Origin of the sequence: Albidovulum denitrificans (assembly GCF_002973535.1) — a bacterium.
GTDB lineage: Bacteria > Pseudomonadota > Alphaproteobacteria > Rhodobacterales > Rhodobacteraceae > Albidovulum > Albidovulum denitrificans.
The window spans coordinates 1-56,598 of record NZ_PVEP01000009.1 but is presented as its reverse complement, the minus strand read 5'-3'; the positions used below and the strand labels follow the sequence as shown (position 1 = coordinate 56,598).

At 61.8% G+C, this 56,598-nt stretch carries 54 protein-coding genes (1 of these 54 only partly in view); 22 read left to right on the top strand and 32 right to left on the bottom strand.

The genetic code is table 11. The annotated features are described in order from the left end of the window. From LX70_RS16675 to LX70_RS16655, 4 genes are all read left to right on the top strand, one after another. Positions 1–80: the final stretch of a DUF2493 domain-containing protein gene (locus LX70_RS16675; RefSeq protein WP_105515942.1), read on the top strand. 853 nt of this gene lie to the left of the window's left edge; only the last 80 of its 933 coding nucleotides appear in the window; its start codon lies beyond the left edge, outside the window; it ends in the stop codon at positions 78–80. 1,023 nt (positions 81–1,103) lie between these two features. Continuing rightward, positions 1,104–2,435, top strand: a complete 1,332-nt coding sequence (locus tag LX70_RS16665) for a nucleoside 2-deoxyribosyltransferase (protein ID WP_105515941.1) — start codon at positions 1,104–1,106, stop codon at positions 2,433–2,435. Beyond that, positions 2,432–3,052, top strand: coding sequence for a 7-cyano-7-deazaguanine synthase (locus tag LX70_RS16660; RefSeq protein ID WP_105515940.1), 621 nt, complete (start codon positions 2,432–2,434; stop codon positions 3,050–3,052). The genes LX70_RS16665 and LX70_RS16660 overlap by 4 nt, the downstream gene beginning before the upstream one ends. Positions 3,053–3,065: 13 nt before the next feature. Continuing rightward, the gene (locus LX70_RS16655; protein ID WP_211301746.1) at positions 3,066–3,728 is read left to right on the top strand and encodes an HhH-GDP family DNA glycosylase; all 663 of its coding nucleotides are present in this window, start codon (positions 3,066–3,068) and stop codon (positions 3,726–3,728) included. A gap of 29 nt (positions 3,729–3,757) precedes the next feature. On the opposite strand, the gene LX70_RS16650 is transcribed toward LX70_RS16655, so the two are convergent. From LX70_RS16650 to LX70_RS16620, 7 genes are all read right to left on the bottom strand, one after another. Beyond that, positions 3,758–6,838, bottom strand: coding sequence for a type III restriction-modification system endonuclease (locus LX70_RS16650; RefSeq protein WP_105515938.1), 3,081 nt, complete (start codon positions 6,836–6,838; stop codon positions 3,758–3,760). Between the two features lie 61 nt (positions 6,839–6,899). Continuing rightward, a complete protein-coding gene (locus LX70_RS16645; RefSeq protein WP_105515937.1) occupies positions 6,900–8,555 on the bottom strand; it encodes an RNA-binding domain-containing protein in 1,656 nt (551 codons plus the stop codon). Beyond that, positions 8,555–10,435 carry a site-specific DNA-methyltransferase gene (locus LX70_RS16640; protein ID WP_211301745.1) on the bottom strand — a complete coding sequence of 627 codons (1,881 nt, stop codon included), beginning with the start codon at positions 10,433–10,435 and terminating at the stop codon, positions 8,555–8,557. Before LX70_RS16640 ends, LX70_RS16645 begins: the two co-directional genes overlap by 1 nt. Next, a complete protein-coding gene (locus LX70_RS16635; RefSeq protein WP_105515936.1) occupies positions 10,432–11,094 on the bottom strand; it encodes a DUF4391 domain-containing protein in 663 nt (220 codons plus the stop codon). The genes LX70_RS16640 and LX70_RS16635 overlap by 4 nt, the downstream gene beginning before the upstream one ends. Further along, positions 11,091–14,351, bottom strand: a complete 3,261-nt coding sequence (locus LX70_RS16630; RefSeq protein ID WP_105515935.1) for a helicase-related protein — start codon at positions 14,349–14,351, stop codon at positions 11,091–11,093. The genes LX70_RS16635 and LX70_RS16630 overlap by 4 nt, the downstream gene beginning before the upstream one ends. Positions 14,352–14,618: 267 nt before the next feature. After that, positions 14,619–15,668 carry a Fic family protein gene (locus tag LX70_RS16625; protein WP_105516005.1) on the bottom strand — a complete coding sequence of 350 codons (1,050 nt, stop codon included), beginning with the start codon at positions 15,666–15,668 and terminating at the stop codon, positions 14,619–14,621. Positions 15,669–15,815: 147 nt separating this feature from the next. After that, a complete protein-coding gene (locus LX70_RS16620; protein ID WP_105515934.1) occupies positions 15,816–16,016 on the bottom strand; it encodes a hypothetical protein in 201 nt (66 codons plus the stop codon). 275 nt (positions 16,017–16,291) lie between these two features. Between LX70_RS16620 and LX70_RS16615 the strand changes: the two genes are divergently transcribed. Then, on the top strand, positions 16,292–16,654 hold the full coding sequence (locus LX70_RS16615; RefSeq protein ID WP_105515933.1) for a bactofilin family protein: 363 nt from the start codon (positions 16,292–16,294) through the stop codon (positions 16,652–16,654). A 6-nt stretch (positions 16,655–16,660) separates the two neighbouring features. On the opposite strand, the gene LX70_RS16610 is transcribed toward LX70_RS16615, so the two are convergent. Next, positions 16,661–16,921 carry a WGR domain-containing protein gene (locus tag LX70_RS16610; protein WP_105515932.1) on the bottom strand — a complete coding sequence of 87 codons (261 nt, stop codon included), beginning with the start codon at positions 16,919–16,921 and terminating at the stop codon, positions 16,661–16,663. 98 nt (positions 16,922–17,019) lie between these two features. Further along, positions 17,020–17,229 carry a hypothetical protein gene (locus LX70_RS20530; RefSeq protein ID WP_136906011.1) on the bottom strand — a complete coding sequence of 70 codons (210 nt, stop codon included), beginning with the start codon at positions 17,227–17,229 and terminating at the stop codon, positions 17,020–17,022. A gap of 124 nt (positions 17,230–17,353) precedes the next feature. Here LX70_RS20530 and LX70_RS16605 point away from each other — a divergent pair, with 124 nt between their 5' ends. Further along, entirely contained in the window at positions 17,354–17,779 is a 426-nt protein-coding gene (locus tag LX70_RS16605; protein WP_105515931.1) for a hypothetical protein, read from the top strand. Between the two features lie 39 nt (positions 17,780–17,818). On the opposite strand, the gene LX70_RS16600 is transcribed toward LX70_RS16605, so the two are convergent. Both LX70_RS16600 and LX70_RS16595 read right to left on the bottom strand, forming a co-directional pair. Beyond that, positions 17,819–18,493 (bottom strand): hypothetical protein, encoded by a 675-nt coding sequence (locus LX70_RS16600; protein ID WP_146111636.1) that lies wholly within the window; start codon positions 18,491–18,493, stop codon positions 17,819–17,821. Further along, positions 18,490–19,254: a ParA family protein gene (locus LX70_RS16595; RefSeq protein WP_170076239.1), complete on the bottom strand. Its 765-nt coding sequence runs from the start codon at positions 19,252–19,254 to the stop codon at positions 18,490–18,492. The genes LX70_RS16600 and LX70_RS16595 overlap by 4 nt, the downstream gene beginning before the upstream one ends. Before the next feature lie 944 nt (positions 19,255–20,198). Between LX70_RS16595 and LX70_RS16590 the strand changes: the two genes are divergently transcribed. Genes LX70_RS16590 through LX70_RS16580 form a run of 3 tightly spaced genes read left to right on the top strand, consistent with a single transcriptional unit; the run spans position 20,199 to position 24,491 of the window. Continuing rightward, positions 20,199–20,762, top strand: coding sequence for a plasmid mobilization protein (locus tag LX70_RS16590; RefSeq protein ID WP_146111635.1), 564 nt, complete (start codon positions 20,199–20,201; stop codon positions 20,760–20,762). Next, positions 20,759–22,636, top strand: coding sequence for a relaxase/mobilization nuclease domain-containing protein (locus LX70_RS16585; RefSeq protein ID WP_105515927.1), 1,878 nt, complete (start codon positions 20,759–20,761; stop codon positions 22,634–22,636). Before LX70_RS16590 ends, LX70_RS16585 begins: the two co-directional genes overlap by 4 nt. A gap of 10 nt (positions 22,637–22,646) precedes the next feature. After that, entirely contained in the window at positions 22,647–24,491 is a 1,845-nt protein-coding gene (locus LX70_RS16580; RefSeq protein ID WP_105515926.1) for a type IV secretory system conjugative DNA transfer family protein, read from the top strand. 85 nt (positions 24,492–24,576) lie between these two features. Here LX70_RS16580 and LX70_RS16575 read toward each other — a convergent pair whose 3' ends face one another. Beyond that, positions 24,577–25,437: a GntR family transcriptional regulator gene (locus LX70_RS16575; protein WP_146111634.1), complete on the bottom strand. Its 861-nt coding sequence runs from the start codon at positions 25,435–25,437 to the stop codon at positions 24,577–24,579. A 211-nt stretch (positions 25,438–25,648) separates the two neighbouring features. On the opposite strand from LX70_RS16575, the gene LX70_RS16570 reads away from it, so the two are divergent. From LX70_RS16570 to LX70_RS16530, 9 genes are all read left to right on the top strand, one after another. Next, positions 25,649–26,923 (top strand): ABC transporter substrate-binding protein, encoded by a 1,275-nt coding sequence (locus LX70_RS16570; RefSeq protein ID WP_105515924.1) that lies wholly within the window; start codon positions 25,649–25,651, stop codon positions 26,921–26,923. Positions 26,924–26,998: 75 nt separating this feature from the next. Then, on the top strand, positions 26,999–27,901 hold the full coding sequence (locus LX70_RS16565) for a carbohydrate ABC transporter permease (protein WP_105515923.1): 903 nt from the start codon (positions 26,999–27,001) through the stop codon (positions 27,899–27,901). 1 nt (position 27,902) lies between these two features. Continuing rightward, positions 27,903–28,745, top strand: coding sequence for a carbohydrate ABC transporter permease (locus LX70_RS16560; RefSeq protein WP_105515922.1), 843 nt, complete (start codon positions 27,903–27,905; stop codon positions 28,743–28,745). A gap of 8 nt (positions 28,746–28,753) precedes the next feature. Continuing rightward, positions 28,754–29,818 carry an ABC transporter ATP-binding protein gene (locus tag LX70_RS16555; protein ID WP_105515921.1) on the top strand — a complete coding sequence of 355 codons (1,065 nt, stop codon included), beginning with the start codon at positions 28,754–28,756 and terminating at the stop codon, positions 29,816–29,818. A gap of 31 nt (positions 29,819–29,849) precedes the next feature. Next, positions 29,850–30,863: an SIS domain-containing protein gene (locus LX70_RS16550; RefSeq protein WP_105515920.1), complete on the top strand. Its 1,014-nt coding sequence runs from the start codon at positions 29,850–29,852 to the stop codon at positions 30,861–30,863. 1 nt (position 30,864) lies between these two features. Further along, a complete protein-coding gene (locus LX70_RS16545; RefSeq protein ID WP_105515919.1) occupies positions 30,865–32,166 on the top strand; it encodes an NAD(P)/FAD-dependent oxidoreductase in 1,302 nt (433 codons plus the stop codon). After that, on the top strand, positions 32,163–32,969 hold the full coding sequence (locus LX70_RS16540) for a PfkB family carbohydrate kinase (RefSeq protein WP_105515918.1): 807 nt from the start codon (positions 32,163–32,165) through the stop codon (positions 32,967–32,969). Before LX70_RS16545 ends, LX70_RS16540 begins: the two co-directional genes overlap by 4 nt. 80 nt (positions 32,970–33,049) lie before the next feature. After that, positions 33,050–34,039, top strand: coding sequence for an SIS domain-containing protein (locus LX70_RS16535; protein ID WP_105515917.1), 990 nt, complete (start codon positions 33,050–33,052; stop codon positions 34,037–34,039). Positions 34,040–34,089: 50 nt separating this feature from the next. Then, positions 34,090–34,920, top strand: a complete 831-nt coding sequence (locus tag LX70_RS16530) for a PfkB family carbohydrate kinase (protein ID WP_105515916.1) — start codon at positions 34,090–34,092, stop codon at positions 34,918–34,920. A gap of 153 nt (positions 34,921–35,073) precedes the next feature. Here LX70_RS16530 and LX70_RS16525 read toward each other — a convergent pair whose 3' ends face one another. From LX70_RS16525 to LX70_RS16460, 14 genes are all read right to left on the bottom strand, one after another. Continuing rightward, entirely contained in the window at positions 35,074–36,048 is a 975-nt protein-coding gene (locus tag LX70_RS16525; RefSeq protein ID WP_105515915.1) for an ATPase, T2SS/T4P/T4SS family, read from the bottom strand. Beyond that, positions 36,048–37,370 carry a TrbI/VirB10 family protein gene (locus LX70_RS16520; protein ID WP_105515914.1) on the bottom strand — a complete coding sequence of 441 codons (1,323 nt, stop codon included), beginning with the start codon at positions 37,368–37,370 and terminating at the stop codon, positions 36,048–36,050. The genes LX70_RS16525 and LX70_RS16520 overlap by 1 nt, the downstream gene beginning before the upstream one ends. 1 nt (position 37,371) lies before the next feature. After that, complete coding sequence (locus LX70_RS16515) at positions 37,372–38,031, bottom strand: TrbG/VirB9 family P-type conjugative transfer protein (RefSeq protein WP_170076238.1); 660 nt, start codon at positions 38,029–38,031, stop codon at positions 37,372–37,374. 86 nt (positions 38,032–38,117) lie between these two features. Continuing rightward, positions 38,118–38,777, bottom strand: a complete 660-nt coding sequence (locus LX70_RS16510; RefSeq protein ID WP_170076237.1) for a VirB8 family type IV secretion system protein — start codon at positions 38,775–38,777, stop codon at positions 38,118–38,120. 32 nt (positions 38,778–38,809) lie between these two features. Then, positions 38,810–39,829: a TrbL/VirB6 family protein gene (locus LX70_RS16505; protein ID WP_105515911.1), complete on the bottom strand. Its 1,020-nt coding sequence runs from the start codon at positions 39,827–39,829 to the stop codon at positions 38,810–38,812. A 3-nt stretch (positions 39,830–39,832) separates the two neighbouring features. Then, positions 39,833–40,339 (bottom strand): hypothetical protein, encoded by a 507-nt coding sequence (locus tag LX70_RS16500; RefSeq protein ID WP_105515910.1) that lies wholly within the window; start codon positions 40,337–40,339, stop codon positions 39,833–39,835. After that, the gene (locus LX70_RS16495; protein ID WP_170076235.1) at positions 40,336–41,133 is read right to left on the bottom strand and encodes a type IV secretion system protein; all 798 of its coding nucleotides are present in this window, start codon (positions 41,131–41,133) and stop codon (positions 40,336–40,338) included. Before LX70_RS16495 ends, LX70_RS16500 begins: the two co-directional genes overlap by 4 nt. Further along, positions 41,123–42,181, bottom strand: coding sequence for a lytic transglycosylase domain-containing protein (locus LX70_RS21065; RefSeq protein WP_211301744.1), 1,059 nt, complete (start codon positions 42,179–42,181; stop codon positions 41,123–41,125). The genes LX70_RS16495 and LX70_RS21065 overlap by 11 nt, the downstream gene beginning before the upstream one ends. A gap of 59 nt (positions 42,182–42,240) precedes the next feature. After that, entirely contained in the window at positions 42,241–42,447 is a 207-nt protein-coding gene (locus tag LX70_RS16485; protein ID WP_105515907.1) for a hypothetical protein, read from the bottom strand. Beyond that, positions 42,444–44,822 (bottom strand): VirB4 family type IV secretion/conjugal transfer ATPase, encoded by a 2,379-nt coding sequence (locus LX70_RS16480; protein WP_146111632.1) that lies wholly within the window; start codon positions 44,820–44,822, stop codon positions 42,444–42,446. Before LX70_RS16480 ends, LX70_RS16485 begins: the two co-directional genes overlap by 4 nt. Then, the gene (locus LX70_RS16475) at positions 44,812–45,087 is read right to left on the bottom strand and encodes a VirB3 family type IV secretion system protein (RefSeq protein ID WP_105515905.1); all 276 of its coding nucleotides are present in this window, start codon (positions 45,085–45,087) and stop codon (positions 44,812–44,814) included. The genes LX70_RS16480 and LX70_RS16475 overlap by 11 nt, the downstream gene beginning before the upstream one ends. Positions 45,088–45,153: 66 nt before the next feature. After that, positions 45,154–45,468, bottom strand: coding sequence for a TrbC/VirB2 family protein (locus tag LX70_RS16470; RefSeq protein WP_105515904.1), 315 nt, complete (start codon positions 45,466–45,468; stop codon positions 45,154–45,156). Between the two features lie 5 nt (positions 45,469–45,473). Continuing rightward, entirely contained in the window at positions 45,474–46,184 is a 711-nt protein-coding gene (locus LX70_RS16465) for a lytic transglycosylase domain-containing protein (RefSeq protein WP_245885116.1), read from the bottom strand. Further along, entirely contained in the window at positions 46,156–46,476 is a 321-nt protein-coding gene (locus tag LX70_RS16460) for a hypothetical protein (RefSeq protein WP_105515902.1), read from the bottom strand. The genes LX70_RS16465 and LX70_RS16460 overlap by 29 nt, the downstream gene beginning before the upstream one ends. A 169-nt stretch (positions 46,477–46,645) precedes the next feature. Here LX70_RS16460 and LX70_RS20890 point away from each other — a divergent pair, with 169 nt between their 5' ends. From LX70_RS20890 to LX70_RS16450, 3 genes are all read left to right on the top strand, one after another. Further along, positions 46,646–46,948 (top strand): hypothetical protein, encoded by a 303-nt coding sequence (locus LX70_RS20890; protein WP_146111631.1) that lies wholly within the window; start codon positions 46,646–46,648, stop codon positions 46,946–46,948. A gap of 60 nt (positions 46,949–47,008) precedes the next feature. After that, complete coding sequence (locus LX70_RS16455; protein WP_105515901.1) at positions 47,009–47,653, top strand: hypothetical protein; 645 nt, start codon at positions 47,009–47,011, stop codon at positions 47,651–47,653. Positions 47,654–47,870: 217 nt separating this feature from the next. After that, entirely contained in the window at positions 47,871–48,716 is an 846-nt protein-coding gene (locus LX70_RS16450; RefSeq protein ID WP_105515900.1) for a hypothetical protein, read from the top strand. 280 nt (positions 48,717–48,996) lie between these two features. On the opposite strand, the gene LX70_RS16445 is transcribed toward LX70_RS16450, so the two are convergent. From LX70_RS16445 to LX70_RS16420, 6 genes are all read right to left on the bottom strand, one after another. Continuing rightward, a complete protein-coding gene (locus LX70_RS16445) occupies positions 48,997–52,149 on the bottom strand; it encodes an efflux RND transporter permease subunit (RefSeq protein ID WP_105515899.1) in 3,153 nt (1,050 codons plus the stop codon). Next, positions 52,146–53,594, bottom strand: coding sequence for an efflux RND transporter periplasmic adaptor subunit (locus LX70_RS16440; protein WP_105515898.1), 1,449 nt, complete (start codon positions 53,592–53,594; stop codon positions 52,146–52,148). The genes LX70_RS16445 and LX70_RS16440 overlap by 4 nt, the downstream gene beginning before the upstream one ends. Continuing rightward, positions 53,591–53,986 carry a FixH family protein gene (locus LX70_RS16435; RefSeq protein WP_105515897.1) on the bottom strand — a complete coding sequence of 132 codons (396 nt, stop codon included), beginning with the start codon at positions 53,984–53,986 and terminating at the stop codon, positions 53,591–53,593. Before LX70_RS16435 ends, LX70_RS16440 begins: the two co-directional genes overlap by 4 nt. 526 nt (positions 53,987–54,512) lie before the next feature. After that, positions 54,513–54,839, bottom strand: a complete 327-nt coding sequence (locus tag LX70_RS16430; protein ID WP_197647731.1) for a YnfA family protein — start codon at positions 54,837–54,839, stop codon at positions 54,513–54,515. Then, positions 54,836–55,258 (bottom strand): MerR family transcriptional regulator, encoded by a 423-nt coding sequence (locus LX70_RS16425; RefSeq protein ID WP_105515896.1) that lies wholly within the window; start codon positions 55,256–55,258, stop codon positions 54,836–54,838. The genes LX70_RS16430 and LX70_RS16425 overlap by 4 nt, the downstream gene beginning before the upstream one ends. A gap of 425 nt (positions 55,259–55,683) precedes the next feature. After that, on the bottom strand, positions 55,684–56,124 hold the full coding sequence (locus tag LX70_RS16420) for a MerR family transcriptional regulator (protein WP_035714088.1): 441 nt from the start codon (positions 56,122–56,124) through the stop codon (positions 55,684–55,686). Between the two features lie 89 nt (positions 56,125–56,213). Between LX70_RS16420 and LX70_RS16415 the strand changes: the two genes are divergently transcribed. Next, positions 56,214–56,598: heavy-metal-associated domain-containing protein (locus LX70_RS16415; protein WP_245885115.1), on the top strand; the 385-nt coding region annotated here is incomplete at its 3' end.

Below are 56,598 nucleotides of genomic sequence, written 5' to 3'. Positions count from 1 at the left end.
GCAATGGCATCCAGGAGAACCTTGCCGACAAGGCCAAAAAGCTCGGCATCCCGGTCATGAAGTTCGAGAAGGGGGCGTGAGCCCCCTGAGCCTTCGCTATCAGCCCAAAGCGGATGAACGGAGCAGTTCCCGGAGACCACGCCCAGATTGAACGCAGCAGCCGTGGCTTGTTTCAATGCCCGACCATCGTCGGCGCGTAGGGCCCACGCCCGCTGATCCGGCCCAAGAACGGGTTCTGGCTAGTGATCCCGCTGCCAGTGTTGGACAATTCCATGCGCTCCGGCCAGATCAAATCCGGTGAATGGGTACGGAGAAGCGAGTTGCGTCTGCGCTTCGGCAACCCAAGGACGAGAACCAGCTTGCTGGTGCCGGCGGGACGGCGGAACAAGAAGGGCCAAACTGTAGTGTCGAGCTCAGGGATGGGGCACGGCAAGGCAACCGCACTGATCTTCCTACTGGCGCAGCAGGTGAAGGAGCCGAAGCGGCTGGGACTCGCGCGGGATCAGACTAGGCAGTGGACAGTTTGCCGAGGCTGATCGTGGAGAACTGGATAGAGGGAAGGTTGGGATGATGCCCACGACAACGGACCAACCGTTGTTCGTCACTTTCACTTACCTTCGTGCCTTAATCTTCGCGCTCGTTACAGTCTGCAATTATGGCTTGCAACGCCAGATCAACTGAAAGAGCATCGCGAGATGACAAGTTGCTGATTTGAGGGATGTTATGGGTAGCACTGGCTCCGGAAGCTTCTCGGACTACCCCGGCTCGCGCCCTAAAGAAGGCGGCGGGGGAGCAGGGGGTGGCGGCGCAAGTGGGGAAGATCGCTGTGCCCGGGCATTATCCTGCGCCCTGGAAGAGGTTGAGCAGTGTGACTACTTCTCCGCAGGCGGCGGCGTTCCTCCGGCTAACACGGCATTAACCATCGAGCAACGTGGCCGGTTGTTCGCAGTCGACGCGAGCGGCCGAACCGTGGGGGCACTGCCAACCCGCTTCAACTATCTCGCAGACTGCATGGTTGCGGGCTTCACCTATGAGGGGCGCGTCAACTCCTCCGCATCGGCTCCCGTTGCATCTGTCAACGTGGACTTTGCACCGCGCACGCCATGAATCCTAGCCAAGACCTGCTACTGGTCGGCGAGGTCTACGTAGATTTCACCCTGCCAAAGGCAGGTGCTGAAAGTAAGCTACGGCTCGGCGGCATCGTTCACGCCGCCCGCGGGCTGTGGGCAATAGACGCGAACTTTTCCGTGGCCGCTGTATGTCCCGGCTATCTGGTCGATCAGGCGCGAGCCTACCTCGAACGCTTGGGATGCAGCGAGTTTATCTGGCTGGCAGAGGTCAAGGGCGCGCCCAACGTTATGGCGATTGGCGATCCGACCGAACTCGCCGACCAAGCATATCAAGACATCCTGAGGGACGAAAAATCGGTCGAATATTGCGGTGAAGTTGACGCACTAAAGACATTCAAAACCTGTCTGATTTTCCCTGGAAAGTACGATCTCACGGTCCTGAGATCCCTACTTGCCGAGGATGTTCAGGCAAGCTTCGATATCGCCTATGATCTTCCGGACCTTCTATCGCTCTCATCGTTCAAAGGGAACATTGCCGCCGCAGTGACTTCCACATCGTCTCCAATGTTCCTGGAGAAAGCGTCGAAGGATATGTCCAGCCTGCTGGCTGATCTGCGCGATCTGTCGCCGCAAGCCGTTCTTCTGAAGGAAAATCGCGGCGGCAGCCGTGTGTTTGATCTTCGCGGTGACAAAGTCGACGAAATTCCGGCGCTCCTTGGCGAAACCGTAAACTCGGTCGGTGTCGGTGACGTGTATTCAGCGGTTTTCGCGTCCATGCTGGATGGCGCCGTCTTTGATGCCGGATGGAAGGCAGCGCGCGCTGCAACGTGCTATGCCCAGACGACCTACCCGGACGACTTCAAAAGAGATGTCCAGCGCAGCCTCGCGCTCTCCGTCGACCAAATGCGCGGCTTGGGCGGAACATTTCTGCCTTGGCATGCACGGCCGGACTTTCAGATATACTTCGCCGCTCCCGATTTTTCCTACGTCGACCGCACGCACCTCGAAGAAGCACTTCGGGCGCTCGCCTATCATAATTTTCGGATTCGCCGCCCGGTACAAGAGAACGGAGAGCTAACACCGCAAAGCTCGATGCATGAAATGCGAACCGCATATCTGGGTGATTTTGGCCTTCTCGAGGAGTGTGATCTTGTTTTTGCACTGCCTCTGGAGCGTGATCCTGGCACACTCGTTGAAATTGGCCTGGCTCTTGCACTGAAGAAGCCTGTGATCACCTTTGATCCACTCAAAGAAAATAACAACACCATGGTGATGGCGGGTAGCACGGTCTACTCGGGCAAGCTCAATAGCTGCCTAAACGGCCTCTTCGAAGTTATGTCGAGACTAAGGGCGACGCGTTCATGAAGAAAGCTGTCGTCATGGTCTCTGGCGGGCTCGATTCAACGACGGTCTGCTATCTGCTGGCCAAAGAAGGGAGAGAAGTTCATCCCATCTTCTTCGACTATGGCCAACACTGTGCCGAGACAGAATGGGCGAAGGTTCAGGAAGTCCTCCCGCAGGAGGCGAAGCCGCCAGAGCGGCTGAATATCTCGGACATCTTCAAGGGCTCGCCATCACGGATGATCGTGGAAGCGGACCTTTGGAAAGAAGCCGTCTCTGATGATGACCTGTACCTCCCGTACCGGACGATGCTGTTCTTCGCTGTGGCCGCGGCTCGCGCCCAGACGCTTCGGATCCTCGACGTTTATTCGGGCTTCATCAACAGCAATCATGCCAAGGAAATAGACTGCAGCACCGAGTTCATGAACGGCCTCGAAGAGCTCTCACGTGGTGTCGGCGCCGTGCGCTTCCATGCGCCCTTCCGCGAAAAGACCAAGGCCGACGTCGTCCGACAAGCGCTGGACCTTGGGGTACCTATCGGCCGAACCTTCTCTTGTCAGGCGTCAAGTTCCTTTCCTTGCGGGGCCTGCCCCAACTGCGTAGAGAGGCTGAATGCCTTGTTGGAAGCTGGCATAGCATGAAGGAAGAATAGAAGTGGCGCAAAGCCTGAACAATTCAGACGCTCTGCATGCCGCCCGGCGCGTTGCCGACCATGCTGTTCGGACCGGTGTTCTGGGATCGCACGTCTCTTGCAGACCCGTCTACCAGCACATAGGCGCGGTACTTGCTGACTCGGTCCTACAAGCTGGGCTGAACTACGCGAAAGTTGTGAAGCCCCGCATTGCCACTATTCTTAGAACCTTCCCGCACGCCACAACCATGAACATCTTGATTGGGGTGATCGAGCAAGAGGGAAGCCCAAAGTTCCTACAATGGGAGCATCGGGAGAAGGTGTCACGCTTTGACAATCTGGTCGGCTTCATGGCCGAGGCGGAAATTGACAGCACATCCGAGTTGAGCAGAGCGCTACGGGACAAGAGCTTTCGGATGGATATCCGGCAAGTTAGAGGTGTCGGCCCAAAAACCGTTGATTACATGGCCTGCCTGGTGGGTGTGGATTGCATCGCTGTAGATCGCCACATCCGGGGCTTTGCTGAGCTCGCGGGATTGGAGGACGACAGCTACGATTATCTCCGCGAAGTGTTTGGTTTTGCGGCGGACTTGTTATCCATCTCTCGACGTGAATTCGATGCGAGTATCTGGCGCTATCAGTCAGAACAAACCGCTCGACAACTATCACTTGAGTTCATGCAGTAGCACTTGGTGTCTTCGCATGCATACCCGTCTCAAGCCACTTCTCTGACTAAAGCTATCAAGTCAGCGTAGCTGGTGACGACACCATATTTCACACGATCCTCGTTAATCCTCCGGCCGATTTCATCAAAGAACTTCCGTGCACACTTGATCTTGGTCTGCTCCAACTCCCGCATTTTCATCGACGGTTGATCAGACTTGGTTTCAGCCACAAAGTAGAGGTGCCTCACGCCCCCTTCACGGAAAGCAATCGCCCAGTCTGGGTTGTAATCGCCAACCGGTGTGGGGATGAGGAAGCCCCGGGGCAGCTTGGAATAGACGACCACCTCGGTGCTGGTGTCGAGATCACGGACGAAGTCTCGCTCAACCTTTGAGTCAACGATCGCAAAGTCGTAAACGTGGTTCTTGAGCTTGTCGGTCGCCTTCTTGAAGTCATTGCCTGTCTCGCCAGCGGTGAACAGTTCTGCATCATATCTGTCTTCCGTGGCGTCGTAGGTCAGCCGCTCAATGACTGCAATGGCCTTTTGTTCTTGGATCAGGTGCGAGGCATCGGCGATGAACTGCTCAGGATTTTTTGCGAACTCCCCAAACTTGGCGGCCTGAATGCCGGTTAGGATGTCACCCACGGTTTTGCGGGTCAGGTCTGTGTTTTCGGCGATCGCCCCGATGACATCATAGGACACCTGAGAATGGGCGCTCTTGCCGGTCTCGGTCCGAACCTTGCCTTGGACGAAGGCCTCACCCGCGCGCAGGCGGTCATCTGTCACAGCGTCTTCCAACGCCCCTTCGGTCACCAGATACTGCAGTGGCGTCACCCTCAGGTCGCGCTCCAGCCGGTCGATGCAGCTTCGGACCAATGCGGCGCTTTCAAATTCGACCTGGTAGACGGCCTTGCGGTTGATCCGGCGCCAGAGTTCTTGAAACTCTTTCCGGTGGAAATTGTCGTTCAGGGGGTTCTTTTTCGGTTTGCGCCCGTCGCTGAACATATCTTCTACCGCGCGCCCGTTAAACACCGTGTCGATCAGGGCCAACACAGCCTCACGATGCGGTTCCAGCTCTTCAGGTAGGACATCGATTGCATCGGCCTTGCGGGCTTCGTGATAGACCGCAGTGATGTGGCCATCCTCATCCACAAAGTCGTTTTTGATCAGGAAACGTTCCAGCTTCTTAGCCAGAGCCTTGTCAAGCACCAGCTCTTGATCCTCCGTCTTCAGCGACTTGCCGGCGAAATATTCGGCGTCCGCCTGCCTTGGACGGGTCGAAAGGTTCTCGACGATCTCTTTCTGCAGGGCAGCGACAAAGCCCTTGTAGCTCTCGGACGCCACCACCGTCAGAACGTTGATATCGTGTACCGTCACAGGGTGGTCCATCCGTTCGCCATTCCGGTTCACGGCGATGCGCAACCCGCGCCCCACCTCTTGGCGGCGGGAAATTGTGCTCTGGCTTTCATTGTGCTTGAGCATGCACATCACGAAGACATTGGGGTTGTCCCAGCCTTCGCGCAGGGCGGAGTGCGAAAAGATGAACCGCGTGGGTTCCTCAAACGACAACAGCAGCTCTTTGTGTTTCAGGATCAGGTCGTAGTCGCTAGGCTCAGTGGATTGGCCTGCCATCTCACCCCGTGCCGCAGCCTTGGGGTCGGTCATCCGTCCCTTCTTGTCGATCGAAAAGTAGCCGCGATGGGTTTTTCCCACCTCGATCGCGTCGAGGTATTTTCGGTATTCAACGTTCTCCAGCGGCAACTCGCCCAGCAGCGCCTCGACCGCCTGCGCATATTCCTCTTCGAACATCCGGGCATACTCGCCTTGTTCATCGGGCGCATCGTAATCGCGATACTTCACCACCTCGTCGATGAAGAACAGCGACAGTACCTTGACCCCACGCGCGAACAGCACTTGCTCCCGCTCCAGATGCGCCGAAATCGTCTCGCGGATCTGTATTCGGCGGATATCCTTCTCGGTCACATCGCCCGAGGCCTCGCCCGCACGCAGGACGTCGCCATTCGTGAAATGCACCGTGTCATCGCGGGCATCGATGTTGGCCACCACGAAGCCGCGATATACCTCCAGCCCCTTGGACAGATCGAAAAGGTTGCGTCCCTGTTCCAGCTTGCGGGTCATGCGTTTGATCCCGCTGTCCATCTTCACTTCCAGGTCGACAAAGGCCACGGGGGCGGCTGATGTCACATCGACCCTGTGCAGGAAAAGATAGGGGTTCGTCCCGCTCAGCCCCTTGGTTTCCACCCCCCGCACGCGGATTTTCTTGACCAGTTTCTGGTTAAACGCATCCACCGCGTCCAGGCGATGCACTTTGTGATGCACGGTCTTGTGCGTCGCCGAATAGCGCAGGATGAACAGCGGGTTGAACTTGGGTAGGCTTTCCTGTGTCGCGGGCCCTTCCATCTTTTGCGGCTCGTCCAAGATCAGGATCGGGCGGTTTTTGGCGATCACGTCGATCGGGCGTCGGGACTGGAAATCGTCCAGCTCATCGTAAATCCGCCGGTTATCCGCCCCAGTGGCCGCAAAGGCCTGGACGTTGATCACCATCACATTGATGCCCGCGTCCGAGGAAAAGCTTTCCAGCTCATGCAGCCGCTTGGAGTTGTACACAAACGCTCGCAGCTTTTTCCCGTATTCTTGCTGGAAATGCTCAGCCGTCATCTGGATCGACTTGGCCACGCCTTCGCGGATGGCGACGCTAGGCACCATGATGATGAACTTCGACCAGCCATACCGCTTGTGCAGCTCGAACATGGTGCGCAGGTAGACATAGGTCTTGCCCGTGCCCGTCTCCATCTCGACGTCCAAGTTCACCCGCGCGCCGGGGTTATAGCTGCGCGGCTTGGCTTTTCCCTTGTCGTCCACGTAGGAGGTCAGGCCTTCGGACAGCGGTAGCAGCGCGCGGCGTTGCACCTTGTGGATATTGCCAAGCAGATCCAGGCTCTGCAGCAGCTCCGCATTGCCGAAGCCTGCGATCTCCATCCGCGCCTGGGGGCCGGTGCCGGGGTCGATGGTATAGCGCAGCACATCTTGCCTGGGCTGGCCGTCGAAGCAATCGACCACAGCATCGACCGCCTGCGCCTGATAGGGTTGCGACTTGAACTTGATCTTCATGGCTGTCGCTTTCTTAAATCGAGCGCTTCTTGCGTAGTTTCTTTCGTACGATGTTCCCGTTTCATTCGCTCAGCTTCCAGGCCGGGGCAGGCTTCGAACCGGCGTTGAGAATTACACCCTTCCGCCGCAAGCCGCTGAGAAGATTGCCAATTTTGTTGGCTTTCTGAGCCTCATCCAAGGCATCGCTCAACTTGTCCCACAACAGGTCATCGACGTCCTTTCGTGAGGCGGTGCCGAACTCTCTTAAATACTGCACCAGCATGTCGGCATAGTGCTGGTCATCGAACGCCCTGGTTTTGATGTAGGCCGCCTTCTTGCCCGAGGCTGCAGCGACGGTCGATGACACCCGATACCGCGGCTTGCGCCCTTCGATCAGTCCCTTGCGCTTTAACACCCGGACCGCCTCGTCCGGCACCTCTAGCCCCTTTTGCACCCGGTCCAGGGCCAGCACATCTGCCAGCTTCAGACCGCCATGCTCCATCAGCACGCGAGTGTAGGCCGGATCGACCACCCCGCCATACAGGGTCATCACGACCGCATCCCCTGCCACTTCATAGTCCGGCATCGGGAGGTAGCGCCTGCGCTGCATCTCATACATGCGCTGGATGCCGTAACCCATCTGATCGATCATGTTCAGCTCGACCATGGCCTGCACCAGGTAGGGGTTCCGATAGCCCCTCGGTGTCTTGTCGCCGCGCACGTAATCTTCGGGCGCACCTTCGTAGAAATGCCCCGCGTTCTCGAAGACCAAGCGATCCGGCCGCTCGGTCACGATGATCCGCTGGTTCTGGCGGTAATCCTGATGGGCGATGCAGTTGTGCAGCGCTTCCAGCACCACCTTCTGATCGTATTTTGACACTTCATGCGGCAACAGCTCGTCATCGGGCAGCAGCCGCAGCTGGATGTTGCGGATGCGTTGATACAGCTGCGAGGTCGACAGCAGGAACGGTGGCCCGAAATGTTCATAGGCCGTTTCCTGCCCGACCAGCTTCCATGTGATCTGGGCGGGGTGTGGAGACAGCAGATACGCGCTCTCCGCACGGCCCAATAGCAGAAGCGCGGTGCGCGTCACCTGTCCACGCTGAGTGACCTTGGCCCGATCCAGAAGGGTCGCCACCGGCCAGCCGCGAACCTCCTCTGCGTCGATCCTGTTCTGATGTTTCAGCGCAAAGTCACGACGCGCGCGCTCCACCGCCTGCGGGTCCAGATCGTCCAGCGTGGCCCCGTCCACGACCTGTGCGCTCCAATCGCTATCCAGCGTCTGTGCGCGAATTTCGTCCTGCTTGGCCAGTCCCAATGGAGAGAGACTTTCACCTGCGCGGGCGAAGTAATGGCCTTGCCATGCAATCGGAATACCACGCGGGGCAGGTGGGATTTCCATCAACACCACGCGGTGACCGTCCACTGTGATCTCGTAGATATTTCGGAACGTCGTCGTGGGGTCCGCCCCTTCGGCGATCTGCTGCTTCAAGCTTTGTAGATGCTCCGGCGCGACACGATAATCCGACCCTACGACTGTCCTGCTTTTGTTTCTCACCCCGAACACAAGCCACCCTGCATCAGCACCCTTCAGGTTGGCTTCGTTGGACAAGGCAGAGAAATACTTCCCGATATCGGACGTGGGATAGGAATTAGACGCCTCCTTGAACTCGACCACCTCGTTTTCCCAGGTGGCGATCAGGTCTGTCAGTTTCTGGCGCAACGCGGCTGGGTCCATCAGATCGCCTTGACGTCGGTGTCGGGCGAAAGGGATTTGAAGATCTGCTTCACGTTGATCTTGGTCGCGTCATCCTTGAAGCCCGTGTCCTTAAACACCACGCGCAGGGGTTTGCGGGTGGCGAGTGTTTTGACCAACGCCTCGTCCACGCCGTTGTCGAAACAGGCGATTAGGGCGGTGCCCGCGACGGTGAAGACGGTCTTGCCCTCCACTGTCTCCCGCGAGATCGGCAGGGTCAGGTCAACGCCCCAGTCGAGCAGCACCTGGAACAGCAGGTCTTCGGCCGTGCGGCCCTGTTTGATGTTGTCTACGCGCAACAGCAGGTCAGCCTGCGTTGTGGCGTCGGGGGTGTAGTAGACATCTGCCATGTTCGAGCTGTCGATTTTCAGCACGCGAAAACCCACATCGCGGTTCCAGTCGGGGTGACACTCCCCTTCGAGGATTTTCGTCCCTGCGCGGCGAATGCGTTCTTTGGTAACGTCACAGATGTTGGTGAAACCAAGCTTCCCGGCAGACGAATCCGCCTTGATGCTCTCTGGTAATTGCACAGAAATGAACTTCCTGTTCACGCCGTCTAGAGCACTGAGACGCATCACGGCGTGTGAAGTTGTGCCGGAGCCTGCAAAATAATCTAGAACTAGATCGTTATCTTCATCCGCAACCTGCTCAACAAGTCTCTCTATCAGAGCTACTGGTTTCGGAAACGGAAACACATCAGCATCGAAAAGTTCGCGGACATCTTTTGTGCCATCAGCCGTAAAAACGTCATCAATGACTGATCTAAATGAAATGAGCTCCGATACCATGTCGGATCGGAATTTCTTCTCTCGCGGACGCCCATCATCCTTAGAAGGAAAGATTATGCAACCTTCTTCGATCAACTGCTTCATTCTGTCTTTGGAATAGCGCCATCCTGAACCTGGGCTGGCTGGAAAAGCTCTGCCCGTTTCTGGTTCGATCAGATCATAATGAAGATTTGGTCGTTGTGCTTCCGTTGCTAACCCAAGAATACTTCTGCTCATCCACGGGCCGCGAGGATCGTTGTCTGGATTCCTGAACTTGGATTCGTCGCGTTTCACTCCACGAAGAGATGTTTCGCCAGACTTCGAATAAGCTAGAATATACTCATGATCCGTAGATACATTTGACTTTGAGCGAGCATCTGTGAACTGTCTGGCTTTCCAGACAAATTGTGCGATAAAGCTAGATGCACCAAAGATCTCATCAGAAATTATGCGTAGATTATGGATCTCTATGTCATCGCAACTCATTAGGATGATCCCACCCTCAACCAGCAAGTTTTTGGATGCTCTAAGCCGTGCATACATCATCGACAACCAATCCGAGTGAAACCGCCCATTCGATAGCGTATTCGCTACCAGCCGATTTCCTGCTTCATCTATCTGATTTGATTTGGCCAAAAACTCTGTTGTGTTTTCGGCAAAGTCATCGTCATAAACAAAGTCATTCCCCGTGTTATAGGGCGGGTCGATATAGATCATCTTGACTTGGCCCAAATACGTTTCTTGCAGCAGTTTCAGCGCTTCAAGGTTATCGCCTTCGATGAAGAGGTTTCCGGTGGTGTCAAACTCAACCGAGTCCGCCCGCACGGGCCGCAGGGTCTTCGCAATCGGCGCATTGGCCGTGATCAGCGCCTGCCGCTTGCCTGGCCAGTCCAGATGATACCGCTCTTGCGGTCCATCCACGATGCTATCCGACAGTTCCTGCCGCAGCTGGTCGAAATCGATCATCCGGCGCAGTGTGCCGTCTGGCCCCTTGGCCTCGGTCACGCAACCGGGGAACAGGGCTGCGATGCGGTCCACATTCTGCGCCGTCAGGTCGGGGCTGTGCATCTTCAGTTTCTCGATGTCGTCGGTCATCCCGCGCCCCCGTTTTTCAAGTACTCGAATTCTGCCTGTGCCTTGGCCAGTTGGCCGTGCAGGGTCAGTTTGATGTTGAACTGTGTCTCGCGCTGCATCTTGGTTTGCAGGGCGTTGATTTCTTTCTCTTTTGCCCTGATTGCGGCTGCGCGTGCAAGGCGGGTTTCCACATCCTCGCCCGCCTGAGCCGTCACGGGGATGAAGGGGGCCAGCATACCGTCGTAAAGCGCCCTCATGTTCACCGCGACAGGCAAGGGCGCGCGGCTGGTGGTAAGGGGCGCGCGCAAGGGTTCGTGGATCACCCATTTGCCGGCCTCGGCCTCCGACGGGCGTTTGTAGGCGGCGGCTGGCTCCACCTGCGCGCCGTGGTAGATCTCGAAGATCAGCGGAAAGGGAATGGCCCTGTCGATCGCGCGCAGGACATCGTCATGGATGCTGTCGCCCTTGGGCGTCAGGTGGATGACTTGAATTTCCGGTACGGCCTTGGTCGCGGGCAGGTTCAGGGTTTCGGGGGCAAGTTTGTGTGCCCAAAGGATCTGTTCCACCTCGCGCGTGAAACGGTCGCGCAGGGCGGTGCTGGCGCCAGCTCCGTCATAGATGCGGGTCTTGGGGATGACGCGCTTGAGTGCCGTCTGAGGCGGGTAGTGGTACAGTGTCATGGGTCGCGGACCACGATGAAGGCGATAAGCTCGAAATCCTGCAGCCCCGCGATGGTCTGTGTCAGCGCCGTGGTGTGCCCGCCCGAGAACAGGCTGTCGAGGTCGCGCTCCTCCTTCACCTCGATCATCGAGCGGATGGCGTCGTTCAGCAGGGTTGAATATGTGTCCATCCTGCGCCCGTCCTGCGTCTCCGCGTTGAAGGCGGAGCAGAGGTCGCGGATGGGCTGCGTGACCCCCTTGCACCCAGAGCGCACCAGATCGAGCAGGCGTTTGACCTGAGTCTGGTCGGCGATGATCTGGCCGTTCTGGCTGATGTAGATCAGGTAATAGGGGTGCAGGCGGTTCATCTGGTTGATGTTCACGCTGTCATGGATGTTGCGGAGCGCAAAGATGACGCCCGCGTGCAGGCCGCGTGCCGGGTCGGACGGGATGACGGTGTGCAGGCCGTGGGGCATGCGCGGCAGGTCTTCATGGGTTTTCAAGTAATTGAGGAGGTCCATCCGGAAATCGTTGAGGCCAAGGTCGGTGATGGAAATGCCGGTCTTGACGTCTTCAAGTTCGATGACATCGTTCTGGAGGCGCTGAAGCTGATCCTTGCGATAGGCCACGTCGCTGCTCTTGGCGGTCAGAACGTTATCCTCGCCGGTGCCCGCCATATCGACGATGTGCATGCGGTTTTCGACCCGCTCCTTGAGGTTGATGTATTCATCAAGGCTGATGTCGGGCCAGTAGTTGGACAGCTGGATCTGGGTGTTGGGCGAGCCGATCCGGTCGATCCGGCCAAAGCGCTGGACGATGCGGACGGGGTTCCAGTGAATGTCGTAGTTGATCAGGTAGTCACAGTCCTGGAGGTTCTGGCCTTCGGATATGCAGTCGGTCCCGATCAAGATGTCCAGCACGGCGGGATCATCCGGCATGATCTTGTCCTTCTCCTTGGCGCGGGGAGAAAAGAGGGTCAGGACGGACTGGAAGTCGTAAAATTTCTTGAGTGTCGTCTTGGGGTTGCCGGAGCCGGTGACGATACCGGTGTGGACGTTCTGCGCTTTTGCGAAATGCGGGGCGAGTTGGTCGAAGAGGTAGTTCGCAGTGTCTGCATAGGCAGTGAAGACGATTACCTTTCGGTTGCCGGGGTTCAGCGGGCTGGCCATCTTGCCCGCGATTTCTGCGATCAAATGCTGCAGTTTCGCATCGTCGCCAGGGGTGACGCGTTCCATCTCGCCGATCAGGCCGTCGATGATGATCTTGTCGACCGACAGTTCCTGCTTCCAGGCCGTGATGTCCATGTCGGCGAGGTCAATCTTGATCTTCTTGCCGACAGAGAAATCAGCGAAATCCTCGTCCTCATCCGCGATGGCCTCGAGGTCGATATCCAGATCTTCGACCGTCGCCGCCCCGCCCGAGGCTTCGAACCGCGCAATCGCATCGAGTGTGCGCCCGATGTTCCCGGACAAGGCACCGAGTGTCATCCGGAAGGCATGGACAGAGCTTTCCAGCCGCTTGAGCAGGTTGGTGGTCATCAGTGCCTGAAGGCTTTTCTCACGGTCCGCCTGTTTCAGCGTGCCCTTGCCGCCCTCGGTCTTGGTGTCGTAGAGGTCTTCATACTTCTTCAACCGACTGGGCTGGATGTAATTGACCGGCGCATAGACGGCCATTTTCAGATCATTTAGCCGCGAAAAGATCTCGTTGAAGCCTATGACATCTGGCCGCTGGGTGATCGGTAGATGGTGTGACAGGGGCTTTAGTCGAGCCGGGAATTTCCCGATATCGGCTGTGTCATAGAAGGTTTCGATATGCTTGCGCGAGCGCGCGATTGTGACCGCATCGAGGAGCTCGAAGAAGTCGAAATCCAATGATCGCAGGATTGCCGCTGGGGTACGTTTTTCGGGCGGTAGGTTGGACCATGCGTTGAACGCGGTCTGCGCACGACGGAAGATTTCCTCAACACTCGTCTTGGTCTTGAGGTTCTTGCTCAGTGCGTCAGAGTGCCCCTCATACGCAAGGGCCAGCTGGTTGCGCAGATCGGTGAACCGATTGTTTACGGGGGTGGCCGAGAGCATCAGGACCTTGGTTTTCACCCCAGCCTTGATGACCTTGTTCATCAGGCGCTGATACCGGGTCTCGCGGTCCTTGTAGACGTCATTGTTTCGGAAGTTGTGGGATTCATCGATTACCACAAGATCGTAGTTTCCCCAGTTCACCCGGTCCAGGCGCATGCCGAAGGACTCGCCGGATGTGCGCGACAGGTCGGTGTGGCACAACACGTCGTAGCGGAAGCGATCCTTGGCAAAGATGTTGGTTGTCAGATTGGCGTTATAGTTGCGCCAGTTGTCCGCCAGCTTTTTGGGACAAAGAACCAGCACATCCTTGTTGCGCAACTCATAGTATTTGATCACCGCCAAGGCTGTGAACGTCTTCCCCAAGCCAACCGAATCCGCAAGGATGCAGCCGTTGTAGGTCTCAAGCTTGTTGATCACCCCGACGGCAGCGTCACGCTGGTAATTGAAGAGCTTTTGCCAGACGAGACTTTCAAGATAACCCGTTTTGTCCTTGGGCAGGACATCCTCGTCGATCTCGCTCAGGAAATCACTGAACAGGTTATAGAGGATCAGGAAGTACACACGTTCGGCTGGATTTTCCTGATAGACAGACTCGATATGCTCCAGCACCTCTGCCGTCACATCGCGGAGCTTCTCCTGATCGTGCCAGATCTGATCGAAAAGATTCAGGTAGGTCTGCGCAAACTGCGGTTCATCCATCACCTGTGTGTAACTGGAAACCGCGTCTCCACGCTGATACCCAAGATCAACAGCGGTGAAGCCCGACAGGGGCATATAGGCTGTCTCGGTTCCTGACTTTTGAATATGGGCGAATTGCTGCATGGGCGCGGCGGTCGCGTTCGATTTGAACCGCGCTTTTTTACGGATCCACTCGGCACACTCACGTGCGACGGCGCGCTGGGTCATCTTGTTGCGGAGCTGGATCTCGAATTCACTACCGGATAGAGCCCCTTCCGGACGCGCAAGTGGAATAAAAAACTCGCGTCGTTCTTTCTTGATGCGATCGACCGCGCCGTTTGGGACGAAGGTCGGCGAGGTAAAGATGAACTCGAATTCTTTCAGCCTGCCCAGCTCAGATTTCAGGGCATCAAAGGCATAAATTGAAAAACACGCAGCCGCGATACGGCACTTCGAAGCCCCTGCTAGCTCTCGCTTCATGTCATCGCCCAAAAGGGTCGTGGTGTTATCGACAATCCGCAAGAGTTCCCCCTATGATGCAAGGCCAGAGCCTCAACACCCTACTGTGACATCCGCGATGTGCAACGCCTTCAAGGGAACCGGCCGAGGCTGTGTGGAAACTCGGGGCCATCGTCACTCTCGTCGAAATCGCTTCCGCAAAACGACCAGAAACCCGTACAGCGCGACGAGAGAGTGCAGTTATCTCCAGTTTTCGGCTAGAATGGCCCAACGGTCGGAGTTTTCACACGGCCTCGGCCCATAGCGCTGTTATGCATTACATAATCAGAATTATCGGAGTGAATACCAGGCCCCCCTCCCGGCCCCGTTCAGGCTTAGGTGGCCATCCGCGACAAGTGTGCGGAAGTGCTGCTTCAGCGTGTTGCGATTCTGGCCGGTCAGGCGCTCGGCGTCGCCGATTGTCAGGCGACCATGATCGCGCACGAGGTCGAGAAGCTGCGCGGAAACTTCCGGCAGGCTGCCCATCAACAGCCGTTCACGCTCAACTTTCGCGCGCAATCGAAGCATCTGGCGCTGTAGTGCAGACAGGAAGAAGCCGAGCCAGGGACCCCAGTCCGGAGTGTCGGACCTGATCGTCCCCTGGGTCTGCCGAAGTGCCAGGTAATAGGCCTCTTTGCTTTGCTCGATCACGCTTTCGAGGGATGAGTACGGGACATAGGCATAGCCTGAGCGCAAAAGCAGCAAGGTGGTCAGGATCCGGCTGAGACGGCCGTTGCCGTCCTGGAACGGATGGATTTCGAGAAATACCACGACGAAGATTCCGATCAGTAGAAGCGGATGCAGATCATGGTCCTGGGTGGCGGCGTTGTACCAGTCGATCAGTTCAGCAATGCGGCCCGGCGTGTCAAAGGGGCTGGCGGTCTCAAACACCACGCCAAGTTGCCGCCCTGCCTCGTCGAAAGCTGCGATCGAGTTTGGCGCGGTCTTCCAGGCCCCCCTATGTCGCTGGTCTTTGCTGCTGTGCCGCAGGAGGTCCCGGTGTAACTGGCGGATATGGTTCTCGGTCACATCGATGTCGCGCCACGAGGCGAAGACTGTGTCCATGACCTGAGCGTAGCCAGCGACCTCCTCTTCGTCCCGGGTCGAGAAGGTCTGGATGTCGAGATTGGAGAGCAGACGCTGAACCTCCTGATCGGAGAGCCGGCTTCCCTCGATGCGTGTCGAAGAGCCGATGCTCTCGATGGTGGCGACACGGCGTAAGGCGGACAGACGCTCGGGGGCGAGACTTCCGAGTGCGCGCCATGCGCCTTTGAACTCGTCGATCTCGGCGATGATCGAGAGAAAGGTCGGGGTGATGCGGAGCGTATGGGTCTGGATCATATCCAATCTCATACCCAATAACACCCATTTCCTGCAACCCAATTTGGAACCCAATTACACCCATTAGCAGTCGGACCAACAGTCACGCATGGGATCTGGACAGCTGAGACGACAACGTCGCGGGCCAGTGGGTTCGACCCGAACGTATCAGGCCATGTCTCCGTTGCCGAATCCGGCAACGCGGGCAAGATGAGCCCGCGCTCTGGTTGTTATGGCCTCTCCCCTGCCGATGGGTTCCCAGGCATCAAAGGGAAAAGCGAGGCGCCGCTGCATCTCGCCTTCGACATGCTCATGCCTGAAGTTGAAGGCGATACCGGTCAAGCTATCACGCTCTTCGTGTTTCATCATGACGACCTCCGCCGGAAGTTCACCGGAATACCCTAGCCGTTCATTGTCATCGTTCCAACAGTGGACCACACCAACCAACCGTCTGAAGGTCTCGGATGAGCGATAGACGCAGAATCTATAGCTCACGAGGGACGACGGCGACAACCCTGGTCGGACGTGTTGTGCAGCGCCGACGGCTACTGCACTTCTTCGCTGATCACAGCGCCGCGCGTTGCCCTTTCGTTTCGCTTCTGGTCCAGTTGTGCGGCACAAAGTTGAGCTGAGGCGGCACCAAGATGAAGACCCCAAATGGCGACCTCGACCGTTGGCCGGATCCGGTCGGCGCAAACGCCCGCCGCAGCGTTTTCGCGCAGGACCTTGTCGTCGAAGGCGATGCCACCTCCAGTGGACCGATCGAGGTCCAGGGCAACGTCGTTGGCTCACTGCGGGCGCCGGAGATCACCGTGGCTGGTTCAGGCCGTGTCGAAGGTTCCGTCCTCGCCCACGACCTCGTCGTGCTTGGGTCGGTTTCCGGCACGGTCTCAGCGCGAAACGTTCAGCTCGCTCCGAGTGCGGTCGTGCAGGCCGACGTCACCCATGAGCGGATCGCCATCGAGGCCGGTGCCGAGTTGGAAGGCACGCTTCAGCGCAAGGCCTGACAGATCTCACACCATAAGGTCTGGCGGCAGCATTTGGGCGGCAGGCAGATAACCCCGCCGCATCTTCTGTCGAAGGGTTTGGGACGCGGCCCTCTCCGCTTCTTCCACGGTGGCGCACGTCTCGAGTTTTGTCCGTCCGTTCGTTCCGATCCGGCCCCAGGTCCGCACGACGGAGACGTCTCCGAACAGCGTCGCCGCAACATCGATGCAATAGAACCGCGCCATGTTGGCCTCCGGGTCGATGCGGTGCAGATGTGCCAGAGCCATGGCGATCCTCCCCCCCCAAGAGACTCCGCCTTGCCGCTCTCCAAGTCCAATTGCATTTCTGAATCGATCCGGGCGCTCCGATTCAGAAAGCTGATGGGTCATGGTGACGGATCGCCCGGTGTTTCCTCGACAACCTCGACCCAGAGGACGCCACGCAAGGTTTCTTCCGGGACCAGCCACACGGTCCTGAACCGGCCATTCACGGTGCGGTGCCGTTCTGCAACGAGTTCCCGGTCTCCGCGGTCGATCCGCCACAGGCGACGATCGATGGTCGGGCTTTTGGAGCTGCTTCTAGCGACCTCTTCCATACCGGCCTCCTGTCATCCGCTGACGGCTAGCGGTCATGGACATGAACTCCGTCAGAACATATCTAACGACATCAGAAGTGGTGCTTTGCTGTCGCCACGCGAACCACGAAAGGCTCTCCTGTCGATGCATGTTCTGTCCCCCGTTCTGGCTGTTTCCACGTTTGCGGCGATGACTGTTCCCGTCCACGCGCTCGACGCCTGGACGATAGGTGTCGAACGTGGCCTGCCGATCTTCGCGCTCACCAGCGAGGCGGGCGAGGTGCGACTTGTCTGCGATCCGGATCGCGTTTTCGGACCAACGCCCAACGGCGCTCTCGTGGTTCGCTTTCTCAAAGACGCCGCACCGGACATGGTCGTCGTTCTCGCAAAGTCGGGCGAACAAGCACGCCTGCCGGTCAAGAACGGCATCTCTGCCCAAGCGACGGCTGACGCCGCGGACTGGGCGAAGATGGTCGCGACCTTCCGCACCGGCGGTGAATTCGCCCTGGTCACGAGCGCCGACAGCCTGACCTTCGAGACAGCGCCGCTGCCCGATCTTGCCTGCGAGTAACCGCAGGCAGCTCATCGATTTTTGTTGCATGGGTGAGGTCTACCTGACGCGTCGCGCCTCGATGAGCCGCGACGCGATAGCGGCGAGGAAGGCACCAACGATCGTGGCTCGTGGCTCGATTTGCCAGGGGTCACCAAGGGCTGCATGCATGGCCCGGATTGCTGAGCCTTGCGCGTAGACGGTCATCGCTTCACCGACCGCCATGTCATTTGCCGCCATGTCGAAGATTCGCCTCGCCTCATCGACATGCGGCGCAAGATCATCTTCCGCCAAGAGCCGCCGCAGTTCGGCGCGGGCTTCCTTGGCAAAGGCGCGCAGCATGTAGGCTGGGGTCACGTCGCCCGCGCCAGGGATCTGCTCAAGCTGCTTCTCGGTTGCCAGCGGCAGCCGAAAGAGGACCACCAACTTCTCTTTCCGGGGCTTCGCTAACCCGCTGCCCGCAAACTCGGCCGGGGAAGCAGAGGACTGCGGCTGATGACGCTCCCCTTCCCTCTTCCCGGCAAACTCCGGCTCGGCAAAGTGCACCGTCGGCATGCTTGAAAGTTGGGTCCCGACGCTCTCGTCAGTCCCGCCCTTCTCCGGTGCGCGCCGTTCGGCAAGAATGCGCGATTGTACCTCGCGCGACGATCGCAGACGTGCGGCGGAGTTCTGCAGGCCCGGTTCTTCCGCCGCCGGGGAGGGTGCGACACGTGCAGGAAGACGGAAACGGCTCATGCAGGGATCACCTCGTCGATCCCGGTCAGGACAAGTTCCGCAACTTCAAGCTGGCGTGTGATGGCATCTGCCAACAGGCGACCGCCGGGTGCTTTGGCGTTGGCGCGGGCCGCTGGCCCAAGGGGACCGTGGTAACCCAGTTGTTCGAGGATCCTCGAATGCGGGATGATCACGTCGAGATGATCGAGACGCAGGATCTCTTGCAGCACGTCCTGGTCGCGCTTTGGCAGTTGCGCCATTCCCCCTTCCCGGGTTGCGGCGTCGATGATCTTCGGCCCCGCGTCCATTACGAGGACCCGGACCGCCGGGAACCGCTCGCCATCGGCAATCGAGGCGCGGAGGTCGTCCATCCAGAGGACGGCGCGATGGGTCATTTCCCATTCGGCGTAGACGGGGCGGGCTGGGATCAGCACCAGATCGGAGATCAGGCAGAAGTCCTCAGTGTCGGTATGGGTGCCCGGTCGCGTGTCGATCACGACGAGATCGACGCCGCGCGCTTCCTCAGCTTCGAGGAGCGACAGAAGCCCTTCCACGCTCTCGGGCGGTGAAAGGATCGCGAGACTCTCCGGCCAGTCGGGCTTTTGCGCGCCCTCCCAGGCGGCCAGTTCGAAACTGTCACGCCAGCGGCCGAGTTGGGCATTCACGTCGCCATCGATCAGGGTGACTCGGCGCCCGAGATTAAGTGCTGCAGATGCGAGAAGCATAGCGGTCGTCGTCTTGCCCGAGCCGCCCTTGGTCTGCACGATGGTAATGACTTGCAAGAAGTTACGCCTCCACAAACGGTACTCACTGCCCTTCGCACCGACGTCCGGCGTTCTTTCATGACGCTACGGAAGGCAATGCACTGCAGACAGGCCAAGACGGAGCGAAGCCTTTGAAAGGGCGTCGCTATTCCTGACGGCTACTGGCGCGGAACTATCCATAAGGTTGTACAAGCGTCAACAATATGTTTCTTAAGGTTGTGTATCGCCATAGTTAAACCTCCTTGGTTCCTCAACATTTGGCGCCCCGCATATGGTTCGTCCCAGTCCATCGCTGTCCATTCTTAAGGTAGTATAACTCCCCGCTGGCATTCCGGCCCGTGTGACGGTTTGCATGTCTGCATGCCTGCATTGGTGACAGACTACATACCTGCCTTATGAGCCTGTTCGCATGAGTGGGAGGGCCGGGCATCAATGGGCCGTTGTGGATGCCTACCTGAACTGCGGCACGGCTGCATGCCGACCATTCGGCAAGTTTGCCTGTCGACCTGTTGACCGGTTCGACGGGCGCAACTCTGATGCTGTACTGCTCGGCCGCGAGACTTCTTGCGCAGGACGCTTCTTAATCGGTCGACCCAGGCACCGCACGTGCCGGCACCTCCGCACGCCGCCTTTCCTTCCCGGGAAACGCTTCCTTCCGATCGTCGGGCCTTTCCCGGCAGTCCCTCATGGAGGGACCGCACACGTCAGCAAAGCCCAAGCTTTCTAGGCGCTCGACCCGTTTGGTCTCGCGTCAAACGGAGGCCTGATGGCCGGGGCGCAGGGATGCAGTCGGCGAACCAGCCGCCGACCCCTGACGCCATATTGAGTCCTCACCGGCTGTCCGGTTTCCGCACGCGGGCTCCTCTTCGGAGGAGCGGAAACCGGCCGGTGAGGACGGTTGGCAGGAACGGTGGTGTGTGGTACGTGATGCGCAACGACTGCAAAACATATGTAATGATGCAATGCCACGTTCGCGCCTGACCTCTGCCGAGACTGCTGCCATCACGGCGCGGCTACTTGCTGGCGAGAGCGTCGCGGCCGTGGCGAGGTCGATGGGCCGTTCCCGCCAGGCGCTGTCACGGATCAAGGGCAACCTTGACCGGAAGGAGGTGCGGCGGCTTTCGGTGAAGCTGAACATCCGCATCACGGAAGACGAGCATGCAGCCTTTCAGGCGGTTGCCGAGGCCAGCGGGCTGACGGTTTCCGAGGCAGTCAGGCATCTGGTCAGACAGGCAACCGATCGTCTGGCCATCCAGGCAGACGAGCTGGAGGCCATCGCTGCAGCCAGGCGGGAGTTGTCGGCAGTCGGCAACAACCTCAACCAGATCGCCCGTCTGGGGGCGGTTGGGCGTCTGACCTGGAATGCCCGCGATGCCGCCCTGGTGCGGAAGGTCGGGGTGCGGGTCGATGACCTTGTTGAAGAGGTGGTCCACCTGCTCTCAGCACTGAGGGCCAAGCAAGGACTTGGTGATCAATCCTCTCCTTACGTTCTGGCCACTGACGCTTCTGCCGAGGTGCCGAAATGACCCGGTCGCCTTCCGTTGAGGATCTGGTTCTCGGTCATGTTCTCGATGATCGGCATCGTGGGCGGGGCGGCGGCGACGGCTCATCCTCCCGTCTAGGCACGCGCAAGGAACGTCAGACCCGGGCGCTTTTGCGCAACGCGGGTGGACCACGCGGCTGGCAGTCGGTCGTCAAACGCATCGCAGGCGGCAGTGCCCGTACCTCGCAGGAGCTGAAGCGCCTTCTTGACTATGTGGCCCGGGAAGAGGGGGTACAGAGCACTTGGTGCAATCTGGCGGGCTATGAGCGTGATTTCGATCCTGCCCGAACGGAGCGGACGGCGGACATCTGGTCTTCGACCTGGACCGGCGCGCCGCGCCGGGGACATGCCGATCACATCGTTCTGAGTTTCCCGCGCGGGGTGGACGCCGAGCGCGCCGAAGTTATCGCGCGGGAATGGGGACAAGCCGTGTTCGGGTCCGGTGAGTATGGGGATGTCTGGCGCTATGTCGCTGCCCTGCACAAGGACACCGACCATCTGCATGCGCATTTCGTGGTCGACAAGCATGGCATCGAGGAAGGCCGGTTCCTATCAATCTGTCGGCATACCGCACTGAACTTCGATGTGATGCGCGAGCTTCACGCCGAGATCAGTCAATCGCATGGGCTGAACATCCTCGCCTCTTCGCGCCTTTCCCGCGGCATCATCGAGAACCCGCCGCGCCAGTCCGAATTACGCGCATCGCGAGACGGTGGGAAGGCTGCACCCCCTCCCCCGCCGCCGCTGTCCGACGGGGAGCGGAGCCGACGGCTTGCCGCGATGCAGGGCTTTGCCCGTGAGTACGAAACCTTGGGTGACCTTGCTGGTCTTGCCGCTGCAACCGGCGCCGAGGCGGGCACCTCTTCCTACCTTTCCCGGCTGGCCCGGGCGCTTGGCGCCTCTGCCGCCGCTCTCAGACAAGGAGTTCCCCTGATGCCCGATCACTCGCTTCATGCCGAAGGCGACCCCGCTACACGGATTGAAGCTGCGCGCAGCGAGATGATCGCTTCCGCCACCGAGGCTTGGGAGGCAATTCGTGCCATGGAACCCTCAGCCGAGCGGGTTGACCTTGAACGGAGCTTTGCCGAACAGGCGCGCGCCTCCCTGCAACTCGCGCCCGACAGCATCCTCTTGGCAGAGCATGCGCAACTCGCCGATCGGAACACCGATCCCTACCACAACCCGACCCTCGCCTCGCTTGCGCGGATGCAGCAGGGTCAGACCGAGGGCGTTTCTCTTGATGAAGGTCTACGCGCGTCTCTAGCCCATGTTCGCGACGAGATCGGCGAGCGGCTGACGGCGCTGTTCTCGATCCGGGAAGATGAGCTTCGCATAGCGGGCACGTCTGTCGAGGAAATGGTCGCTCGCTTCAGTTTGGCCGAGCGTAGCGAAGGCCAGCGGGCGAGTTGGATCACCGAACAGCCGAACACGATGCAAAAGGTGTTCTGGATGGAAACGGAGCGCGCGCTCGGGCAGGAGGTTCGGGCAGAAGTCGCCGCTTTCAACCTAACGCCGGAGTTGACCGAGGCCGTAGCGCGCGACCAGTTGCTGACCGCCGATCGCCATATGAGGCTCTCCGAGGTGCCCGCGCTGGAAGCCATCGTTGATCGCCTGCACGACACCCTGAAACCCGAGGATCTCGACCGTGTCCGGTCCGGCGATCTCGCACCGCTCAACGAGCAGGTCCGAGATCCAGCGCTTCGGGCCGCCGTCGCGCATGAACTGAAGAACGAAGGCGACCTCCATCAGTCGAGCGAGGTCGGACCCTGGGCGGACCTGGCACGGGCGCAGCATCGCGCCGCCGAACTGGGACAGCGCGATCGCGCCGTCGAGCGCGACACCGGCCACGAACTCTGAGGATAGACCCATGCTCTCGAATCTCGACACCGCCTGGCGATATCCGCTGGCGCTGCTCCTTGGCCTGCTGACCGGTCTCTACATCGGATGCATGCTGGCCACGATCTATGTGATGACTGCCTTCCGGGAGAGCCTCGACACCCTGAGCCCCATGGGCCCCTGGTTCCTGCGCTACGCCTGGGCCGACCTCGCCGCCCGGCCGTCGGTCCTGCAGGGCGCATTGATCATCACCGGTGCTGTGACGGTCGCCCTTACGCTCGTCGGATTAGCCGGCGTACATCGCGGGCGGCTGAACCAGTATGACGACTCACATTTCCAGTCGCGCCGCGAGTTGAAGCGCAACCACATGGTCGGAACCCTCGATCAGAACGGTTTCATCTTCGGCAAGCTCGGCCTCCCGAAATCTGACGCGCCCTTCGTGATGGCGCCGCCCGACCGCTTCCCCCATGCGATGATGATCGCGCCTACCGGCCGCGGGAAAGGCGTTGGCTTCGTCATCCCGAACCTCCTCCACTTCTCAGGCTCGGCGATCATCCTCGACGTAAAGGGCGAGAACTTCGCGAAGACCTCCATCCACCGCAAGCATGGGCTCAAAAACAGCATCTGGTATTTCTCGCCCTTCGATGAGGACCGTGGCTCGCATCGGTTCAACCCGCTCGCCCGGATCGCCGCTCTGCCCTCCGCCGAGCGTCAGTACACTGCGCTGAACTCGATGGCTGACCTCTTCCTCATTCCGGAAGGCGAAAGCGCACAAAGCTTCTTCAATACGGGCAAGCGGCTCTTCATCGCGTCTTGCCTCTATGCAATCGAACAGCGCCGCCCGACCTTGGGTTTTGCTGGCGAGATCATGGCCGGGGGTGGCGACAAGAAGAAGAGCTACACGGCCATTGCCGAGACCACGAACATCCCGATCGTCTCCCGTACCTTCCTCGAGATGGCTGACGTCCCGGAAAAGACCCTCGGGGCCTATGTGTCCGTCATCCAGGGATCCGGGCTCGAGCTTTGGAATGACCCCGCAGTGGACCGGGTGACCTCAGCCAGCGACTTCGACTTCTCGACCTTCCGCCGCGATCCCCAAAGCCTCTATATCGTTGTTCAGCCAGAGCACCTGAAAACTCTGGCCCCTCTCGTCCGCCTCCTCTTCGCGGATGCCATCGCCTCTCTCCAGCGCCGTGAGCCGGGACCAGACGAACCCCACGCTGTCATGTTCCTGATGGATGAATTCGACCAGCTCGGACGTCAGCCTCTCGTGCTCTCTTCCATCAAGACCATCCGCAGCTTCGGCGGCCGGTTCTTCATCATCTCCCAGACCATTCCCGGCCTCGATGACATCTATGGCGAGACTGGGCGCCGCTCCCTGCAGGGAGGTGCCGGCGTGCAGATCTACATGACGCCGCAGGATGACCGGACCGCCGAGGTCCTGTCGAATGCCTTGGGGCGCTCTACCATCACCGCCGTGACTGAAAGCCAGTCGCGGGTTCGAGCCTTGGAGGACAGCGCCAATGTCAGCAGGCGGTCCGAGGAGCGGCCGTTGATTTCGGCGAACGAGGTGCTGCGGTTTCCACTGGATGAGGTGTTGGTTCTGCCAGAAGGGCAGTATCCAATCCGGGCGCGGCACATCCGGTACTACGAGGATCGGCACTTCGGGCCGATTGATCGGGCGCGGAAAGGGAAAGCGTTGCCGACAATACAAGGGGGCGGGGCGGATAGCAGGCTAGCGCCTGTCGGGAAGCTGTCAGGGTTGAGTGCGTCCGCTGGACCTGCGGGTGCCGAGGTCTTCGGAGAAGCGGCACGGGTGTTTCGGGAAATTGCGAAGAGCGCCAAGCGCACACGGAAATTGCCGGCTCGGGTCTAAGCGGAGCTTGGCCGCTGAACCTCACCGCATGCTCCTACGGGCAAATACGGCCCAAAGCGGACAATGACGCTTCGCAGTCATGCCTTCAAAGCGTTGGACTCGCCCAGTCGGTGAAAACACTCTTCACCGGGCCTGTATCATCGCGCAGAGATTCGAACGCAACGCGGTCGGGGTGGTTCCAGGAAATCAAGAATTCGGCCGGTTGACCGTCGCGGTCATAGACAGTCGAGCGCATGGCAAGGGCGCCTACTCCCGGGGCAAGGCCAAGAAGGTCTGCCTCGATCTCCGGCGCAGCGGCAACGCTGACGTGGAAGTCCGAAGTTGCGAAGGTCATGCCAAAGCGTTCGCGCAAAAGGGCATAAAGCGATGGCACAGCGAAAACATCGGCGGCGACAAGCCCGGGGATGCGATGTTGCGGCAGGTAGCTGGTTTCGACGCAGAAGGGCACGGCGTCCGAAAGGCGAAGCCGCTTGATCACGATGACCGCGGCGCCCTCGTCAAGCTGCAGCCGGCGCGCGATATTGGCATCGGCCTGCGCCTGTTCGAAGAACAGCAGGCGCGCGCCGGGCTTGTGACCGGCCTGTCCCACCACTTCCGAGATCGCCGTCGAGACCCGCTTGGACAAGGGTCGCACGACGGCGGGTTCCGGCAGGAAGGTGCCTGCCGTGCCGCGCCGTTCCAGATGCCCCGCGTCGACAAGCTGGTTCAGCGCCTTGCGCACGGTCATGCGCGAGATCCCGAATCGCTCAGCCAGTTCCCGCTCGGACGGGATACGGTCGCCGTGCGACATGCCGGTTTCCAGCATGAGATTTCGCAAAAGCAGATGGACTCGGGTCAAGGCCGAGCCGGGGCGCTGATCCTGACTGATGAAGGTAGGGATGGGCATTTGGTATACACCGACAGCAGGGCGAGCGTTGAAAATGCCCCGATTTTCCGGGGGCGGCACGGGTTGTCAGCTAAAATGACTATACCAACGCGCTTCGCGAGGCAACAGAAAAGCCAGTCAATGTCGCGAAACGCTGCAATGCAGCACGAAGAATCGCAGGTTCCAGCAAGAAAATCGTTGCCTTGGTCCACTTGGTATGGATACCAATATACCAATGCTAACCAAACCGGGCAAACTGGTATAGTCCGGTCAACCAACAAGGGAGAGTTCGATGAAGCACCTTCTCGCCGTGACCGCACTGGCGACCGGAATCCTGGCATCGCTGCCGGGGCTGGCCCAGGACAAGACCGTGGTCAGTTTCCTGCACAAGTTCCCCGAGCCTGAGAACATGGCCTACTTCGACGCCGCAGTGGCCGAGTTCGAAGCGGCCAACCCCACCATCGACATCGTAATGGAGGCGGTGGCGGACGAGCCCTACAAGGACAAGATCCGCGTCCTGATGGCCTCGGACCAGGTGCCGGACATCTACTTCTCCTGGTCGGGCGAGTTCGGCCGCAAGTTCGCCCGCGAGGGCCGCACGCTGGACCTGACCGAGGCGCTGAAGGGCCCGGAATGGCAGGGCCGCTTCGCCGCCGCCTCGCTGGAGCCCTTCCAGTTCGAGGGCAAACAGTTCGGCATCCCGGTGAACGTCGACAGCAAATACATGATCTACAACAAGGCGATCTTCGAAAAGCACGGCCTTTCCGTGCCGACCACCTTCGCCGAATTCATCGCGCTGAACGACGCGCTTCTGGCGGCAGGGGAAGTGCCGATCGCCTATGGCAACCAGGCGCCCTGGGCGGCCACCCACTACATCGGCGACCTCTTCGCCAAGATGGTCCCCGACGAGGTGCGCCAGGCCGACTACCAGCTTCTGGCCCCGGCCGACCAGCTTTACACCCACCCCGGCTATGTCGAGGCGCTGGCGCTGTACAAGTCCTTCGGCGACAAGGGCTATTTCAACAGCGGCGCCAATGCGATCTCGCACCAGCAGGCGCGCGGCGCCTTCATCGCCGGCCGCTCGGCCATGGTCTACCTGGAGCTGGTCGAGTTCTACATGCTGGCCGACACGCCGGTGGCCGAGCAGGGCTGGGGCTTCTTCCCGCTGCCGCCGATGGAGGGTGCCGCGGGCCGCAACGATCTTCTGACGGGCGCGCCGGACGGGTTCCTGATCTCCGCCAAGACGGAGCACCCTGAAGAGGCGCTGGCATTCCTGAACTTCCTCACCTCGCCTGAACAGGCGGCCAAGTATGTCTCGACGACCGGCATGACCTCGGCCGTGATCGGCTCGGTGACGGAAGAGACCACCACCCCGGAAACGCTGGCCGGGCTGAAGGCGCTGGAAGATGCCGCCGGGATGGCGCTGTGGCTGGATACCGACATGGACACCGCCTCGGCCAACGTGATCCTGGCCGCGGGGCAGGGCCTTCTGTCGGGTGATGAGACGCCGGAAGCCGTGATGGAAAAGGTGCGCGCCGCCGCCAAGGAAACGCTGGCCCAGCGATAAGCTCCCGCGCTGGACCAACGTCGGGCGGCCAGTAGGTCGCCCGGCCCAGTTCCCCCTCTCTCACAGGACTGACCGATGACCGACAGGTCCGACCATAGCCGTGCGACGTGGCGGCAAAGCCTGCAAGGCTGGCTCTGGGTCGCGCCGGCGCTGCTGTTCCTGGTGATCTTCGTCTATGGACCGGCGCTGACGAACATTCGCTTCAGCCTGTTTTCCTTCTCGGCGATGTCGCTGGACTGGGACTTTGTCGGCTTGAACAACTACCTGCGCCTGTGGAGCGACCCCAAGTTCACCACCGCGCTAACCAACAACGCCGTGTACGCGGTGATCTCGGTCACCTGTCAGGTCGGCATTGCGCTGGTGCTGGCCGCCGTGTTGGAGGCACGGATCTTCCCTGACTTCTCGGCCAACCTGTTCCGAACTGCGCTGTTCCTGCCGTCGATCCTTCCCGTGGTCGTGGTTGGTCTGGTCTGGCAGCTATTGCTGACACCGACCACCGGCCTGATCGACCAGATCCTGTGGGAAACCGGGCTGGCCAGCTGGTCGCGGGCCTGGCTGGGCGAGCCGGACACCGCCATCTTTGCGGTGATCTTCGTCAGCCAGTGGCAGTGGACCGGCTACATCATGGCCCTCTTCATGGTCGCCATTCGGGCTGTGCCACGCGATCTTTACGAGGCGATGGAGATCGACGGCGCGTCGGGTGTGCAGCAGTTCTGGCATATCACCGTGCCCGGCGTGCGCGAGACGATACTGATCGTCACCATCATCACCATCCTCGGCTCGCTCAAAGTGTTCGACATCGTCTGGGTGATGACGGCGGGCGGGCCGAACCATTCGTCCGAGGTCCTGGGCACCATGATGTATCGCGCCGCCTTCCGCGACGACATGATAGGATACTCCTCGACCATCGCCACGGTGATCTTCTTCATCGCGCTGACCATCGGTCTGGTGCAGATCAAGCTGCAGAAGGACCGCTGACATGGCAACAGCGCGTTCCTTCCCCGCCCTTGCCGTGCTGAATCGCGTCATTCTCTGGGCCGTCTTCCTGACACTAGCGGTGATCTGCGTCTACCCGATGATCTGGCTGTTTCTGAACGCCTTCAAGACGACGAACGACATGTTCGCCGCCACCTGGGGCCTGCCGAAGATCTGGCACTGGGAGAACTTCTCAACCGCGTGGAACTACGGCATCTCGCGCTATCTCTTGAACTCGCTGGTCGTCACCACGGCGACGGTGGTAGTCGAGCTTTCGCTGGCCACGATGGCGGCCTATGCGCTGGTTGTGCTGAACTTCCGGGCCAAGGCGGCGATCTACACGCTGATCCTTGGGGGCGCGATCCTGCCGCCCGAGGTCAGCCTGATCCCGCTCTTCCGTGTCATGGCCGAAACCGGGCTTTACAACACCTACTTCGCACTGATCCTGCCGAACGTGGCCTTCGGGCTGCCCTTCACCACTTTCCTGATCCGCGCCTACATGACCGGCATCCCGGGCGAACTGCGCGAGGCCGCGTTGATGGACGGGGCGGGCGAGGCGCGCATCTTCCGCGAGGTCTACCTGCCGCTCTGCCGCCCTATCCTGGCCTCGGCCGGTCTGATCTCGGCGATGCGGGTCTGGAACGAGTTCATCTTCGCGCTGACCTTCGTCGAAAGCGAATCCGTCAAGACCGTAACCATCGGCGTGATGAGCTTTGCCGTCGCCCTGAGGGCCGACTGGGGCGTTCTCATGGCCGGACTGGCTCTTTCCATCCTTCCCATCCTTGCGACCTTCCTGGTCATGCAGCGCCAGTTCGTCGGCGGGCTGACCAGCGGCGCCGTCAAATGAGTTCGCCAATGGCCTACATGCAGATCAAGGGTATCGCCAAGCGATACGGAACCTATGAGGCCGTGCGCGGCATCGACATCGACATCGCCGAACGCGAGTTCGTGGTGATCGTCGGCCCGTCGGGCTGCGGCAAGTCCACGCTTCTGCGGATGATCGCGGGGCTGGAGACGATCAGCCGGGGCGACCTGGTGATCGACGGCCAGCGGATGAACGACGTGCGCCCGGCGGATCGGGGCATCGCGATGGTGTTCCAGTCCTACGCGCTTTACCCGCACAAGACCGTGGAACAGAACATGGGCTTCGCGCTGAAGGTGGCGAAGACGCCGAAGGACGAGGCCGCGCGCAAGATCGCCCGGGCGGCCGAAATCCTGCAACTTGGCCCGCTGCTGAAGCGGTTGCCGAAAGAGCTTTCCGGCGGCCAGCGCCAGCGCGTTGCCATCGGCCGGGCCATCGTGCGCAACCCCAAGGTCTTTCTCTTCGATGAGCCCCTGTCGAACCTCGATGCCAGCCTCCGGCTGCAGATGCGGATCGAACTGGCGCAGCTGCACCGCGAATTGCAGGCGACGATGGTCTACGTCACCCACGACCAGATCGAAGCGATGACGCTGGCCGACAAGATCGTCGTCTTGCGCGACGGGCTGGTCGAACAGATCGGCGCGCCGCTGGAGATCTACCGCCGCCCCGCCAACACCTTCGTCGCGGGTTTCATCGGCAGCCCGAAGATGAACCTCCTGAAGGCGCGGGTGACGGCGACCGTGGCTGGACAGGCCCGCGTCGATGCCGCCGGTCTGGTCTGCGATGTGGCGGTCGACCATCTGCCCGTGATTGGCGCCGAAGTCACCCTTGGCATCCGGCCCGAGCATCTGGCCGCCGGACCCGGTGCGCCGGTGCAGGTGCAGGCCAGTGAGCGGCTGGGCGGCGTGACCTATGCCTATGCCCGCCTGCCCGACGGCCAGAGCCTGACCGTGCAGCTGGACGGCGAGCATGACTTTGCCGCGGACGGCGGCCTGACCGTGCAGCCCCAGCCGGGCCGCGCGCATCTTTTTTCCGGCGACAGCGGCCTTCGGCTCTGATCCGCCCAACTGGTTCTCGAAAGGAAAGACCATGCTGAACTTCGACCCCGCCCGCTTCCTGCGCATCCAGACCGGGACCGTGACCATCGCCCGCGACCTTGGCGCAGTGGTCGGGCGGCTGGTGGCCGAGGGGGCCGACAGCCTCTTCTTCATGGGGTCGGGCGGCGCGGGCATCCTGATGCAGCCGGCGACCGACCTGATGCGCCGTGCGTCCAAGCTGCCCTGCCACAACGTCCTCTGCGCCGAAGTCGTGCTGACCGGCCACGTGGCGCTGGGGCCGAAGTCGGTGGTCATCATGCCGTCGCTCTCCGGCACGACCAAGGAAAGCATCGCGGCGATGGAGTACGTCAAGGCGCGCGGGGCCACCGTGATCTCGATCACCGGCCACGCCGACACGCCGCTGGCCAAGGGGGCCGACCACAGCTTTGTCAACTTTGCCGAGGACGACACCTCGTGCGAGATGTTCTACGTCACCTCGCTGGTGGCGGCCCTGGCGGCGATGCAGGCGCGGGGCGAGCGGTCGGACCTTGACCGGATCACCGGCGAACTCGCGGGCCTGCCGCAACAGCTTCTGGCAGTGAAACAAGCGTTCGAGCCGCGCGCCGATGCGCTGGCCCGGGCGATTGCCGCCGATGGCTGGCATATCATCACCGGCTCGGGCGCGGCCTGGCCCGAAGCCTACTACTACGGCATGTGCATCCTGGAAGAGATGCAGTGGATCCGCACCCGGCCGGTCCATGCCTCGGACTTCTTCCACGGCACGCTGGAACTGGTGGAAAAGGGCGTCTCGGTCTTGGTCTTCGCGGGCGAGGATGAAACCCGCCCGCTGACCGACCGGGTGATCGCCTTTGCCAAGGGGTATACCGACAAGCTGACCGTGCTCGACACCCGCGACCTGGCGACCACCGGCCTGTCGGCTGACCTGCGGGCTTTGCTGGCCCCGGCGCTTTTGGCCACCGTGCTGGAACGGCTTTCGGCGCATCTGGAGGTGATGCGGAACCACCCGCTGGTGACGCGCCGCTACTACAAGCGCGTGGCCTACTGAGATGGACGCCTTCCAGGGACACAGCGACACCCCCCTCTGGCGGGCCGAGATGGCCTTGCCACAGGTCCCCGCCTCGACGGTCGAGCCGCGCGAGGACGTGCTGGTGGTCGGCTCGGGCTTCACCGGCCTTTACACCGCGCTGCATCTGGCGCGCGGCGGACGGCAGGTCGTGGTCTGCGACGCGGGAGAGATCGGCTGGGGGTGTTCCACCCGGAACGGCGGGCAGGTTTCCTCGGAAATGAAGCCGGACCTGGACGATTTCATCGCGAAGTATGGCGAGGATCGTGCGCGGGCCATCCTGTCGACCGGGATCGAAGCGCATCGTCACTTGCGCCGGTTCGTGGCGGAAGAGGGCATCGCCTGCAATTACAGCGTCTGCGGCCATTTCATCGGCGCGCATCGCCCCGACCGGATGGAGGGCCTGCGCCACTTCCTGCGCCAGAATGCACGGCTCGGGGTAGAGGGAGAGGAAATCCCGAAGGCCCGTGTCAGCGATTTCGTCGCCTCGCCGCAGTTTCATGGCGGGGTGCATCTGCCGGACTGGGCCAGCCTGCACCCCGGGCGGCTGGTCGCGGAACTCGTGCGGCTCTGCCTTGCGGCAGGTGTGCGCTTTGCGCCCAAGACCCGGGTGTCGCAGATCGAGGACCAGGGCGACCACATCACCTGTCTTGCCGGAATCCGCACGGTCCGCGCAGCACACCTGGTGATGGCAACCGACGGCTACACCGACGGCGCGTCAAAGTGGATGCGGCGGCGGGTGGTGTCGCTGGCCTCGGTGGTGACGGCGACCGAAGCGATGGACCCTGCAGCGGTTCGTGCGCTCTATCCCCGGGCGTCGATGGTCTATGACACCCGGATGAACGTGACCTATCACCGGCCCTCGCCCGACGGCGACCGGGTGGTGATTGGCACCGTGGTTCCGGTGAAGGTGGACGATGTCGCGGCCTGCCTGCCGCGGGTGCGTCGCAACATCCTTCGGCTCTTCCCGCAGCTGGAGGGCGTGAAGATCGCCCATGTCTGGACCGGCTTTGTCGGCGCCACCTTCAGCCACCTGCCGCATGTCGGGCTGCACGGCCGTATGGGTTATGCCATCGGTTACAACGGCACCGGCGTCGCCATGTCGTCCTACCTTGGGATGAAGCTGGCGCAGAAGATGCTGGGCAAGGGCGGCGAGACCGCGCTTGACGGGCTGGAGCTGGAAACACGCCCCTTCTTCCACGGCCAGACCTGGTATCGCCGCCCGGTCCTTGCCTGGCATGACCTGAAGGACAACATGGCCTCGCGCGGGGCGACGATCGGATGACCACGTTCGACCTGATAGCCCTGGGCGACAACTGCATCGACCGGCTGACCGGTGCGGTCACGGCTGATCTGGTGGGTGGCAATGCCGTCAACGTCGCGGTGCAGACGGCCATGCTTGGCCTGAGCACGGCCTATTGCGGGGCCGTGGGGCCGACAGGAGAGGCCGACGGCGACCGGGTGCTTGCCGCGCTGGCCGTGAAGGATGTGGATGTATCGCTGGTGGAACGGCGCCAGCCGCCGACCTCCGTCACCTGCCTGACCGTTGCCCCTGACGGAAACCGCACCATCCTGACCGAGGATTTCGGGGCTTGCGCGGGCTGGGTGCCCGATGCCGCCCGCCTGCGTGCGCTCTCGGCGGCCCGGCATGTCCATATCGGCTGGCTGCAGGATGGCGGCCATGCGCGCCGGGTGCTGGCGCGTGACGGGGTCAGCCTGTCGCAGGATGTCTCGGTGAACGCGGCGCCGGAGGATCTGGATGTGGAGGGGCTGACCATCGCCTTTGCTTCGTTGTCCGAAGCGCAGGCCGACCATGCCGAGGCGCGCGCTGCGGAACTGGTGGCGCAAGGCGCAAAGGGGGCCGTCGTCACGCTGGGCGCACGGGGCAGTCTTGCCCTGATCGGCGGACAGACTTTCCGCGCCGCTGCCCCGGCGATCACCCCAGTCGACACCACCGGCGCTGGCGACGCTTACATCGCGGGCTTTCTGGCCGCGCGTCTCAACGGGGCCTCGGTGCCCAAGGCCATGGCAGCGGGCCACACCTGCGCTGCCGCCTGCTGTGGCCATCCGGGGGGCTTTCCCCAGTAGCGCCCAACCCATTGCCGACCTGCCGCCCCCCGGAACGCCGTTTCCGGGACCGGCCCAACCTTGCCTGATGAGAGGACCAGATGACCGACAAACCCTTCCCGACCGAGGCGCAGATCGCCGCCGCTCTTGCCGCCGCAAAGGCCCGGCCTGCACTGACCGAGATCTATTTCGTCGCCTGCGGCGGGTCCTATGCGCTGATGCTGCCGAACCAGTATGCGGTCGACCGCCATGCGAAAACCATCGCCGGCCACGCGCTGAACGCCGCCGAGTTCATGGCCCGCAACCCGGCACGGCTGGGGCCAACCTCGGCTGTGATCCTGTGTTCGCACTCCGGCACCACGCCTGAAACGGTCGACGCCGCCCGCTTCGCCCGTGCCAAGGGCGCGCTGACCATCGCGCTGACCAATCTGCCCGGCAGCCCGCTGGATGAAGCGGTTGAGTTCCCAGTCTATTACACCCACGCCCCCAAGACGTTCGCGCCCGACCATTCCGCCGCCGTCATGGCCCGACTGACCTTCGGCATCCTGGCCGCACGTGAAGGCAACCCCCTGGCGCAGAAGCTGGACACGGCGCTGACCGCCCTTCCGGCCCTGATCGACAGCGCCATAGCCGCCCACGCCGACCGCATCGCGACCTTCGCCGAAGCGATGAAACGCGAGCCAGTGATCTACACGATGGGTGCCGGGGCCAACTATGCGACGGCCTACTCCTACGCGATCTGCATCTTCCAGGAGATGCAGTGGATCCATTCCGCCGGCATCCACGCGGGCGAATACTTCCACGGACCCTTCGAGATCACCGATTTCGACGTGCCCTTCATCGTGCTGCGCGGCCTTGGCGCAAGCCGCAAGATGGATGACCGGGGGTTGGATTTCGTGACTAAGTACAGCCAGCGCGTGACCACGCTCTGCGCCGAGGAACTGGGCCTCGGCGTGATCGATCCCGAGGTCGTGGAACATGTCGAGCACATGGCCTTCGGCACGCTCCTGCGCGTCTATTGCGACAAGCTGGCCGACAGCCGCGGCCATCCGCTGACCGTGCGGCGCTACATGTGGAAGATGGACTATTGACGAAAGGTCAGGGGGCGGGCCAGTCCTGCCCCCTCCAGGACGGAGCCAGCATGACGAACGGACTTCTCTGCATCGGCGACAATGTCGTCGACCTCTACCTTGACCGGGGCGAGTTCTTCCCCGGCGGCAACGCGCTGAACGTGGCCGTTCTGGCCCGCCGCTTCGGGCTTTCCGACGTGGCCTACATGGGCATCGTCGGGAATGACCGTGAGGGCGATCATGTCCGCGCCTGCATGGCCGCCGAAGGCCTCTCGACCGCCCATCTGCGCCGGGTAGAAGGGCCGAACGGCAAGGCGCAGGTCACGCATGATGCGGACGGAGACCGGGTCTTCGTCGCGTCGAACCGGGGCGGCATCCGGCGCAAGCTGATGCTCAGGATGGACGAGGATGACCTCGCGCTGATCGCGGCGAAGGGCCATGTCCATTCCAGCTGCTTCAGCTATCTGGAACCCGAACTGCCCCGCATCCGGGCTTCTGCGCGCGAGGTGTCCTTCGATTTCTCGACCCTGCACGACCCGGCCTATCTGGAGCAGGTCTGCCCCCATGTGACCACCGCCTTCCTCTCCGGCGCCGGGCTGCAGGACACCGCGGTCAGCGCCCTCATCGGGCAGGTTCTCGATCTTGGGCCGGACACCGTCTGCGTGACGCGCGGCGACAAGGGGGCAGTCTGGGCCAATGGTCAGACCCGCATCGAACAGCCAATTGTGCCCGCCACGGTGGTCGACACGATGGGCGCAGGCGATGCCTTCATCGCGGGCTACCTTGTGGCGAGATTGCGCGGAGATACTCCAGAACAGGTTCTCCAACATGCCGCCTTCTGCGCAGCGAAAGCCTGCGGATGGGAAGGCGCATGGGGCTATCCGCTCGCAGACATTCCATAGCCCACCGCCGATTTCATTGACCTGCTTTGGTGCTCGTCAGACGTTCGATGGTTCGGACCGGCAGCGAGTTGCATCCGCCAACGCTGGGCGAAGATGCTCTTGAACGTTGACGTATGCAAGGCGCGAAGGTCCGCTTTCCGCCCTTCGCGATCCTCAAAGGCACAGTATCTCCGCCACCCCACGCCGCCCGCCTTCCCTCGAAAGCTGCACCACCAAATCCACGCTCCCCTCGCAGTACCGCTTCACCTCCTCGAAGCCCATGCCCAGCCCGGCGGCCATGACCATGATTGCCAACCGATCAATCGCCTTCCGTGCTGTGTCTGCATGGATTGTTGTGAACGACCCACCGTGCCCAGTGTTGATCGCTTCGAGAAAGGTCCGGCTTTCCTCGCCCCGCAGTTCGCCCAGAATGATCCGATCCGGCCGCATCCGGAGCGACGCTTCCAGCAGCCGCGCAGGCGTCCGTTCACCTTGGGCACTACGATCCGCCTTGAGTGCGACCGCGTTCTCCTGACGGGGAAACAGCTCGTAGGCATCCTCGATGGTCAGAATCCGCTCCGCCGGGTCCACCATCGACAACAGCGACCGAGCGAAGGTCGTCTTGCCGGTGGATGTCCCGCCAGAGATCAGGATGTTCATGCGCACTTCGACACAAAGCCGCATGGCCTCGACGACCTGCCCGGCCTCGACCAGTTTCATCGCCTCCCCTGCCCTTTCCCGACGCTTGGCGTCGAGGTCAACGAGACCACTATGCAAGAGCCGTGGCTCGATCAGCTGATCGGCCGCGACCTTGAACGGCCGGAAGGTGATGGCCATCCCGCCTTCCACGATGGGCGGTGCAACAATCTGCGCCCGGATCGCCATGTCGCCCCAGACGATCTTTCCGGAGACGGTCGGCTTCCTGTCGGAGAACTGCACGCCGACGGCAGAAGCAATGGCCTGGCCAAGGTTGGACGACAGGGTCCGGTCGATGGACAAATGCGCGACCCGCTCCATGTGCGTCGCGCCCTTCCGCTCGATCCAGACCTTTCCGTCGGGGTTGATTGCCACCTCCAACAGATCGTCTCGCATAAACAGGGGTGCAATCGGGGTCAGGTAGGTGCCGAGGAAACTCGGCCGATCATCCATCACCAGATTTCCAGATCGCGATCGACCATGACCGTGATTGCGGCTCCAGGGGCTACCGTGATGATCGGCGGCAGGCTCGTGTAGGCCTCGACCGCTGAGCCCATGGCAACGCTCAGGTCCTCGCCTATGCTCTCGGCCGTGTCGGAACTGATCTCGTCGGTGTATTTCGCGGCGGCGATGGCGGGGGCGGCCCCGAGAAGGGAAATGAGCGCAGCCGACCCGAACCGCGCACCGAAGCGCGTGTTGACCTTGCCGGTGAGGCCGGAGCGTCCTTGGGCATCGCCACCGAAAGCTTCCATCTGCACGGACTGCCCATCCGGGGTGACAAGCCGTGTCCAGGCCACAAGAATGCGGCCCTGGCCGATGGCCACGTCCGAGGAATAATCACCGAAGAGGCGCGATCCGGCGGGGATCAGGATCTGCGCCTGATCGAAGGACCAGACCGGCCGGGTTACGATCGCTGTAATCTGGCCAGGCAGGCTCGAGTCGACTGCATTCTCGAGGGTCGCTTCGATCATCGTGCCCTGAAGGACGGTGTTCGACGGATTGGCGATCACCTGGCTCACTTCGGTGGCGGTGGCTTCCCTCCCTGACTGCACGAAATCCCGACCTGCCGCATCTCGGCCCTCGGCTGCGGCCTCGGGCATCCCCATACCGGCATCCCCCGCGCCACCCTTCTGACCATCGTCGAAGACGACCGAAGGCGAGGCCACGCGGGCAGCAAGCTGCGCTTCGCGCTCGGCACGCTTGGCCGCGAGCTCAGCCTCGCGTTGGGCTTCCGCAGCGCCCGCGGTGTCGGCGCTTGCTTTCAGGACGGCGATCTCCTGATCAAACTGCCGCCGCATGTCTTCCATCAGGGCGAGGTTCTGCGACTGCGCCTCTTCGAGGGCGAGCGCCAGTTCCTTCGCGGTCTGGTCCTTCTCGGCATCAGCCCTGTCGGCAAGATCACCCAGTTCGCGTTGTAGCCGTTCGACCTCGGACTGGAGCGTGGCGTTCCGCGCTTCCAGGTCTTCGCGCTGTGAGGCCAGTTCGCCTTCGATGTCAGAAAATCCATCCCCGGTGGCCTTCGATTCCGGTCCCGGCTCAATCGCTCCGAAGGGCGAGCCGCCCGCCTGATCCTGGAATTCTTCGACGGCTGAGGTCTCCACATTGGGGATGGCGCGGCTGGAAGGCCAGACCGTCCAGAGCGCCGCAAGGCTCGCGCCTGCCAACAGTGCGCCCATGCCAAGCATTTGCTGCCGGGTCATCTTCGGCTTGGGCCGCTCAACCTTGTAGTCCGGCTCAGTGTCCGTCTGCGGATCGGTCATTTGGGGATCAGCCATGTCAGAACTCCCACCCCTGAAGCTTGGCGAGCAGGGCCGGATCGGTGGTCACGCCGCCATCCACCCGCTCGATGCAAAGGACCTGCGTGCCGATCCGGATCGAATAGGCGGAGCGCAGCCCCGAGACGCGGACGATGCTGCCCCGCGTGCCGGAGTTCAGCGTCACCTCGCGGCCCGTCGCATCGACGCCGAAGATCGAGGGCCGAAGACCCGGTGCGAAGGCGAAGTACGTCGCTTGCCCATCGTTCCAGATATGGACGGGTTTCAGGGTCTCGTCGCCCGACCAGGCATAGCCGATGTCGCGCGACCCTGCCGCCACGGTGGTACGGGTCGTCCGGCTTGTGCCGGTCTCGGGATAGCGCAGGACCAGCCGATAGGTCGGGTTGCGAGACCGGCCCTCGCTGATCGACAACGAGATTGTGCGCCGCCCTGTGTAGATCGTCATGTTGGTCTCGGCCCCGGGGATCAACGGCTTCACGGACACCGTGGTCCGGTTCGAGAGCACCTCGACCTCGAAGGCCTCGCTGTCGCCGAGAAGGACGGAATCGATCCTCTCGCCTGCGCCCAATTCGATGGCGGTGTTCACGCGCAGATGCGTGTCGAGCCGAATGACATCGACGGGGTTGTAGAGGACCGACCGGACACGAGCGTCAGCGCCCATCGACGCGGGGGCGACTTCGGCGTGGGCAACACTCGCGACGCCAAGAGCGCATACAAAGGCAATCCCTGAGAGGAGGAGAGAGCGGCTCATGGATTGGTCTCCAGGGTTTCGGCGTCGACGCGGTAGGCCGAGACGGTGAAGCCGAGCGGGTTTTCCCAGACATGGGCGAGGGAGCGCTCGGTCTTCGGCGCGAAGGCGAACTCGACCGTGGCGACGAAGGGCTGGGTCACCGGCTCCTGCTTCGTCTTGCGCAGGGTTTTCAGGAAACGGATCTGGGCGACGTTCGGCGAAAGGAACGTGATCCGGCGCACGGTCACCGTGACTTCCGCACCGGGCCCATAGACATCGGGCGGATAGGCAGAATTGCCGCCGCCCTTCGACCAGAGAAGTCGCAGACTTTCCTCCGCGCCCCCTGTGGAGCGGCGCTGGACGCTCTCGAGCCGGGCTTGAATGCCTGCGAGGAAATAGCCTTCGCGATCTGAGACGTAAGCCACGAGGAGGCTTTGCTTCAGCGCTTCCTGGTCCTCGATCCCGGTCGGGGCGACCTGCAGGATGTTTTCGGCGTCACCCGTCTGCCGATCGACGAGGACGGTGAAGACCTGGGTTTCCCGCAAAGGCAGGACGAGTACCAGTGCGGTTGCAAGGATCAGGCTCAGCCCGCCCGCGGCACTCGCGACAATCCAGGCGCGCCGGGCCGAGAGGCGGGGCTCCAGCACGAGATCGACATCAAATCCATGCGCCTCCATGGGCGGTCCTCCACTTCTCGAATTCTGTGGCATCAGCTTCTGTCCGGTGTCCGGCTGGCGAGTCGCATCGCGGTCTGCACGGCGGACCGCCCGATCTGTCCGGCGGTGTTCCCGTTCAGGCGAGCATCTGACGGACGGCGACCGCCGGCGTCGAGACCAGCCGCTCCCCGGCCCGCGCCGATCCCCGACGCGATGCCCGTGCGTCCATAGCCCTTGACGCTGTCCGCTGTGCGGAAGGTTGAAGCTGCGACGCTGCCAAGACCGGTCGCGGTCGACGCGAGGGATTGCGCGATCGTCGGCACCATGGCCATGAGGCCGGTGCCGAGCATCATGACCACCACGAAGCTCAAGACATCGCCAATAGTCTCGACTGAGGCCAGGGAGGCCGGGGTGAGGTCCTCCGCGATGTAGATCGTGAAGGCAGCCATTCCGGACGTCAGCATCGGGTAGAGTGCGAAGCCGAGGGCGAGGTTCACCCATCGGTCAAAGAGCGGGGCAGTGACCTTGAAGAGCGTGCAGGCAATGGCCACGGGTGCGAAGATGACAAGGACACCGATCATGATCTTCGCGGCCGAGATCACGATGATCGATACGGTCGCCATGAGGGCTGCCACCAGGAACATAAGGAGGCCCGCAAGGGCACCGGTAATGTAGCTGCCGTTCTGGCTGATCGCCTGACCCACATCGAGGGCTTGCAGGTAAAGGGCATCGAGCCCCTCGTAGAGATCGCCCGATCCATCCCCGAAGGCGTTCATCACGACAGCTCCGATTTCACTCGGGGCGTTAGTCAAAACGACGTAAACCGAATTGAAGTTCGTCCAGGATGATAGGAATGCCGAGGCAACCGCGATCCGAACCATCAGGCCGAGCCCGTTGCGCAGTGTCATCGGCACAGCTTGTGCCATCAGGTTGATCCCGACCAGAGCCACCACCAAGACCGACCCGACCCGGAAGACCGGCACAATCTCGGCTGCCACAGCATAAAATGCTGTAGCGCCAACCGCTGTTGCGGCGGCATCGACCTGGGTCAGAATGTCGGCGATGATGGCCATGGATCACTTGGCCCGGCAGCTTTGCTCAAGCTCGCGAAACCGCGCCTCGGTTGCACGCCGATCTTCATCGCGGATACGTTCCAGCGCCGGGCGGTCTGCATCGGTCAGTTCTGCCGTCGACTTGCCCAAGGCGGCCGTTACAAAGGCGTCGAAGCTGAAGCCGTCGAAGAGGCAAGCGCAGGAGCCTTCTTCAAGCCGCCGAGACATCGCCACGCGAAAATAGGCCTGCCGAGCCACTGCGCGGAACTTCCAATCGGTGATCCCCTCGGGCAAGTCGATCACCTCTTCGCAGGAAGGCCAGTCAGCTGCAGCAAAGATGCCGGTACCGCGCCGCTGCATCTCGGTCAGAAGGTAGAGAGCAGCATCAGCATCCTGCGCCACTACCGCTTCCCGGGTTTCTTCGATCAGCTGAATGTCGCTGAAAGTGGCGATGTCTTCTGCCGCAGCCATGTTGGCAAGGCAGATGAGGGCAGAAACCGCCGCGACCTTGTGAGACGTCCGCCGCATCATTCGGCCCCCGAGTAGTCGAAGAAGCTCTTTTCCTTGGCCTGCTCTGCGGCCCAGTTGACGCCGGTCTGGCCGGCAGCGAGCCCCGCGGCCGCGTTCAGACGCCACATCTGGCCGAGCATGTAGTTGGTCTCGGCCGCCATCCGGGTGTTGAGGTCGATGCTTTCCTTCAGGCCCTCCTGATTGGCGATTTCCGCCACCAAACCGTCGATCCGCGCGAGACTTTGGGCGGCTTCCTCATAGGAAAGCTGCGCCACGCCCATGGCCGTGGCACTCGTCGCTGCGGTCGTCGCGATGAGCTTGTCCTGCGGGTTCTCCGATGACGACAGCCCGGCAAGAGTTTCCGAAGTGAGCCCGGCCCCTTCCAGCGTGTCGCGCATGTATTCGGCGGCCATCTTGTCGCCCATGGTCACATTGCCATCGAGAAGGCTGTCCAGAAGCCCGTCGAAATCCCCGATGGTCAGCGCATCCTGGAAGCCGGAAAGGTCGGTGATCTTGGCCGCCCGCGAACGCAGGTCCTCCATCGAATTGTAAAGGCTCGCGATCTCGTTCAGGCCCGAGATCGACCCAAGGATGCCTTCGAGGTTGGTCAGCTGCTCGAGACCGGTCTCGACCTGTTTTTTCAACTCCTCGATCTGCGCGATCTGGTTTTCGGCATCGCGGAGGGCTGCCTGCAGCTGCTCGATGTTCTTGGCGAGGTTGGTGCCGTCGATGACGGGCACGCCTTGGGCGAAGGCTGCTGACCCGATAAGAGAAAAGCACAGCGCCGCTGTCGCGGCCGTGATGTTACGGTGCATCCGAATACTCCCAGAATGTCGTGTATTGCAGGGCTTGCGCGGCATCCGAGAGCCCACGGGCCGCCTCGACCTTGACGGCACCGGCGCGCAGCCGCAGCGTCAGGGCCATGAGGCGCGCGCGCTCGGCGAGCATGTAGGTGTTCTGGTCGACCGCCTGTTTCGGGGTCTGGGGCTTGGCCTCTGCCAGGAACCCCTTGATCCGGGCCATCGCCGCCTCGATCTGCCCCGACTGCTGGCCGGAATAGCCGATGAAGGCCGAGGACATATTGCCCCATTCGGCACTTGCACCCTCCACCCCCGCCAAAGTGCCGGTTACGTCCGCGCCAGTGATCACCGAGAGGTAGGCGTCGTAGTAGCCCGAGATCCTGCGGACGTAGTTCTGGGTTTCCTCGAAAGGTGGGATGCCACCGTATTTCTGGACGTTGCCGGGCCCTGCGTTATAGGCCGCGAGGGCGAAGTCGATCCGGCCGAAGCTGTTGAGCTGGGTCGCGAGATAGCGTGCGCCACCATCGAGGTTCTGCAGCGGGTCGGTCGGATCGACGCCGAGATCAGCGGCGGTGCCGGGCATCAACTGGCAAAAGCCCATGGCCCCGACCGGGCTGATGGCTGCATTTGAGAACCCGCTCTCCTGCTTCACCAGCGACTGGAGGAGAATGCGCCAGGTCGTGGGCGTGAGCCCGACCTTCTCGACGCCGGGATGAGTCTCATAGCGCGCCGCCGTCGCGATGATCATCGCCTCGACCGTCTCGCCTTCCCCGAAGAGCCGCTGGCTTTCCGGGCTTGCCTCCTCAATGGGATAGACCTCGTCAGCAGGAGGGAAGGTTCCCGTCCCCATCTCGAAGCCGCTGAGGTCGGTCACGCCGGTCGTGTCTGCGAGGAAACGCTCATAGGCGGCCAGCTGCTCGTCTTCGATCTCGCTGAGCTCGGAGCGTGTGCTGAGTTTCTCCCCCTGCTTCACCGCGTCCTCGGCCTGTTCGACGAGGCGTGAGATGAAATTCGACAGCCGCGAGCCGTCGATGATCGGCACTCCCTGGGCCAGGAGGCCCATGGGCACCGCAGTGCCGAGGAGAAGCCCGAGAAGGAGGGGGGCACAACGCATGGGGTGGCTCAGTTCGCGCAATGGGCGTCGGGGGCGTTCATCGTCGAGACGATGACTGTCGTGCCATCGCTTTGCTCCCGCGCCGCGAAGTATTTGCCCTCGGCGCGAAACTGACCGTGGCACGGGGAGACGGCCCCTGTCTCGACGCCAGCACAGGCGGAGAGGAGGGTGAACCCGAGAAGGGAAAGGGGGATCAAGTGGTTGTGTCGGGTCACGTCATGTCCTTCCAGAAATCAGGGCTGTCGCGCCAGCCATAGGGGGCACGGTCTTCGCCGGATCGGCCACCGCCAAGAACGGCGAGCGCGGGCCCGAGGGTGGCCAGGTCCATGTTCACGAAGACCGAGTCCCCGGCCGAGCGCAGGAGGGCGAGGCGCAGGCCACCCGTGGGCGTGCAGAGGAACTCGGCCTCTTTCTCGTTCAGCCGCAGGATCCGGTAATCTTCGGGGTTGGCGCGCGGGTTCGGGTAGAGAAGCTGCGTCACCACGCTTTCCGCGATGATCTGGCCGACCTTGACCCGGGTCAGATGGGTCGGTGTCTGGGTCAGCATCATCACCACGGCATTCTTCTTCCGCATGGTGACGAGCCAGTCATGCAGGCGCTTTTCGAAGATCGGATCGTCGAGCATCTTCCAGGCTTCATCGATGACGATGAGGGTCGGACGGCGATCCTCGATCACTCGCTCGATGCGGCGGAAGAGATAGGCGAGAAGTGCCGAGCGTTCCGTCCCAAGATCGAGGATCTCCGACATGTCGATGCCGACCACATCCTCGGAAAGGCTGATCTGGGATGTGGCCCCCGGTCCAAAGAGCCAGCCATGCCGACCCCCCTGCCCCCATTCGCGGACCCGGCCGACAAGGTCACCCTCGTCGTCGGTTGAGGCCACGAGGGTGGCCAAGCCATCGAAGGTCCGGAGCCGTGGATCGGCCGAAACGATCTGACGGACAGCGGCGTTGAGGCTGACGGTTTGGGCGGTCTCGAAGGCGCGCGAACCTGCGAGGATGTCACCCAGCCAATCGGTGAGCCAGGCTGCTCCGCGCTCATCAGTCTCGGTCTGGAACGGATTGAGACCTGTCGCCTCGCCGATCCGGATCGCGGAATAGCTGCCACCCAGAGCGCGCACGGCCATCTCGAGGCCTCGGTCCTTGTCGATGACGAGGACGCGGGCATGAACCCGCCGCGCCTGCGCCATCAAGAAGGCTGTGCCGAGGGTCTTGCCCGACCCCGTGCGGCCCAATACCAACGTGTGGCCGGCACTCGGCTCGGCACCGCGCTCGCCCTTGTCGTGGAAATTGAAGCGGTAGAGGCTCGAGGTCACCGTCGGCAGCGCCGTGATCGTCTCGCCCCACGGGGACTGTACCTTTGAACGACCTTCCGTCACCCGGTGGAGCGCCGCGAGGTGTGCGAAGTTCTGGGCTGACAAAAGTGCTGTGCGTGGACGATAGGCCCAGTTACCCGGGGCTTGGGCAAACCATGCCGCGCGGGCTGCGAAACTCTCGCGCACTAATGTCGCCCCGCAATCCTGTCCGGCGCGCCATACCTCGGAGGCGGCCTCTTCCAGCTGTTCCGGGCTCTCGGCCGTGACCATGACCGTCAGGTGATGCTTGCCAAAGACCTGTCGACCTGAGGCGACGTTGTCTGCGGCTTCATAGAGCTCCTGACGCAGGGTTTCGGCGGCATCCTCGGAGGCACGCATCTGGCGCGCCGTGCGCTTGATGCGCTCTTCGATCTCGTTGTTGCGGGCGGGCGTGAAGCTGTTGGTGATGACGATGTCGTAGGGCAGTTCCAGCGCGTCCAGCATCCGTGCCCAGGTACGGGCCGGATAGGACTTAACGCCGAAGATCGTCCCGAAGCGCTGCCCGGCGCCGCTATCGATCTCCACCCGTTTGCCAGAAAAGGTCATCTGCAATGACGCGACGGCCTCGGCAAGAAACCGGCCGCGCATCGGAAGGACTTTAGCCATCGGCTGCCCGAGAATTACGCCAAGGAGACCTAGCCATTCCCCCGAAGAAACGGTCAGGCGCCGGAAGCCCAGACCTTGGCAAGCACCGGCCAAGAGCCCCATAGCTTCATTCAGGCGTTCGATCCGCTGGCCAAGATTACCCGTGAACGCCGCTTTGAAAAGAGCGCCAATCAGCGGTGCACGTTTCAGCGCAGTGGGACGCAGTATGAGGGAGATCACCAGCACCCGGCGTTTCAGGGTGCGGGCGCGAAGATGCGCCTGCCAGCGGGCATCGACCGTCGCCGCGAACGCCTCCCCGGAACCCTCACCATCGAAGGGTTTCAGATGTGGGGCGTCTGGCAGGGTCAGCTTGGAGACGTGTAACCCGAACCCTTCGCCCAGCTGGCCGATCAGCCGCGCGAGCGAAGTGGTCGCAAGCGAGAGGTCCCCCTCGTCCGTCGTGAAACTGTCCTGCCCTTCGACCACGGCCGAGGCGATCAGGTCACCCTGCCGGGTCAGGATCAAATTGTCCGCGGGTGCGGAGAGCCAAGGCAAGTGACGGGCGAGGGTTTCGGCCGCGAGATCCTCAGGTCGCAAGACTGATCGTAGCGCCGGCGTGGCCGGGAAGAGAGACTTGAGGTCAGCTGACATGGCGATCTCCGCCAAAGGCTGACTTGCCCCGTGTGCGGGGGGTCCGGGAAAAGACCACCGCGATGGTCTCGAAAAGGTTTGGATTGCGGTCTGCCACGAACCACAGGACCGGATAGCCGATGACGCCGATCAGCAGAAACCGCCAATCGTTGGCGCCCACGAAGGGAATGACCGAGCCCAGCATCAGGCTCACGAAATAGCCGATGGGCAGGCCGAATATCTTCGGCGGCCGGGTGAGGCCGAGGAACAGGGGCGCGTCATACATGGGGAACATCCGAGGGATCGGCCAAGCCGGGTGTGCGATGCCACCCGACCTGTCGCCAATCCCGCCTCAGGGGGCCGCAAAGCCGTCGATGATGGTTGCGGCCGAGAAGACGAGGACCACACCGAAGAAGATGGCAAGGAAGAGGGGCCAGTTCAGACGACCGGTGAACATCATGTAGCCGGCAGCCACGACGGCGAGGATGGCGATCAGCCGACCGATCGGGCCGGTCAGCGCATCGACCACGGTCTGAAGCATGTTCTCCAAGGGGTCGAGGTTCTGCGCGAGAGCGGGCTCCGCGAGCATCGCCGCGAAGGGCAGGGCCAGCAGAAGGGTGTGCAAAGCCAGGCGCGGCAATCGCGCGCCGAAAAAATTGCGGAACATGTGGATTACTCCGAACTGAGGGTTGCGTTGGTCAGCCGCAGAACCTTGGCCACATGGCCCTCGGTTTCGGCGTAAGGGGGAATGCCGCCATAGTCGCGGACCGCTTCGGGTCCGGCGTTGTAGGCAGCGAGTGCAAGATCGGCGGCGCCGAAGTCCTCAAGCTGTGCGAGGAGATAGCGGGCCGAGCCGTGGAGGTTGTCTTCCGGATCATGGGGATCGACCCCGAGCAGATCGGCGGTTCCTGGCATCAGCTGACCCAGGCCGATGGCCCCGACCGATGAGCGCGCATTCGGATTGAAGGCGGATTCCACGGCGATGTTGGCCCGGAAGAGCGCGAGCCATTCCGTCCCGGAGAGCCCGGCCGCTTTCAGCGCCGGATGGCGGAGGTAGTCGTCGCCGACGTCGAGTATGAGGTGCTCGATCTCGGCCGATCCACGCGGACCCCTGCCTTTCTGGGTGGTGCCATAGGACGCAAGTACAAGGAGACCTTCGTCATCAGCATCGGCATCAGCTTTATCTGTGAACTCGGCACCGTTCAGATCGCCGCGTTTGGGAAGCTCTTTGCCAAAATCGAGAACGCTGGCCCGAACCCGCAAGTCCTCTGTCCCTGCCCCCAGATCAATGACCTCGGCCACGGCACCTTGTGCGGCCATGAGCCAAAGCGCCAGCCCTGCGCCGCGGGTCAGATCAGGGAATGGGCTCCACCGCTGCGTCATGGGTCCAGGTCACCTTCTCGCCCTTCTTCAAAGGAACGGGGACCGTGGTCAGACCCAACTCGACCGCGAAGGAGATCAGACCGGTGACGGTCTTGAACTCCCGGGGTTCGAGCCCGCGCGAGATCACCAGAAGGGCTGTCTGATCGCCAAGGCGCAACTGAATGCGCCAGGTGCCTTGCCAGACATTGAGAACCTTCTTTGCGTCCTCGACACAGAGGGCTTCGACGATGCCGCCTTCGGTTAGGGCCTCCTTAAGTCCGGCCTGCAAGATCACCGGGGTCAAGTTCCTCATGGGTTGGCACCTTCCGAAAGCAACACGCTCACGGCAGAACATAGTGCATGTTGCGCTGATGAGAAACATGTCGTCGCACAACGTGACGGCACCACTAGCGGTAGAATCCTATTGCGTCAATAGCGGTGTTTTGCAATTTATGCACATGTTTTGAAACCCCGGACCGCGGATGCCACCTCTCACCTCAAGCCGAACACGCCTCGTCGCCGCCGCCCTGCTCACAATCCCTGTCTGCGGGGTCGCTCATGCTGCGACGGCACTGGACTGCCTGCCGCCTGTCCCGCCCGCGCCGGTCATGGATGCCGCCACGCGTGCCGAGTTTCGCGTGGAGCTCGGGCAGGAGTTCACGGCCTATTTCGATGAGGCGCAGGCCTATCTGCGCTGTCTGGATGCCGCGCGAGCAGAAGTGTCCGAAGAGATCAACCGCGCGATCCGCGACTATCAGGCGCTCGGCACCGAGCCCGACGGTTGACCTCGCCAAAACAAGCCTCCCTGCTCCTTCCCTTCAGGCTCTTTCACAAGGAAACCAGTAATGAACTCTCTACGAGCCGCGGCCGCCGTCGCAGCGACCGCAGTCTCCCTATCGCTTGCGGCGCCGGTTGCCGCCTATCCCGTCGATTGTGCAATCCTTCTCTGCCTTGCAGGCGGCTGGCCGGCTTCAGCGGAATGTGCCCACGCCCGTGCTGTCTTCATCGCTCGGATCACGCCTTGGCCGGTCGAGCCGCCGCTGCAGATCTGGAACTGCCCGATGCGGGCATCTTTGAACCGCGAGAAAGCCCCCATGGAGCGGCTGTTCGAGATCGCGCTGCGTGAGGGAAGAGAGCAACTTCACGAGTCCTGGGGCGAGAGCCCTGCCGAGCTTTATCTGGTCCAAGACCGGGCGGACGTCGACATTTCCGATCCGGCTTACGACTTCGTGCGCTCAATCCATGTCTTCCAGGTCGAATACCGGCGACATCGCAACAGGGACGGTGACTGCAACACCTGGTCGACAATCCGCGAGGGGACCTACGGCGAACAGGGTGACTTCGCCTGGGCGCGGTCCACGCCGGCCCGGGTTCCGTCCGCTTCAGCGTTCCGCCCGGGGACTAGCTGCTCTGACTATTGGTTCCGCGGCGTCTTCGTCGACTGGACCGACTACGAGGGCACCTACGGCTTCGAGGAGGTGCGCTACTGATGACCTGACGTGCCAGCCTGATCTCAAACGATCGAAAGACTAAGACCCCCAAAAACAGAAACGACGCCAGACCATAGGCCCGACGCCGCACTGATTTCCTCGTGGTAGTGGGAATTTAGCGCGAGCTTTGGGTCCGTTCAACCGGCAAATGCCTTTGCCGGAACGAAATTTCGCACACCTCACGGTCTGGTGTCGCCCAAAGACGGAACGACACATCATGGAACTCACGACCGGCGCCATTCTGCGCCGCATCACGGAAACGCCGCTCTCCACGGCGGCGCACAAGCTCGCGACGATCATCCTCGACGGGATCGCCTGGAAGGATGGCTACACCGGGCTGGAGCGCGGAACAGCCGCGTTCACGCTGGCGCAGCTCGCCGAAAAGATGGGGGTTTCGCGGCAGCATTTGACGGCGCTACTGGTCGAGCTCGCTGCGTCAAGCCTGGCACTTGCCCGGTGGAAGCCGAATGGCAAGTTCGCGCCTTGGCTGTTCAGGTTCGGGGGACAAGAGGATACCGATGCGTCGCCAGATGTCGTGTCAGCCTCAGGCGACACATCACTATCAAGAGAGTCTAAGAACAAAACTTACTTTGTGGGAAGAATTGAGATCGCCGCGGGAACCAACGTCTATCGCACACCTTGGGCCGAGCTGATCAAAGCCGCGAAGGAATCGCTCGCCTGCTGGAACGTCGACACGCAGGTCATCTGGGAGCGCTTCCTTGCCTTCAACAGGGCGCGTGGAAATGCACGCGTTCCTGCTGGATACTTGCTCGGCTTCATGCGCCGCTGGCGGACCCACCCATCAAGTACGGCTCCAACATCTTCATCAGCGCCGGAACCGCAGCGCAAAGCAGATCCCACGATGCTAGAGCTTCATGACCAGATACGGGCCGCCCCAAGTTCCAATCGGCAGTTTCATGCGTCGGATCTCTGCAGGCTGATTGGGCAGGCTGCTTATGAGGCTCGAGTCGTCGATACTGTCCAGCAGTTTGGATGCCCTAGGTTCGCTGCAGCCCTCGCGGTGCATGGACAGGCAGTGTTGGCAGGAGAGATATCAAAATGACGCTCAATCATGGCCAAGGCCGCAGCTCCGCGAGCGTGATCAGAAGGCAAGACCGCAAAGAGCGCGCCGGTTTTTTCATGGAGAGGTGTCGACTGAAGATGAAAGTCGTGTGCCACCGAGGCGAATATTCCGGCCGGAAACATAAATGCGTTTCAACAAACGCTGTTGTGAAAGCCGCGAATGACTTTTCAAGAGTAAACTCGAAACTTCAGGCGACCTGTTCTCGTGAGAGCCATGCTGCCAGCCCCGTTGACAGTCACTGTCATGCGCTTCTTCAGCGCTACAACCCCACGATAGAACCTTTGATCTCCTTTCGTTCATCCCGAGCTAGCCCGCGCCCCTTTATGAGCGCATAGACTGCCGGGATCACGACCAGCGTCAAGATCGTCGAAGACACCATGCCGCCGATCATCGGCACTGCGATGCGGCTCATCACTTCGGACCCGGTGCCGTGTGCCCAGAGGATCGGCATCAGGCCCGCCATGATGGCCACCACCGTCATCATCTTGGGCCGGACCCGTTCCACCGCTCCGACCATGATCGCGGCGTCTAGATCGGTACGGGTGAAGGAGCGGCCCGAGCTGACGACGTCGGCCCTGCGTTCGGCGAGGGCATGGTCGAGGTAGATCAGCATGATCACCCCGGTTTCTGCCGCGACACCGGCCAGTGCGATGAACCCGACGGCCACCGCGACAGACGTGTTGAATCCCATCCACCACATCAGCCACACGCCACCCACCAACGCGAAGGGCAGCGACAGCATGACAATCAGCGTTTCGGTCAGGCGGCGAAAATTCAGGAACAAGAGTAGGAAGATCACCGCCAGGGTGACCGGCACCACGATGGCCAACCGCGCCTTGGCACGTTCGAGGTATTCGAACTGTCCACTCCAGCCCAACGAGTAGCCGGGCGGCAGCGCTACCTCGCGCGCCACCGCCGCCTGCGCCTCGGCGACGTAGCCGCCCAGATCGCGGCCTGCGATATCGACGAAAATATATACCGCCAACTGCCCATTCTCGGTGCGGATCGACGTAGCTCCGCGTGCCCGCTCCACCTTGGCCACCTCACCCAAGGGCACGGTTCCGCCACCGGGCAGCGCCACCTGCACTTCGCGCGCGATGGCATCGGGGTCTTGCCGCAGCGCCGCCGGATAGCGCAGTGCCACGTTGTAGCGCTCGCGCCCCTCCACGGTCTGGGTGATCGCCTCGGCCCCCAGCGCCATGGCGATGACTTCCTGCACATCCCGGATGGACAGGCCGTAGCGCGCCATCCTTTCCCGGTCGGGCACGATATCGAGATAATAGCCGCCGATCACCCGTTCGGCATAGGCGCTACTGGTGCCAGGAACGTTGCGCAGAACCGATTCGACCTGCCGTGCGATTGCCTCCATCTCGGTCAGATCGGTGCCGAAGACCTTGACCCCGACAGGGGTGCGGATTCCGGTCGCCAGCATGTCGATGCGGGCGCGGATTGGTTGGGTCCAGACATTCGAGACACCGGGGAATTGCAGGGCGGCGTCCATTTCGGCGCGAAGGCTTTCCATCGATACGCCGGGGCGCCATTCGTCTTTCGGCTTTAGCTGGATGATCGTCTCGAACATCTCTGTTGGCGCGGGGTCGGTAGCAGTCATTGCACGGCCTGCTTTGCCGAAGACTGTCAGGACTTCGGGAAAGGTGCGGATGATGCGGTCCTGCATCTGCAAAAGTTCCGCCGCCTTGGTGACGGACAGACCCGGCAGCGTGGTCGGCATGTACATCAGCGTGCCCTCGTCCAGTGCCGGCATGAATTCCGACCCCAGCTGGCGCGCGGGCCAGACGGTGGCGACAAGCGCCATCAGCGCTAGAACGATTGTGAACACCCGCGCCCTGAGCACCCATGCAATGACCGGACGATAGAGCGCGATGAGGATGCGGTTCACCGGGTTTTTGTGTTCCGACACGATCCGCCCACGCACGAAGATCACCATCAACGCAGGCACCAGCGTGACCGACAACAGCGCCGCCGCTGCCATGGCGAATGTCTTGGTTGCGGCGAGCGGGCCGAACAGACGCCCCTCTTGCCCTTCCAGCGCAAAGATCGGCAGGAACGACACGGTGATGACGAGAAGGCTGAAAAACAGCGCCGGTCCGACCTCGGACGCGGCCTCGATCAAAACCTCGGCCCGCGGCTTGCCTGGCTCGGCGCGTTCCAGATGTTTGTGCGCGTTTTCGATCATCACGATGGCGGCGTCGATCATCGCACCGATGGCGATGGCGATGCCGCCAAGGCTCATGATGTTGCCACCGATTCCAAGCGCGCGCATGGCGGTGAAGGCCATGAGCAGGCCCACTGGCAGCATGATGATCGCCACCAGCGAGGACCGGACATGCAGCAGGAAGACGAACGTGACCAGCGCCACGACAAGGCTTTCTTCCAGTAGCGTGGTGCGCAGGGTGTCGATGGCGGACAGGATCAAGTTCGACCGGTCGTAGACGGTGACGATCTCCACCTCCTCGGGCAGGCCCTGCCGGATCTCATCGATCTCGGCCTTGGCATTGTCGATCACGTCAAGCGCATTGGCCCCGACCCTTTGCAGCACGATCCCGCTGGCCACCTCGCCTTCGCCGTCGAGTTCGGCGATGCCCCGACGTTCGTCCGGCAAGATCTCGACCCGCGCCACGTCACGCAACAGGACCGGCACGCCACCCTCTGCGCGGATCGGCACCATTTCCAGGTCGGCGATCCCCTCCAGATAGCCGCGCCCGCGCACCATGAACTCGAATTCCGACAGCTCGACCGTGCGCCCGCCGGTGTCCATGTTGCTGGCGGCGACGGCCTCGCCGATCTCTGACAACGTGACACCGAGCGCCCGCATCCGCACCGGATCGACGGTGACCGAGTATTGCTTGACGAAGCCGCCGACGCTGGCCACTTCGGACACGCCATCGGCGCGGCTGATGGCAAAGCGCATCACCCAGTCCTGCAAGGACCGCAACTCGGCCAGGCTGAGGTTCTCGCCCTTCAGCGCGTATTGATAGACCCAGCCGACGCCAGTGGCGTCCGGACCGAGGGCGGGTGTCACGCCATCCGGCAGACGCGCAGCAGCGGCGTTGAGGTATTCCAGAACGCGGGAGCGTGCCCAGTAGGGGTCCACCCCGTCCTCGAAGATCACATAGACAAAAGAGATGCCGAAGAACGAGAACCCCCGCACCACGCGCGATTGCGGCACGGTCAACATTGCCGAGGTCAGGGGATAGGTCACCTGATCCTCGACCACCTGAGGCGCTTGCCCCGGATACTCGGTCAGCACGATCACCTGTACGTCTGACAGGTCGGGAATGGCGTCGATCGGCAGAGTGCGCAGTGACCACAGGCCCGCCGCCACGGTGAAGACGGTCGCAAACAGCACCAGCAGTACGTTTCTGGCAGACCAGGCGATGATCTGGGCGATCATGGCTTCGCCTCCGGCGCGGAGTCGGGAGCTGCAAGGGCTGCAAGGGCCGCGTTGAGGTTGCTTTCCGCGTCAATCAGGAACGTGGCCGCGCTGACCACCACGTCGCCAGCCACAACTCCGCTGACGATCTCGATCATGCCTCCGCCCCTGCGCCCGACGATCACCGGCTCGGGCCGGAACCGGCCTTCGCCCAGATCAAGGATCACCACCTGCCGGTCGCGGGTGTCGATGAATGCGCCTTCTGGCACCTGTACGACCGGTGTCTGGTCCAGCATGATTTCCACGTCCGCGAACATGTTGGCGCGCAACAGGCCATCGGGATTGGGAAGTTCGATCCGCAACTTGGCCGTGCGGGTCAGCAGGTCGAGTTCAGGGTAGATGGTGGCGATCCGACCCGGCGTCGCTTCCTCGCCGAGGCCCTGAAAACTGACCCGCACCTCGGACCCCGGGACGATGTCCGTTAAAGCGGACTCCGGCACTTCAGCGATCACCCAGACGGTCGAGACATCGGCGATCCGAAAGAGGGTTTCGCCGGCCTCGGACATCATGCCTTCGACCGCCATCCGTTCCAGAACCACCCCGCTACGCGGGGCCATGATCGGGATGCTGACGGTTGTCTGACCTTCGATGGCAATCCGGTCAATGACCTCGCCCGGCACGCCGAGATTTTCCAGCCTTTGTCGCGCGCCCTCTCGCTGTCTCCCTTCTGACCGAACATCGGTCACGAACTGCGCAAGTGCCGATGCGATCTCTGGTGAGTAAATTGTCACCAGCGGCGCACCTTCGGCAATCGTGCTCCCGGTGGTCACATCCGCCACAGTCTCGATGAAAGCATCGGCGCGCAGCGAAATGACGCTGATCTTGCGCTCATCCAGCACCACGATCCCCGGCGCGCGCAGGGATGCGGCCAGCGGTGCCAGCACGGCCTCACTTGTCCGCACCCCGGTCCGTTGCCGTTTGCCGGGTGAGACAGTAACCGACCCTTCGTCACCATCGCCACCCTCATAGACCGGAATGTAGTCCATACCCATCGAGTCCTTCTTCGGCACCGGCGAGGTGTCGGGCAGACCCATCGGGTTGCGGTAGTAAAGTACGGTGCGCTCGCCCCCTTCCTCGGGGGCGGGCGCGGCGACAGGCTTGTCGGACGGGTCCAGCGAGATGTCCTCGCTGGACCGCACTGGCAGGAAGGCGCGGCCATCCGCTGTCACGGCTTCTGTGCCCGACCATTCCGGCAGCCCGTCCGGGTGGCGCCAATAGATGACGGCTCCGGTCGGTTCCGGTGCGGGCATCGCTGCGACATCGCGGCCCAGCAGCATGGAGACCTGCATCACGGCAGCGTCCTGCAGGCTACTGACGGTGAAGCCCCGCTCTCCAGCAGCCAGCCCGCCCCAGGCGGCGGCCCCTGCCACGACGCCGAGTGTCACCAATCTAGCCGCGCCGCTCATGGACCGGCCTGCAGCTCGATTTCGGCCGAAACGGTTTCAGGTTCGCCCTGAACCTTGGCCGCGACCGAGAACCTCCAACCGCCGGCCATCGTCAGATCGGTGGTAAAGCGGTAGTTTCCGGGCACGTCGGAGGGCATCGCCGTTACCGGCGTAGTCATCATTTCCATCCCGTCTGGGGCCATGTCCATGCGGGTTGCGTAGATGACAGCTCTTTCGACCGGCTTGCCGGTGCGAAGGTCGGTCAGCCGAACTTCGAGGATTGCGCCTGAGCCGACGCTGTGATCGGTGGAAACCAGATCGAAGCGATAATCCTCTGCGCCTGCCAAGACAGCGGACGAGGACACTGCTAGCGCAAGCACAGCGCCGCAGAAACCAGCGTAAGTCGTTTTCATAGGAAGTAACCCCATTGGATTGATTGAAGCCTTGCCCCGATCGCCCAAGAGGCGCGGGTGCAACCGGTATCATCTGCGCGTCAAGACACGCGGCGGGGTCAGGTGCGGGGAGGTCGCTTCAAGCCATCTGGTGGCAACCCGGACGGCGGAGGTTGCTCCGGCATCATCAGGGACACGATGGCCTCGGGAGAATTGAACAGCACTTCTGGAGTCTGCGGCAGGGCAAGGGACGGAACTCCGCACCGCATCATCATCATGCAAGCGGCACCACAGGCCGGATCCTCGGGGCAGTCGCCTTCGCAGCAAGGATCCGACACTGCGGCAATTTCGGCTGCAAGGCTGGCCGATGCCTCAAAGGCCGTGGCCCCAAACAGGGTCACAACCAACAGCAGAGCCAGAAATGATCTAAAAATCGCAGCCATTCGCCCTGAATGGCACAGCTCGGACGATCCGGCAACACACGTCCGATTGATCTTTCAACTGCGCAGCGGGTGCACATCCCAACTGGCAGGACGCCAAATGACCATCAGGTTCCTCTGGGAACCAGGAGGATGATTGCGGCACCTACGACGCAGAGAACCGCTCCGGTCACATCCCAGATGTCAGGTCGCTGCTTTTCGACGGCCCAAAGCCAGCCAAGCGAGGCTGCAATATAGACCCCACCATAGGCCGCGTAGGCGCGGCCAGCAAAATCGGAAGGGGCCAGGGTCAGTAGCCAAGCGAATGCCGCCAGACTGAGGAGACCGGGCACAAGCCAGAGGGCACTCGCACCCTGCCTCATCCAGGCCCAGACCGCAAAACAGCCGACGATCTCGGCCAAAGCGGCACTTGCGTAAACAAGGATCGTCATCATTTGACATGCCGTCCCGGCAGGCGAAACTCTCCGAATATCGCGCAGTCGGCGGCGGTTCCCGTCCTGCACCCTTCATCGCATCGAACGAGGATTGCGGTCAGGTCTGCCTCCAAAGCCTTCAGTTCCGCCCGTCTCGCACGCAGAGCGCGGATATGGTCCTCGACCACGGGGCGCGCTGTGGCGCAGGCGGATGCGGGGGCGTCTGCCGCAGTAAGCAGGTCACGGACCTGAGGTATCCCCAGACCAAAATCACGCGCTCGCCGGATAAACGCCAGTCGGGCGACATCAGCCTGACCGTAGGACCGTCTTCCAGCTTCGCTGCGCAAGGGTGCCGCCAGCAGACCGATGCTTTCGTAATACCGGATCGTCGGCGGCGTGCACCCTGACCTGTCCGCGAGTTGGCCGATGGAGAATGCCATCACACGATCTCCCCAAAATTCAACTTGCTCTTAAAGTAACTTGAAGAGCTAGACCACCTCAAGATGCAGATACGGAGGATCTCATGGTTTCGCGAAGACTTGTCATCACCGGAACAGTCGCGGCCTGCGCTGCCTGTTGTGCCCCGCTTGTCGTGCCTTTGGTCTGGCCTGCGCTCATTGCCGCCGGACTGGCTGGAACCGGGGGCTTAGTAAGCGGATGGCTGGCCAGCCTACCCCTCGATGTGATCTTGTGCAGTGCCATCGCGCTGGCCGTTCTGGCTGGCGGCGCGATGTGGCTTCGGAAACGTGGACGGCAAATGAAACAGGTTTCCAACCTTGCCGATGGTGCCCAATGTGACCTTGAAAGCTGTGGACCTGAACGCAAGAAGGCGGCCGCCACATAAAGCACGCGGCAAGAGGCTCACCTATTCCAGATGGTCTGCGTGCGGATGACAATGATCGGTTGCGCAATGGGCGTGATCTCCCAGCACCTCGATCACCCGGCAATCGGCGATCTTCCCGCCTGCACATTGCACGACCATGCGTTCCAGTTCGGCCTTGAGCGCGGTCAGACGCGCCAGGCGGCTTTCAACCTCAGCTAGCTGCGCCCTGGCGATGGCGTCGGCGGCGGCGCAAGACTGATCGGGCCTGTCCGACAGGCTCAGAAGATCGCGGATTGCTTCGAGCGTAAAACCCAGACCGCGGGCGTGCCGGATGAACGCTAGACGCTCCAGCGCCTTTCGGCTGTAGAGCCGCTGATTGCCCGCGCTACGTTCGGCCTCTGGCAAGAGGCCGATCTGCTCGTAGTAGCGGATCGTCGGAACCTTCACACCGGCAGCGTCTCCCAATTTTCCGATGGTCAGCATCACATTCCCCTTGAAGCTCTAGTTGCTAGAGAACTTAGGTTCCTGATTCGATAAGGGCAACTGTCCGCTTCCGGGCAGGAGGGAAGACGATGTCGGGTTCAAAAAGCGAAGAATTCTGCGACTGGACCGTGTCCGGTATGGACTGCGGGTCCTGCGCGACGAAGATCAAGGATGCGGTTTCGCGTTTGCCCGGGGTGAGCGATGTCCAGGTCGCGATCATGTCGGAACGCCTGCGTCTGACGCTGGATGAGGCGCAGACCGGACGCGACAAGGTCGAAAAGACCGTGCGCGCCCTTGGATACGGGATCGAACCCCGCAAGGCGGGCGCGAAGAAGGACTTCATGCTGCCCGGTGCCGCCAACAAGGCCGAAGACGAGGACGCCGCGGACCACAGCCGCGACGATGGCCACGATCATGCAGGGCACGACCACGGTCCGGCAGCGACGGCCAGCGCAAAGAGCGACGATTCCGGCC

What these genes read in the sequence shown, in the direction of transcription:
- LX70_RS16475 (WP_105515905.1), bottom strand. Translation starts at nt 45,087, where the DNA reads ATGTATGACGCGCCCCTGTTCCTCGGCCTCACCCGGCCGCCGAAGATA.
- LX70_RS16650 (WP_105515938.1), bottom strand. Translation starts at nt 6,838, where the DNA reads ATGAAGATCAAGTTCAAGTCGCAACCCTATCAGGCGCAGGCGGTCGAT.
- LX70_RS16570 (WP_105515924.1), top strand. Translation starts at nt 25,649, where the DNA reads ATGAAGCACCTTCTCGCCGTGACCGCACTGGCGACCGGAATCCTGGCA.
- LX70_RS16550 (WP_105515920.1), top strand. Translation starts at nt 29,850, where the DNA reads ATGCTGAACTTCGACCCCGCCCGCTTCCTGCGCATCCAGACCGGGACC.
- LX70_RS16665 (WP_105515941.1), top strand. Translation starts at nt 1,104, where the DNA reads ATGAATCCTAGCCAAGACCTGCTACTGGTCGGCGAGGTCTACGTAGAT.
- LX70_RS16545 (WP_105515919.1), top strand. Translation starts at nt 30,865, where the DNA reads ATGGACGCCTTCCAGGGACACAGCGACACCCCCCTCTGGCGGGCCGAG.
- LX70_RS20890 (WP_146111631.1), top strand. Translation starts at nt 46,646, where the DNA reads ATGCCACCTCTCACCTCAAGCCGAACACGCCTCGTCGCCGCCGCCCTG.
- LX70_RS16625 (WP_105516005.1), bottom strand. Translation starts at nt 15,668, where the DNA reads ATGATCCAGACCCATACGCTCCGCATCACCCCGACCTTTCTCTCGATC.
- LX70_RS16565 (WP_105515923.1), top strand. Translation starts at nt 26,999, where the DNA reads ATGACCGACAGGTCCGACCATAGCCGTGCGACGTGGCGGCAAAGCCTG.
- LX70_RS16610 (WP_105515932.1), bottom strand. Translation starts at nt 16,921, where the DNA reads ATGGCTCTGGCACATCTGCACCGCATCGACCCGGAGGCCAACATGGCG.
- LX70_RS16580 (WP_105515926.1), top strand. Translation starts at nt 22,647, where the DNA reads ATGCTCTCGAATCTCGACACCGCCTGGCGATATCCGCTGGCGCTGCTC.
- LX70_RS16620 (WP_105515934.1), bottom strand. Translation starts at nt 16,016, where the DNA reads ATGATGAAACACGAAGAGCGTGATAGCTTGACCGGTATCGCCTTCAAC.
- LX70_RS16615 (WP_105515933.1), top strand. Translation starts at nt 16,292, where the DNA reads ATGAAGACCCCAAATGGCGACCTCGACCGTTGGCCGGATCCGGTCGGC.
- LX70_RS16660 (WP_105515940.1), top strand. Translation starts at nt 2,432, where the DNA reads ATGAAGAAAGCTGTCGTCATGGTCTCTGGCGGGCTCGATTCAACGACG.
- LX70_RS16605 (WP_105515931.1), top strand. Translation starts at nt 17,354, where the DNA reads ATGCATGTTCTGTCCCCCGTTCTGGCTGTTTCCACGTTTGCGGCGATG.
- LX70_RS16515 (WP_170076238.1), bottom strand. Translation starts at nt 38,031, where the DNA reads ATGGGCGCTGACGCTCGTGTCCGGTCGGTCCTCTACAACCCCGTCGAT.
- LX70_RS16500 (WP_105515910.1), bottom strand. Translation starts at nt 40,339, where the DNA reads ATGATGCGGCGGACGTCTCACAAGGTCGCGGCGGTTTCTGCCCTCATC.
- LX70_RS16445 (WP_105515899.1), bottom strand. Translation starts at nt 52,149, where the DNA reads ATGATCGCCCAGATCATCGCCTGGTCTGCCAGAAACGTACTGCTGGTG.
- LX70_RS16555 (WP_105515921.1), top strand. Translation starts at nt 28,754, where the DNA reads ATGGCCTACATGCAGATCAAGGGTATCGCCAAGCGATACGGAACCTAT.
- LX70_RS20530 (WP_136906011.1), bottom strand. Translation starts at nt 17,229, where the DNA reads ATGGAAGAGGTCGCTAGAAGCAGCTCCAAAAGCCCGACCATCGATCGT.
- LX70_RS16535 (WP_105515917.1), top strand. Translation starts at nt 33,050, where the DNA reads ATGACCGACAAACCCTTCCCGACCGAGGCGCAGATCGCCGCCGCTCTT.
- LX70_RS16455 (WP_105515901.1), top strand. Translation starts at nt 47,009, where the DNA reads ATGAACTCTCTACGAGCCGCGGCCGCCGTCGCAGCGACCGCAGTCTCC.
- LX70_RS16460 (WP_105515902.1), bottom strand. Translation starts at nt 46,476, where the DNA reads ATGAGGAACTTGACCCCGGTGATCTTGCAGGCCGGACTTAAGGAGGCC.
- LX70_RS16505 (WP_105515911.1), bottom strand. Translation starts at nt 39,829, where the DNA reads ATGGCCATCATCGCCGACATTCTGACCCAGGTCGATGCCGCCGCAACA.
- LX70_RS16520 (WP_105515914.1), bottom strand. Translation starts at nt 37,370, where the DNA reads ATGGCTGATCCCCAAATGACCGATCCGCAGACGGACACTGAGCCGGAC.
- LX70_RS16600 (WP_146111636.1), bottom strand. Translation starts at nt 18,493, where the DNA reads ATGAGCCGTTTCCGTCTTCCTGCACGTGTCGCACCCTCCCCGGCGGCG.
- LX70_RS16425 (WP_105515896.1), bottom strand. Translation starts at nt 55,258, where the DNA reads ATGGCATTCTCCATCGGCCAACTCGCGGACAGGTCAGGGTGCACGCCG.
- LX70_RS16450 (WP_105515900.1), top strand. Translation starts at nt 47,871, where the DNA reads ATGGAACTCACGACCGGCGCCATTCTGCGCCGCATCACGGAAACGCCG.
- LX70_RS21065 (WP_211301744.1), bottom strand. Translation starts at nt 42,181, where the DNA reads ATGGGCCTCCTGGCCCAGGGAGTGCCGATCATCGACGGCTCGCGGCTG.
- LX70_RS16465 (WP_245885116.1), bottom strand. Translation starts at nt 46,184, where the DNA reads ATGACGCAGCGGTGGAGCCCATTCCCTGATCTGACCCGCGGCGCAGGG.
- LX70_RS16640 (WP_211301745.1), bottom strand. Translation starts at nt 10,435, where the DNA reads ATGACCGACGACATCGAGAAACTGAAGATGCACAGCCCCGACCTGACG.
- LX70_RS16585 (WP_105515927.1), top strand. Translation starts at nt 20,759, where the DNA reads ATGACCCGGTCGCCTTCCGTTGAGGATCTGGTTCTCGGTCATGTTCTC.
- LX70_RS16510 (WP_170076237.1), bottom strand. Translation starts at nt 38,777, where the DNA reads ATGGAGGCGCATGGATTTGATGTCGATCTCGTGCTGGAGCCCCGCCTC.
- LX70_RS16525 (WP_105515915.1), bottom strand. Translation starts at nt 36,048, where the DNA reads ATGGATGATCGGCCGAGTTTCCTCGGCACCTACCTGACCCCGATTGCA.
- LX70_RS16435 (WP_105515897.1), bottom strand. Translation starts at nt 53,986, where the DNA reads ATGAAAACGACTTACGCTGGTTTCTGCGGCGCTGTGCTTGCGCTAGCA.
- LX70_RS16470 (WP_105515904.1), bottom strand. Translation starts at nt 45,468, where the DNA reads ATGTTCCGCAATTTTTTCGGCGCGCGATTGCCGCGCCTGGCTTTGCAC.
- LX70_RS16495 (WP_170076235.1), bottom strand. Translation starts at nt 41,133, where the DNA reads ATGCACCGTAACATCACGGCCGCGACAGCGGCGCTGTGCTTTTCTCTT.
- LX70_RS16480 (WP_146111632.1), bottom strand. Translation starts at nt 44,822, where the DNA reads ATGTCAGCTGACCTCAAGTCTCTCTTCCCGGCCACGCCGGCGCTACGA.
- LX70_RS16440 (WP_105515898.1), bottom strand. Translation starts at nt 53,594, where the DNA reads ATGAGCGGCGCGGCTAGATTGGTGACACTCGGCGTCGTGGCAGGGGCC.
- LX70_RS16645 (WP_105515937.1), bottom strand. Translation starts at nt 8,555, where the DNA reads ATGGACCCAGCCGCGTTGCGCCAGAAACTGACAGACCTGATCGCCACC.
- LX70_RS16590 (WP_146111635.1), top strand. Translation starts at nt 20,199, where the DNA reads ATGCCACGTTCGCGCCTGACCTCTGCCGAGACTGCTGCCATCACGGCG.
- LX70_RS16560 (WP_105515922.1), top strand. Translation starts at nt 27,903, where the DNA reads ATGGCAACAGCGCGTTCCTTCCCCGCCCTTGCCGTGCTGAATCGCGTC.
- LX70_RS16635 (WP_105515936.1), bottom strand. Translation starts at nt 11,094, where the DNA reads ATGACACTGTACCACTACCCGCCTCAGACGGCACTCAAGCGCGTCATC.
- LX70_RS16530 (WP_105515916.1), top strand. Translation starts at nt 34,090, where the DNA reads ATGACGAACGGACTTCTCTGCATCGGCGACAATGTCGTCGACCTCTAC.
- LX70_RS16540 (WP_105515918.1), top strand. Translation starts at nt 32,163, where the DNA reads ATGACCACGTTCGACCTGATAGCCCTGGGCGACAACTGCATCGACCGG.
- LX70_RS16420 (WP_035714088.1), bottom strand. Translation starts at nt 56,124, where the DNA reads ATGCTGACCATCGGAAAATTGGGAGACGCTGCCGGTGTGAAGGTTCCG.
- LX70_RS16430 (WP_197647731.1), bottom strand. Translation starts at nt 54,839, where the DNA reads ATGATGACGATCCTTGTTTACGCAAGTGCCGCTTTGGCCGAGATCGTC.